A 43,839-nucleotide genomic window follows, 5' to 3' on the forward strand; every position below is an offset into this window, starting at 1 on the left:
TTCGCAACGATACGATGGCCGCTCCCAGGATATGGCCGGCACGGTGCAAATGCGCGCTGAGGCCTGCGCATACCTGAAAATCGGTATCGAACCGGACCGGGGAAAAAAAGGCAAGCGATCGTACCGCGTCGGCTTCCGAATACAATGGCAGGGCGGGACTGTGTTTGGAGAAGCCGTGACGATTCGCATAGCTGGCCTCCTCTTCCTGCAGATGGCCGCTGTCTGGAAGCAGAATCTTGCACAGTTCGAAAGTCGCCTCGCTACAGTAGATCTTCCCCTTGAAGCCGTTCTTGACCAGTAGCGGCAGATAGCCGCTATGGTCGAGATGCGCATGGGTCAGGATCACTGCATCCAGCTCCGACGGCTGCAGCGGCAGGCGTTCCCAGTTACGCAGGCGCAATTGCTTATATCCCTGGAACAGGCCGCAATCTACCAGTACTTTCGCTGAACCGGCGCTGAGCAGGTATTTTGAACCTGTCACGGTCCCGGTGGCGCCCAAAAATTGGATGTTCATATTTGATTTCTTCTATGGGTTCAGACACGGATCAATTCTTTGCCGGCACTGTCGGCATCCTCGCTGCCAGATTCAGGATGCGAAGATCGCAATTCTTCATGCAATAGCGAGATTTCCCTGCGCAGCATGCGCATGTCCGCGTGCAGCTCGCGTTCCAGCCGTTTCTCATCCTCGCCCACCAGCATTGCCGATATGCTCGCGGTGACAACCGAAAACAAGGCATAGCCCAGCAATACGATAAAGGCAGCGAAAATCCTGGAGGCTGGCGTGGACGGGACCAGGTCGCCATAGCCAACCGTCGCCCCTGTAATGAATGCCAGCCAGACCCCGTCGGCATAGCTATGGACGCGCGGTTCCAGCCAGAAGAAACCGGCTCCGGCCACAGCCAGTACCGCGATGGCGAGCGCCACCACATGCAGCAGCCGGCGTGGCACCACGTAGGCTCCCAACAGCATCGACAAACGCAGGAAAACGATAGCGCAATAAGCCATCCGCAAAATCCATTCGGCCACGGACCATGGCGGATTGCTTGGCCAGGCGCTGAGCACCGCTCCGGAAAAAATCACCAGATTCAATGCCACCACGCCGTCATGCCAGCCATGGGCCCTGGTCCGTATCAGCAGATCGGCGGCAACCATGGCAGCGACGGCTGCATACAGCCCGCTGCCGACATGGCGATAGAACAGCTCCGGCCCTGCCAGCACCAGGTAGAAAGCGGGAATCGACAGGAGTAATGCCCCTGGCATCAATATTTTCAGTGGCCAGGGCAGTATTGAATTTTTCATGCGATTTCCATCAGCAGCTACGCGCAGCGGCACAAGTAACGATGTTTCAGACATATTGACGGAGATCGCCGGCGGCAATTTGCGCTGGATCAAAAATACGCTGGAATTTCAGAAGCAGCCTAGGGCCTGCCTCGGGTCGCGGCGGCGTGTTTGATCTATGTCAACTATCCCGGCAATTGCGCTTGCCGGCTTGCGCCCAAGACATACAATGATAGTCAAGGCATGAACGCCTAAGGCGTCATCAGGCCGTTCATATCGACACTTGCCACGAACCGGCGATCGCCCGCATTTCCTTTGTTGAGAAACATCATGGCCATATACAAGAAGATCCTGCTTGCTGTCGATGGCAGCCCCACGTCCGCCCAAGCGCTGATGCAGATCGCCAACTTCGCAGCGCCCGACACCACGGTGCGTGTGGTGCATGTGGTGGAAGATCCGCTTACCACCTATCCGATGATCAATGACGATTTCACCTATATCGAACTGTTGCGTGAAGTAAGCTTGACTGAAGGTAAAAAAATACTGGCGACGGCAGAAGCTGACTTGCAGTCGCAAGGTTATACAGTGCAAACCAGCCTGCTCGACCTGCGTGGCATGGACTGCGACATTCCCGGAGCCATCAAGGCGGAAGGTGAAAAATGGGGGGCCGACCTGACAGTGCTGGGCACCCACGGGCGGCGCGGGGTACGACGCCTGCTGATGGGCAGCGTTGCCGAGCATTTCGTGCGCATTTCAGAGCGCCCGGTGCTATTGGTGCACGCCAATGAGCAAGCGTCCAAAAAACCGGAGCAGGCAACTCCTGCGGCGAAGGAGTGAAACCATCATGCTGAAGCGTATCCTGGTCGCGATAGATGGCAGCGAACTTGCGCAGAACGCCTTGCGGCAGGCCTGCTTATTGGCAAAGACGCAAGGTTGCGAGGTTCGCGCGCTGTATGTCAATGTCGACCCGCTACTCTCCTTTCCTCTGCTTGGCGTCGTATATTTCCAGCGCGAGCAGATGCTGCAGGCGGCAGCCGAGCAAGCCATCAACCTCAGGAAGGCCGCCTTGCACATTTTCGACGATTTCGGCCTCCGCGGCGAGGTACAGATATTGGATCTGCAAGAGCGCGGCAAACGGGTGGCAGACCTCATCCGGGAAGTGGCGAAACGGTGGGACGCCAGTGTGGTCGTGATGGGATCGCATGGCTTGCAAGGCATGCAACGGCTCATGCTGGGCAGCGTTGCCGAACACTATCTGCGTATTGCCGACCGTCCGGTAATGATCATCAAATCCTGACGACGGGAGCGGCGTCGGCCGAACCGCAATGACACTGCCGGCTGACCTTGTCGCACCATTGGCGGTCGCCGCCGGCATTGGCCTGCTGATCGGCGCCGAACGCGAGCGCCGCAAAGGTGATGGCCCGACGCGTAGTCCTGCCGGCATTCGTACTTTCACGCTAGTCTCCCTATTGGGCTCTATGAGCATGCTGCTCGATAGCGCTCTATTGCTGGTGGCCCTGACCCTTGCCGTGGCGGCACTTCTTGCCGTTGCCTATTTCAAGCAATCTCATGACGACCCCGGCTTAACCACTGAAACGGCATTGATCCTGACGCTGCTGCTGGGCGCCTTGGCTGTGCGGGAAATCCAGCTGGCGGCAGCGCTGAGCGTGTTGGTGGCCATCGTGCTGGCGGCCCGGGACAGATTGCATCATTTTGCGCGTTCCATTCTCAGCCAGAGAGAATGGAACAATGCACTAGTCTTGGGCGCCGCTGTTTTCGTATTGTGGCCGCTCATGCCGGATCGAACCATCGATCCTTACGGGGTGCTCAATCTGCATACGATCTGGCGCTTCGTCATATTGATGCTGCTCATCGGCGCATTGGGCCACATTACGCAAAGAGTGCTCGGAGCGAGACTCGGTTTGCCGCTGACCGGCCTGTTTTCCGGCTTCGTGTCGAGCATTGCCACCATAGGCGCAATGGGCGTTCGCGTCACCCAGGCGCCGGATCAGCTAAATGCCGCAGCCACCGGCGCGGTATTGTCTACGGTATCGACACTATTGCAGTTGGCGATAGTGATCGCGGCAACCCACCGGCCTACCCTTCTGGCGCTAGCTTTGCCCTTAGCCTGCGGACTGGTTGCGGCATTGCTTTATGCAGCGCTGATGATAGCCTTGTCGGCGCATTCCCAGCCTGGCCCCGCGCTGCAACTCGGCAGCCCGTTCGATATGAAAGGCGCCCTGCTGCTGTCACTCATCATTTCCGGCATTCTGCTGATGTCGGGCGCTTTCTCATCCTGGTTTGGCAGCAACGGTATCCTATTAGCATCTTTTATAGGCGGATTTGCCGACGCGCACTCGGTCGCAGTTTCAGCGGCATCCTTGGCCGCCCAGGGAAAAATCAGCAGCCACGCTGCCGCCGCACCGATACTCGCCGGATTGACCGCCAATAGCCTTTCCAAGTGCGTGGTAGCCTTGACCAGCGGTAATCGGGATTTTGCGAAGCGGGTGATCCCCGGCCTGTTCCTGGTGACCTTTATGGCCTGGGCCGGCCTGGCACTGAGTTGAGCAAACTGGCAGGTGGCATGTGAAACAATCGTCAACATCCAGGAATACGCTTGCCGAATCGCTCAATCTCATGGGCGCATCGCCATTCCTGATCGGAACACAGTGAAATCTTGATCGTTGGCAACTGCGCTCCCGAAAACCCGCGAATCTTTGATCGAAATCAACGTCAGGCCTGCTTATATCGCCTACGATCGGCTGGCATTTTTATCTTATCAAAGGTTTGCCAAATGATTCCCATCCGCTTGCCCGATCCGGTATCGCCGTCAGCCGCCATGCCACACCGTAAAGTCATCCGCTCATGGCTGCTGCCTGTCGTACAGCGCAGCACGAGCCGCGCGCTGGCATTGGTCCTGCTTGACCTGCTTTTGTTTTCGCTGGCGATCGTCGCCACCGTCTGGTTGCAGAACATTGCGGCCAAATTATTACTCGGCATGGTCGCCGGCTTCATCATCGGCCGCCTGTTCATTCTCGGCCACGATGCCTGCCATCAAAGCTTTACGCCGCACCGGCGCCTCAATCGCTGGCTCGGCCGCCTGGTTTTCCTGCCGTCGCTGACGCCATACAGCCTGTGGGATGTCGGCCATAACGTAGTGCATCACGGCTACACCAACCTGAAAGGTTTCGACTTTGTCTGGCATCCGCTGTCGCTGGAGGAATTCCAGGCCCTGCCGCGCTGGCGCCAATGGCTGGAGCGTTTCTATCGCAGCGGCTGGGGCCCCTGGCTGTACTACCTGGTTGAAATGTGGTGGCAACGCATGTATTTCCCCAGCAGCAAGACAATGCCGACCCGGCGTCCGGTATTCGTCTGGGATGGCGTGCTGGTCACGCTTGCAGCGACGTTCTGGATTGCCGCGCTCAGCATTGCCGCGATCTCGACCGGGCAGTCGGTGTGGCTGACCTTGCTGGCCGGCTTTGCGTTGCCGTTCCTGTTCTGGAATGCGATGATCGGCTTTGTGGTCTATGTTCACCATACCCATGCCGGCGTCGCCTGGTATGACCAGAAAACCGTGTGGGCGGCGGCGCAGCCATTTGTCTCTACTACGGTGCACCTGACGTTTCGCTATCGCATCGGCGCGCTCTTGCATCACATCATGGAGCACACCGCACACCACGTCGATATGAGCATCCCGCTCTATCGCCTGAAAAAAGCACAGCAGATCCTGGAGGTCATGCTGCCGTCGCGCATAGTGATCCAGAAATTCTCCTGGCGCTGGTATTTTGATACGGCGCGCCGTTGCAAACTCTACGATTTTCAGCGCCGCTGCTGGACCGATTTTTCCGGCTTACCCACCAGCGCGTCGGTAAACGTGACCTGATCCAGCCTGGAATACTGCCATCAGGCGATGTCTGGCGTTAAAATAGCGTGTTGCGGCAAGCTGCAATGCCCTATCTTCTACCGGACTTCGCCATGCACCAGCCTTCCACCCACACAGCGCCGTTGCTCGACCTCGCCGCCCTGCGCAACAGTTGCTCCTCATGCGGCATGGATCAGCTGTGCTTGCCAATGGGACTGGATGAGTCCGACATGCTGCGTCTGGACAACATCATCGGCCGCCGCCGTGTGCGCCGGGACGACACCCTGTATCGGATCGGCGACAAGTTCGCCTCGCTGTATGCGGTGCGGGTAGGACAGTTCAAGACCTATCAAGCCAATCCTGACGGCGCCCGGCAAATCACCGGCTTCCAGATGAGCGGCGAGTTGCTGGGCATGGATGCGATCAGTACTGACAGCCATCAATGCGATGCGGTGGCCATGGAGGACAGCGAGGTATGCGACATTCCGTTCGCCCGGCTGGAACAGCTGTTCGGCGATATCCCGACGCTGCTACGGCATTTCCACCGCATCATGAGTAAGGAAATCACGCGCGAGCAAAGCGTGATTCTGTTGCTCGGCAATATGCGTGCCGAGCAGCGTTTTGCGGCGTTCCTGGTAAATCTGTCGTCGCGCTACGCCGCGCGCGGCTATTCAGCGACCAACTTCCAGTTACGTATGACGCGCGAGGATATCGGCAATTATCTTGGCTTGACGATCGAAAGCATCAGCCGCCTGCTGTCCAAGCTCAAGAAGGACGGCATACTGAAGGTCAGCAAACGGGATATCGAACTGGTCGATTTCCCGGCATTGAAAATATTGGCGATGGGCGCCGACGCCTGCAACTGAGACTAGGGCGTGTTGCCATATGATTTGGGAGTGCGAACGCGCGGCAGGCGTTGCATGGCTTGCCAGCACACGTTCTGGTTTGAACGCATCTCCCAAATCATATGGCAATACGCCCTAAGCTGCTCAATCGTCTGCCGGCTTCATGGCCAGCGGATTCAATTCCACGCTGCGTTGCCGCGGCCAGTTCCAGGTAGCATGCAGGCGCCAGTCGTCCTGTGCGTTTTCAATCAGGATCTGCCAGCGTGCCATCTCCAGCAACGGCAGGCGCACCGAGAAATTTCCTTGCGCGTCCGGCAATACGAACAAGTCGATATCTTTTTCAGGCAAAGTCGAATGGATCAGGCGCAACCGCAAGCGCTGATCCGTTGCCGGCGCCGTGCGTTGATCAGATTGGCCAGCTTGGCCAGCGATATTTTGCAGTTTGCCGCTGAGCGTGCCCTGCATGGCGTCGTAGCGCAGACTGCCGGCGATGCCGCGCCGTATCGCCTCCTCATCGCGCCGCAGATCCTGATTGATCGCATTGCCCTCTTTGTAATAGTCGTCTTCCACCAGCGCATCTTGCCGGGAAAATGCCAGCCAGCCGGTATAACTGGCCGCCACGACAACCACCAGCGGGCCCAGTATCAGAAACCATGGCCAGCGCTGGGCGTACCACGGCGTAGAGACAGGAGATAGCCTGGTCATTGAATGTGTTTGGTTTTTCATGATTATCCTGTTCGTCTCGTGTCATGCATGCGGGTTCCATGCCGTTTCATCTTGGTATATAAAACACGGCCTTTTCATTCACCTGCGACCTGGCGCCGTCGAGCCCCTGCAGCCTGAAAGAAATATGGTTGGACCCCGGCCGGCCCTGCCCGTGCGGCACTCTTACCCGCACCGGAATCAGCCGCGTCTCGGTGGCGGCGAGCGTTACCTCGCTATCGCCGGACAGCGCGATGCCATCGATGCCGGCCACACTGATCTTGTACCGATGCGGCATTTCGTCGGCATTGATTGCCTGCAGCCGATAGACATTCTCAACCATGCCTTCTTCGACTTCCCGGCCCATGGAACCACGATCGCGAATTACATCGACTTTGAGAGGCACCCTGAGTATCAGCGAGCCAAGGAACACCGTCACGATCACCAGCAGCGCCGAGCTGTAGATCAACACGCGCGGGCGAAAAATCCGGCGCAGAATGGCAGCCGCCGGCAAATTCTCCGTCATCGCGTGTTCCGTTGAATAACGGATCAGCCCGCGCCGCGCGCCTATCCTGTCCATTACCATATTGCAGGCGTCGACACAGGCGGCACAACCGATGCACATGTATTGCAGGCCAGCCCGGATATCGATTCCGGTCGGGCAAACCTGCACGCACATGCTGCAATCGATGCAGGGAGAAGAGGCCGGTTCCGGGGTTTTCCGGTAACGGCTGGAACGCGGTTCGCCGCGTGCCGCATCGTAGGTGATGATCAAGGAATCGCGATCGAACATGGCGCTCTGGAAGCGTGCATACGGACACATGTATTTGCACACCTGCTCGCGCATCCAGCCCGCATTGCCATACGTGGCGAAGCCATAGAATAGAACCCAGAACCACTCCCACGATCCCAGGCCAAGTACGCTTGCCTCGCGCGCCAGATCGTGGATGGAGGTGAAGTAGCCGACGAAAGTAAAGCCGGTCCACAAAGCCACGACGCCCCAGGCCAGGTGCTTACCGCTTTTACGCAGCAATTTATCGAGCGACCACGCTTGCCGGTCGAGCCGCATGCGCGAACTGCGCGGCCCTTCTATCCGGCTTTCTATCCACAGGAATATCTTGGTGTACACCGTTTGCGGGCAAGCGTAGCCGCACCAGACCCGGCCGGCGATTGCCGTAAACAAGAACAGCGAGAACGCGCAGACAATCAGCAGCACGGCAAGATAGATGAAATCCTGCGGCCACAGCACGATGCCGAACAAATAGAACTTGCGCGCGGCCAGGTCGAACAGCACTGCCTGGCGGCCATTCCACCTTAACCACGGCATGCCATAAAACACCAGCTGTGTCAGCCATACACAAATCCAGCGCAGCGTGGCGTAACGCCCGCTGACATCGCGCGGATATATTTGCTGCCGTGCCTGGTACATCCTGACAACCGCAGTCTTTGGAGAAGATTCACTGGTGTTCATGATTGGCCATCGGGCTTGCGATCATTGTGAGGCCGCCGCCGTGCGATCACGTGCGACCGCGCTGCCGGGATGATTCGACAAACTCCACACATAAGCCGCAAGCACATGCACCTTCGGTTCGCCGAGAAAATCCTTGAATGACGGCATGGTGTTGTCGCGCCCCTTGCGAATGGTTTCCATGATGGTGTCGACGCTGCCGCCGTATAGCCAGATCTTGTCGCTCAGGTTCGGTGCGCCTATGGCCTGGCTGCCGGTGCCGCCGCTACCGTGGCAGCCCATGCAAACAGAAAACTTCGGTTTGCCGAATACCGCCTTGATCGGATCGTGGGTCGAGCCGGACAGGCTCAGCACATAGTTTGCTACGTTCTCGACATCCTTGTCGCCTCCCAGCGCGGCCCCCATCGGCGGCATTACGCCATGCCGGCCTTCCATGATGGTGGTCTTGATGGTTTCCGGCGCGCCGCCATGCAGCCAGTCGTCGTCGGTCAGGTTCGGAAATCCTTTATTGCCGCGCGCGTCGGAACCATGGCATTGCGCACAGTAAGTCAGGAACAGGCGTTCACCGATCGCATGCGCCTGCGGATCGGCGGCGACTGCTTTCAAATCCTGGTGCAGGTATTTGTTGAACATGGGGCCGTAGTCGGCATCGGCTTTCTTCAGCTCGGCCTGATAGGCGCTGCTGGATTTCCAGCCGAGCTGGCCGGCGAAACTGCCGAGGCCGGGATACAGTACCAGATAGACCAGGGCAAACACGATGGTCACATAGAACAGCCACATCCACCAGCGCGGCAAAGGATTGTTCAATTCTCCCAGGTCGTCGTCCCAGACATGGCCGGTCGTATTGTCAGCGGGATCCTGCCCCGGTTCCAGCGTGACCTTGCGGCTGCCCTGCATCCACAACAGCACGCCGCAGCCGAAGATGCTGAGTATCGTCAATATGGTGATATAGGGGCTCCAGAAGCCATCGGTAAAATCAGCCATGGTGACGCTCCCTGGCATCCAGCTGCGCCTTCACTTTATCGAGCTGTTCCTGGTCGTCGGCGAACGGCGACAACGCCGCCTCGTCGAAATCCTTAGGTTGTTTTCGAAAATAACTCCACCAGACAATGCCGATGAACGTGACAAAGCTGATCAGGGTAATGATGCTGTGCGCCTCAATCAGTATTTTTTGGATAGCCATGATTATCTCTCCACCTTGATCTGTGTTCCCAATCCTTGCAAATAGGCGATCAACGCATCTTGCTCGGTCTTGTTCTCCAATGCGGCCGGTGCGGCGGCGATCTCGGCATCGGTGTAGGGATCGCCCAGGCGCTGCAGCGCGCGCAGGTGCGGCACGATATCGTCAGGAATCAGGCGGGTCGATTCCAGCCACGGATAGCCGGGCATGTTCGACTCCGGCACCAGGTCGCGCGGATTGTGCAGGTGGGCGCGATGCCATTCGTCGCTGTAGCGGCCGCCGACGCGCGCCAGATCCGGCCCGGTGCGCTTCGATCCCCATTGGAACGGCCGGTCGTAGACCGATTCGCCGGCCACGGAATAATGGCCGTAGCGTTCCGTTTCGGCACGGAATGGCCGGATCATCTGGGAATGACAGTTGTAGCAGCCTTCGCGTATATAGATGTCGCGCCCTGCCAGCCGCAGCGGTGAATAGGGCCGCAGGCCGGTAACCGGCTGGGTCGTCGACTTCTGGAAAAACAAAGGTACGATTTCCGCCAGGCCGCCGACGCTGACCACCAGAATCACCAGTGCGATCAACAGCCAGTGATTTTTTTCTATCGATTCATGTGAGAATTTCATGCCCGTGCTCCAGGTTCGAATTGAGTCGATTGCGTCATAGGGCCTCCGCTCCTTCAGTTGCGATCTTGGCCGCGGGGACCAGCACCGGCGCCACGGGGTGAATACGCGCAACCGAAATGCGCGTGTCCACCGGGAAGCTTTTGCGCATGGTCTTGAATGCATTGAAAGCCATCAGCAGCATGCCGCTCAGATACAGCAAGCCGCCGAAGAAACGAATCACGTAGTAGGGATAAGTCGCCTTGACCACCTCGACAAAGGCATAGGTCAGCGTGCCGTCGGGATTCACCGCACGCCACATCAATCCCTGCATCACGCCGGCAATCCACATCGCGGCGATGTACAGGACGATGCCGATGGTGGCCATCCAGAAATGCAGCTCGATCATCTTTACGCTCCACATCTGCTGCTTGCCCGCCAGGCGCGGAATCAGGTAATACATCGAACCCATCGTGATGAAGCCGACCCAGCCCAGCGCACCGGAGTGAACATGGGCGATGCCCCAGTCGGTGTAGTGCGACAAGGCGTTGACGGTCTTGATCGCCATCATCGGACCTTCAAAGGTCGCCATGCCGTAGAACGACAGCGACACCACCAGGAATTTGAGGATAGGATCCGTGCGCAATTTGTGCCACGCGCCCGACAAGGTCATCATGCCGTTGATCATGCCGCCCCAGGATGGCGCCAGCAGGATAAGCGAAAACACCATGCCCAGCGACTGGGTCCAGTCCGGCAATGCGGTGTAGTGGAGATGATGCGGGCCGGCCCACATGTAGGTGAAAATCAAAGCCCAGAAATGGACGATCGACAAACGATAGGAATATACCGGGCGCTCGGCCTGCTTGGGAATGAAGTAATACATCATGCCGAGAAAGCCTGCGGTCAGGAAAAATCCCACCGCATTATGGCCGTACCACCACTGGATCATGGCGTCCTGCACGCCGCTGTACGCGGAGTAGGATTTGGTCAGGGTGGCTGGCATGGCCATGCCGTTAACTACGTGCAGCAGCGCCACGGCAATGATGAAAGCGCCGTAAAACCAATTGGCTACATAGATATGCGCGACCTTGCGTTTGGCCAGCGTGCCGAAGAACACCACGGCATAGGCCACCCACACCACGGCCAGCAGAATCGTGATCGGCCATTCCAGTTCGGCATATTCCTTGCCGCGGGTGTAGCCCATCGGCAGGGTAATCGCGGCCAGCACGATCACCAGCTGCCAGCCCCAAAAGGTGAACGCAGCCAAGCCGTCCGAGAACAGGCGCACCTGGCAAGTCCGTTGCACCACATAGTAGGAGGTTGCCATCAGCGCGCTGCCGCCGAACGCGAAGATCACCGCGTTGGTATGCAAGGGCCGCAGCCGGCCGAAACTTAGCCAGGGGATATCGAAATTCATTTCCGGCCATGCCAGCTGGGCTGCAATCAGCAGGCCGACCGTCATGCCGACCACTCCCCACACTATCGTCGCAATCGAAAATTGCTTGACGACCTTGTAGTTATAGTTAAGCGCATTTTCCACGTTCTTCTCTCCCCAAAATACCACTGCAATGGGGCGAGGTTAACCGGCTATGGCCGTTTACTCTTTGATGTGAATCAAACAGCGTGCAATTGACAGGAATTAATTCGAAGGGCCGTTGTCCGCTGCGGACTCGCTTGCGATTTTCTCCGGCGGCCTGGCGCTGTCGTCATCCAGCAGGATTCTCATTGCGGGGCCGACCATATCGTCGAACTGGCCGCTGTCGGAAGCGCGGACGAACACCCATATCGCCAGGAACACCAGCACGGTGCTGATAGGGATGAGCAGATAAAGCGCTTCCATATCTATCTCCTATAGCTTATTACGCAAGCGCAACGCATTGATCACCACCAGCGCAGAGCTGAACGACATGCCGGCCGCCGACAGCCAGGGATTGAGCAAACCCAGCGCCGCCGCGGGAATCGCCAGCACATTGTAGATCGATGCCCAAGCCAGGTTTTGCCGGATCACATGCATGGTTTTATTGCCGAGCCGCGCGGTATCCGCCAACGCTGACAAGCGATCCGACATCAATACCGTATCCGCATGGACCTGAGCCAACGCCGCGCCTGTTCCCATCGCAAAGGAAACATCGGCGACACCTAATACGGCGGCGTCGTTAAGCCCGTCGCCTACCATGGCGACGGTTTCGCCGCGGCGCTGCAAGGCTTGCACCAACGCCAGTTTCTGCGCCGGCAGCTGCTCGCCGTAAGCGCCATCCATATGCAATTCACGCGCCACCTGCTGCGCCACATGCCGCTCGTCTCCGCTAAGCAAGATCACTTTCTTGCCTCGGCTCTGGAAGTACGCCACGGTCTGACGGGCATCTTCCCGCACCGCATCGGCCAGGTCGAAGCGTGCCAGCCAGTTGCCCGCCTTGCCCAGGTACACCGGCGTCATCGTTATCCCGTCCTGCGCCGCGGCGGGCATCAAGACCTCGGCCAGCTCTGCCACGTACGATGCCGAACCGAGCCGATAGAGAATACCGTCGAACTCTGCCTCCACGCCTTTTCCTGCTACCTGGCTTATGGTCTCGGCCTGCAATGCCGGCGTCTGAGGCGGTCTGCCGCAAGCTGCATCGGCGATGGCCCGTCCCAAAGGATGGGCGCTGGATATTTCCATCGCCGCTGCCATCTGCAGATACCGTTCGCTGGTGCCGGCGCCATACGCTGTAATCTGTTGCAGCACAGGCTTGCCTTGGGTGAGTGTGCCGGTTTTATCGAAAATGACATAAGTCGCCCGATGCAGGGTTTCCAGCACGTGCGGTTGCACGATCAATACTCCGCTGCGCAGCAGCCGGTCGGTGGCGGCGGCCAGCGCTGACGGTGTCGCCAGCGACAAGGCGCAGGGACAGGAAACCACCAGCACGGCGATCGCGATCGGCCAGGCGCGCGACGGATCCAGCCATTGCCAGGCGCAAAACGCCAGCAGCGCGCATAACAGCAAGGCTGCCACAAACCAGCCGGCGACCCGGTCTGCCCATTGCGCCATGCGTGGCTTGTTCTGGGTCGCTTGCTGCGCCAGCTTGAGCAGAGCCGACAAGGTACTGTCACGCACTACCCGGCTTACCCGCAGTACCATGGCCTGCCCGCAGTTGACGGCGCCGCCGGGCAAAGCATCGCCAGTCGCGCAAGACACGGCCTTGCTCTCCCCGCTTAGCAAGGAAACGTCAATACTGCCGCCGCCGCTCAGCAAAACGCCATCGGCCGCAATCACTTCACCCGGCTTGACCAGGATCAGGTCGCCCTTGACCAATCTTGCTGCAGCAACGAGCTCGCCATCCATCGCCTGCGGATAAGCGAGCAAGCGAGTAGCGGCGTCAGGCAAGGCATGCTGCAGGCGCTCCAGCGTCGACGCCGCCTTGCGCCGCGCCGTCAGCTCCAGGTAGCGGCTGCACAACAGGAGGAAGACGAACATGGTGACGGTATCGAAATAGACTTCGCCAGAGCCGCGCACGGTGGCCACGGCGCTGCCGGCAAACGCCGCCACAACGCCGATGGCTACCGGCAGGTCCATGCCGAAGCGGCGCAACTTCATGCCGATCCAGGCGCCATGCAGGAAAGGCAAGGCTGAATAGCACAACACCGGCAAGGTCAGCAGCAGGCTGGCCCAACGCATCAACTGGAGCTGTTCATGGTCGATGCTGCCGGCCGCAGCGAAATATGCCGGCGCCGCGTACATCATGACCTGCATCATGCACAGGCCGGCGATGAATGTCTGACGGAACAAGCGCTTGCCGGATTTGCGCAGCTGCTCGCCCTGTCTGACCGCATCGAACGGGTAGGCGCTGTAGCCGATTTCGCGCAGCGCCTGCAGGATATCGCTAGGTTTGCATCGGGTCTTGTCCCAACGGACATACAGGCGTTCGCTCGCCACATTCAGGTTGGCCAGCTGCAGTCCCGGCAGGCGCGCCAGCCGTTGTTCGATCAGCCAGACGCAAGCAGCGCAGCGAATGCCTTCCAGCGCCAAGGTCGCTTCCAGCAGACAAGCAGCCTGCCCGGCCGGATTGTCAGGCACTGTGGCGAATTGCGAGCAGCCCTCTTCATCGTCGTACAACTGCAGTTCGGGCGGGACCAGTCCGTCACCGTCGACATGATTGGAAAAAGCGGTGCGCGCGGTGTAGTAGTCGGCATAACCGCTGTCGACAATGGTTTGCGCCACCGCTGCACAACCCGGGCAGCACATCGCGCGCGGCACCTGCCCGATCCTGACTGACCAGCGCTGTCCTGTCGCAGCGGGCGGCAGCGGCAGGCCGCAATGAAAACAGTCGCCGGAGGCGGGTTCGGCGGCCGCATCCGGTGACAGCGCCGCAGGGTCGATAAGGACGGCGCTCAATGCCCTGCTCCCGCAGGGCTGATGCAGATTGCATCAAGCCAGCCCAGCGGCATTCCCTCAGCCACTCGCAAGATGCCCATCAACCCGAACAGCAACACGATCAAGCCGCCGGTGATACGTACCCGACGATCTTGCAGCCAGCTTTTCAGGCGCATTCCCAACATGCCGAGCGTCAATAGCATAGGCAAGGTTCCCAGCCCGAACGCCAGCATCACCTTGGCGCCGGATACGGCATCGCCGCTCAGCATTGCTGTCAGCAGTACGCTGTAGACCATGCCGCATGGCAGCCAGCCCCATACAGCGCCCAGCATCAATGCCTTGGCCGGACTGTCCATGGGCAGCAAAAATTTGATGGCGGGCTGCAAACGCCGCCAGACGATCTGTCCCAGAGCTTCCAGCCGCCTTAAGCCGCGCCAGGCGTCCATCAGATGCAAGCCCAGTGCTATCAATATCAGATTGGCCAGCCAGTAAGCAACTATCTGCAGCGATGACAGCGACGTCAGGGCGCGCACACTCTGCGCCATGCCGCCCGCTATCGTGCCGGCCAAGGCATAGCTGAACAGCCTGCCGCTGTTGTAGGCAAACACGCGCGACAGATGCATGAAATAGGTTTGATCCGATGGTTCCGGCATTTTGCCGACCGTCACCAGCCGCAACGGGATTACGCGAGCCGAAGGCGTTGCCGAGGGCGCTGCCGCCACCGACAAGGCGCTGACGATTCCGCCGCACATGCCGACACAGTGGATGCTGCCAAATAATCCTATCAAGAAAATCGGTAACAGGTTCATGCGTACCTCATGCCCAGGGCGCCTGCTTAAATGGTTTTCGAATAACGCAACGGACTTTTCCCCAAAGCCAGATAACGATCGAACACCATGCAAATATTACGGATCAGCAAACGCCCTTTCATGGTTACGGTGATCCATTCGTCATCCAGCTTGAGCAAGCCGTCCGCCGCCAGCAATTCCAGCTGCGTCAGCTCAGCCGCAAAGTATTCGGAGAATTTGATCGGATGGGCGATCTCGATCGATACCAGCGACAATTCAAAATCGCACATCAGGCGCTGAATGATCAGTCGTCGCAGCAAATCATCCATGCTCAGCTTGACGCCGCGTGCGATGGGCAAGATCCCCTGGTCGAGACGCTGGTAATAGGCATCCAGCGTTTTCTCGTTCTGGCTGTAGCTGGCGCCGACGGCGCTGATTGCGGACACGCCGCATGACACCAGATCGGCCTCCGCATGGGTTGAATAACCTTGGAAATTGCGATGCAAGCGCCCTTGCCGCTGGGCGATCGCCAAGTCGTCGTCGGGCTTGGCGAAATGGTCCATGCCGATGTACACGTAACCGGCGTTGGTCAGCCGCCTGATACAGAGGAACAGCATGTCGATCTTGGCTTCCGGCGTCGGCAAATCGGCATCTGCGATGCGGCGTTGCGGCTTGAATATGTGCGGCATATGCGCATAGCTGTAGATGGCAATCCGATCCGGCGCAGCTGCGATTACCTTGTTCAGCGTTTGCGCCATCGATATCACGTTCTGCTTCGGCAAGCCGTAAATCAAGTCTATGCTGACTGAGCGATAGCCGGCATAACGTGCGGCATCGATGATCCTGAGCGTATCTTCCTCGGGCTGGATCCGGTTAACGGCTTTCTGCACCGCAGGATCAAAATCCTGCACCCCGAGGCTAAGGCGATTGAAGCCCTGCTGCCGCAATGCGACGATACGTTTCGGCGTAACTGTGCGCGGATCGACCTCTATCGAGTATTCGCCCTGCCCGTCTGGCGCGAACTGAAAACTCGCATGCAGATGTTCCAGCAGATCTGTCATCTGCAGATCCGACAGGAAAGTCGGCGTACCGCCGCCGAAATGCAGTTGTTCGACCTGGTTCATGCCTTGAAACAAGACTGACTGCATCGAAATTTCGCGTTTCAGGTACGTCAGGTAAAGCGCCGCCTTGCCGAGATTCTTGCTGACTACTTTATTGCAGGCGCAGTAGTAGCAAATCGTGTCGCAAAACGGGATGTGCACATACAACGACAAGGCATGGCGCGCACCCATTTCGCGCCGGTTGGTAACTGCCCGTAAATAATCTTCGACGCCAAAATCTTCTGAAAACCTGTCTGCGGTGGGATAAGACGTATAACGCGGCCCGAGTTGATTCAGCTTGCGCAGCAAGGATGCGTCATAACTGACCGCGCCAACCGTGGGCGACGATCCTCTGGAATTTAACATGTACACACTCCGGCAATTGAATGCATCAATACGTGGGATTGATGACATCTACCGGCTGCAGCATATCTTGCGCAGATGGCAATCGCCTTGACATAGATCAAAAAAAACGGCCACGGACTAATCCGGGGCCGTTTGGTTTCTACTATTTTCTTTCAAGGCTCCGAGAGCCCGGCGCTTGCCTGCCAGCGCAATTTAGCCTGCCCGCTGGCAACTTAAATGACTGTTGCCAAACCCAAGGTCAGCAACAACGCCACCACCGAAATGATGGTTTCAGCGACAGTCCAGGTCTTGAAAGTCTCGGTCACTGTCATGTTGAAGTACTCCTTGACCAGCCAGAAGCCGCCGTCATTGACGTGCGACAGGATCAGCGAACCGGCGCCGGTTGCCAGCACCATCAGTTCCGGCCGGACAGTTACGCCGGCAGCGGTGACGATCGGCGCGACGATACCGCAGGCAGTGGTCATTGCGACCGTCGCCGAACCGGTGGCAACCCGAATCAGCGCGGCCACAAACCAGCCCAGCAGCAAAGGCGACAAATGGGCGTTGTTGGCCAGTTCGACAATTGCCTTGGAAACGCCGCCGTCGATCAGGATCCGGCCGAAACCGGCGCCGGCGCCAACGATCAGCGTGATGCCGGCGATAGGCGCCAGACATTCCGTAGTGAATTTGAGAATGGCTTCACGATTAAAACCGCGTGCCTTGCCGAAAGTATAAAAACTTACCAATGTCGCAATCAACAATGCGATGACGGAATTACCCATCAGGCGCAGGAAATCGTTGGCGAAGGTCTTTGGCGTGAAGAACAGGTCGGCCCAGCTGCCGATCAGCATCAGCGCTACCGGCAACAAGATGGTGCAAATGGTGATGCCGAAACCAGGCAAATCACGGCCTTTGTCTTCTTCGACAAATTGCGCGATCAAGGGATTGTCAGGATTAGGCACGACGAAGCGGCTGATCAGCTTGGCAAACAGCGGACCGGCAATAATCGCAGTAGGAATACCGACGATCAGCGCGTACATGATGGTGCGGCCGATATCTGCGTTGTAGGCCGTCACGGCGAACAGCGCTGCCGGATGCGGCGGAATCAAACCATGCACGACCGACAGGCCGGCAACCATCGGGATCCCGACCATGATCATCGAAGTCCCGGTACGCTTGGCGACGTTGAATGCAATCGGAATCAACAGCACGAAACCGACTTCAAAGAACACCGGCAAGCCGACAATCAGGGCCACCACCATCATCGCCCAGTGCACGCGCTTGGGGCCGAACACACCGATGAGCGTGTTGGCAACGCGTTCTGCGCCGCCGGATTCGGCCATCATCTTGCCGAACATGGTACCCAGCCCGACCACCAGCGCGATATGTCCCAAAGCGCCGCCGACCCCAGTCTCATAAGATTTGACAATGGCTCCCATCGGCATGCCGACCACCAAACCCAGGATCACCGATACCACGATCAGCACGATGAACGGATTCATCTTGAACTTGGCGATCAGCACTATCAGTGCGAGCACTGCAATCACCGCATAGAGCAGCAACATATTTCCTTGAACCATCTCCATCAAATCCTCCTAAAGTCCGATTTATTTTTTGACACCGCCAGATACCCACTGCCTAAGCGCACGAACCCATAACGGCGCCATTTTGCAACTATTAGCTACTAGTTGTCAGTAAACTCCGCCAAGCTGCAGCGGATTATTTTTTATATGCGATGCAATCCACTTCCACCTTGCAATCGACTACCATGCTCGATTGCACGCAAGCGCGGGCAGGCGGATTGGCGCCGAAATACTCTTTGAAAACCCGGTTGAACGATTGAAAATCGCGGGTATCATCAAGCCAGACACCGCAACGTACCACGTGTTCCGGACCGTAGCCGGCTTCTTTCAGGATCGCCAGTACGTTCTGGATGGTCTTGTGCGATTGTGCGACGATGCCGCCATCGATCACTTCGCCGTCCACCATCGCCACCTGGCCGGAAACGTACAGCCAGCCGTCGGCTTCGACCGCACGCGCGAATGGCAAATGCTGGCCGCCGGTTCCGGAACCGCCTTCAACACCATATCGTTTGATAGTCATCGCTACTCCTCAATAAAAAATAAAACTCAACAAAAATTCAACTTGCGAGGTACCACGCTCATCCCGCTTGCCGCGCCAGGAAACGTCCTGCCCGCGACTCGGTCGGGGCTTTTTGCGCGCCGCCCAGGTAAGACAAGACACCATTCACCCATACCGCATCGATTCCTTCGGCCGGCTGCATCGGATCAGAGAATGTTGCAGCATCGCGTACGGTTTCCGGGTCGAACAACACCAGGTCGGCCCAATAACCTTCGCGCACCAGGCCGCGTTCAGCCAGGCCGAAGCGTTCGGCCGACAAACCTGTCATCTTGCGGATCGCCACGCTCAGCGGAAACAACTTTTGTTCGCGGCTGTAGTAACCCAGCACCCGCGGAAACGCTCCCCAAAGACGCGGATGCGGCAACGGATCGTTAGGCAAGCCATCCGAGCCGACCACACTGGCCGGGTGGCTCAGGATGCGGTTGACATCGTCGTCCTGCATGCAGTGATAGACCGCGCCGGCCGGCTGCAAACGATGCGCCGCCGCCATCAGGTCGACCCGCCATTCGGCGGCGATCTCTGCCAGCAGCTTGCCGCCCATGGCCGGCTCCGGTTCCGACCAGGTCACCATGATGTCGATGGTGTCGGTCACCTGTTTCAAATCCAGGGTGGATGAGCTGGCGGTGTAGGGATAACAGTCGCAGCCGACCGGTTGGTAACGCTGCGCCTGCTCCAGCGCTTCCAGCACTTCGCCGCTGCGGCCCCAGTTTTCAACGCCGGCGCATTTAAGATGCGAAATCACCACCGGCACCCGGGCATGTTTGCCGATACGGAAAGCTTCATCCATGGCTTCCAGGATGTCGGCGAACTCGCTGCGCAAATGGGTGGCGTAGATGGCGCCGGCCTCGGCCAGCGGTTCTGCCAATGCCAGCACCTCGGCGGTCGGCGCATTGATCGCGTTGCCGTAAGCCAGGCCGGTGCTGAGTCCGAGTGCGCCGTGCGCCAGTGCTTCGCGCAACTGCACGCACATGGCGGCGATTTCAGTTTCGGTGGCGGCGCGATCGAGCCGGTCCATCTGGTTGCTGCGCAAGGCTGTATGACCGATCAGCGCCGCCACGTTGATGGACGGTTGAGCCTGGGTCACCGCATCGACATAGGAAGCAAACGTCGGATAGCTGAAGGCGCTCGCCTCGCCCAGCAGATTCATCGGATCCGGCGGCTCCGCCTTGAGGCTGACCGGCGCCGCGCTGATGCCGCAATTGCCGACAATCACAGTGGTGACGCCCTGCGACAGCTTGGGCAACATGTTCGGCGTGCGGATCACGTTGGTGTCGTCGTGCGTATGGACATCGATGAAACCGGGGCTCAGGACCTTGCCGCTGCCGTCGATCACCTGCGTCGCCTGCCAGCCCGAGGACTTGCCGGGATTGGCGCCATTGCGCGGCTCGATATGGAGGATACGGCCGCCGGCCAAGGCGACGTCGGCCACGAACGCAGGCTCGCCGCTGCCGTCGATCACCGATACGTTACGAATCAGCGTATCGCAACTTGGCGCGGCCGCTGCATTTGACAATGGCGTATTTGATCCGGTGCTCATCTCAATCTCCCAACGGCTCGCGATTGCCGCCGCCGCGATGTGTATCCAGTGTGAATTTCAGGCGTCGCAGCAACTCCTGGCTACGATCTTTTTGCAGCAATGCCAACTCGGTCATCAGCACGTCCAGCGCCATCATCATGGCGTAGCGCGACGACGACGGCTTGAAAATAAAATCGGTTTCCAGCGACTTCAGCGGCAACAGCACGTCGGCCATCGCGGCCAACGGCGAACCCAGGGCGGTGATCGCCACCAGCCGCACGCCGTATTCCTTGGCGATGGCGCAACTGGCGTTGAGTTCAGGCACATTGCCGGTGGTTGACAGGGCCAGCACGACGTCGTCCTTGTCGAGCGTTGCGGCTACCATTTTTTGCAGCATGGCGTCGTGATAGGTGGCTACCGGGCGCCCCAGGCGCACCAAGCGATAGCGCGCCTCATCGGATAGCATAGTCGAGCCGCCCCCCATGCCAAAGGCATAGATCATGCGTGCCTGCAGCAGCGCCCGCGCCGCTTGCAGCAAGGTATCCTGGTTCAGCAGGCTGCGATTGACCTCCAGCGCTTTGTGGATATCGGCATACACGATGTCGACGATTTGCGGGAGCTGATTTTCAACAACAGAGCTCTCGACCCGCAAAAACCGCTGTCCGATGGCGGCCGCCTGGGCCAGACGCATCTTCAATTCGCGCACATCGCGGCAACCGATGGCTTTGGCAAAACGGGTGACGCTGGCTTCGCTGACGCTGGCTTGTTTCGCCAGGGTCTGGATGCTGGCGCTGGCGGCAAACGGCAAATCGCCCAGGATCGCCTGGGCTACCTTCTGCTCCGCCAGGCGCAACTGAGCGCTACGTTCGGCGATGCGCGACACAATATCGAATGGGTGAGGCATGTGTTGTCAGATGCGTCGTAAATTAAGCAGCAAAACGGAATCTAGGACAGGCAGAGCGCCGCAACGGACTCTGCCGCAGGCGCAGCAGGACAAAATTTCATGTTACTTTGTAACATACTTTTAATATAGTAAATTCAAGGATATGATTACGTCAAATGAATTCTGAAGGAGGAGACCCGATGAGCAATGTTATTAACTATCACAGCAATTACGAGAACCCGACTATCGACCCTTTGAACAAGGGTTTAGGGGCATTTCAACAAGCATTGCCTGCTGCCGAGGTCAAGGCGCGCAACTGGAATCTGCTGCGGGAAGACCTGAGCCTGCCTAGCGCCGTGCTTTCCGAAGAGCGCATGACGCATAATTTGCAATGGATGCAGCAATTCGTCAGCGAATACGGCGTCAAACTGGCTCCGCATGGTAAAACCACGATGGCGCCGAAGCTGTTTGCGCGCCAGCTGGCCGGCGGCGCATGGGGCATCACCCTGGCTACCGCACACCAGACCCGGGTCGCCTATCAGCACGGCGTGCGACGTGTGATCATGGCGAATCAGCTGGTCGGCAAGCAGAACATGGCGATCATTTCCGATTTGCTGGCCGACCCCTCCTTTGAATTCTGCTGCCTGGTCGATTCGGCCGATGGCGTCGATCAGCTAGGCGCGTTCTTCCAGGCCCGCAAACAAAAGCTGCATGTATTGCTGGAACTGGGCGCCGACGGCGGCCGCACCGGCATCCGCAATGCGCAGCAGCAAGCCGCCGTGCTGGATGCGATTGCGCGCTGGCCGGAGCATATCGTGCTGGCCGGAGTTGAAGTCTATGAAGGCGTATTGAAAGAAGAAGCCGATATCCGCAGCTTTTTGCAGCACGCGGTAGCCTGCACCAGGCAGCTGGCCAGGGATGGCCGCTTTGCGGCATGTACCGAAGGCAGCGCAGCGCGGCCGGTGATACTGACCGGCGCCGGTTCGGCATGGTATGACGTGGTCGCCGAAGAATTCGCCAAGACCAAGATCGGCCTGCCCTTGGATATAGTGCTACGCCCCGGTTGCTATCTGACGCACGATGTCGGCATCTATCGCGCGGCGCAGGCGCAGATCCAGACGCGCAATCCTATCGCCCGCAAAATGCGCACCGAGTTGCTGCCGGCCCTTCAGTTGTGGGCTTACGTGCAATCGATCCCGGAAACCGGCAAAGCCATCGTGGCGCTCGGCAAGCGCGACGCGGCGTTCGACGCCGGCCTGCCTACGCCAGCACTGCACTATCGCCCCGGTACCGGCGCCACCACGCCAAAAGCCACGCCCGCCCACTGGCAGGTAACCGGCATGATGGACCAGCATGCGTATCTGCAAATCACCGAGGGCGACGACATCAAGGTCGGCGACATGATTGGCTTCGACATCTCGCATCCCTGCCTGACTTTCGATAAATGGCGTCAGATTGCGGTCGTCGATGCGCAACATCAAGTGGTGGACGTGATCCAGACCTTCTTTTAATTTTTATCTCGGCACAAGCGATGACTATAGATATCCTGGCTTATGGCGAAGCAATGGTGGAGTTCAACCAGCGGCTCCATGATGCACGCATGTATCTGCAAGGCTTTGGCGGTGACACCTCGAATTTCTGTATCGCCGCAGCCCGCCAGGGTGCGCGTAGCGGTTATGTCAGCGCCCTCGGCAACGACCATTTCGGCCAGAAGCTGCGTGATCTGTGGCTGGCGGAACAGGTCGATGCGAGCCATGTGGCGAGCGATCCGCAAGCAGCTACCGGCGTGTATTTTGTTTCGCATGACCGGGACGGCCATCATTTTGACTATCTGCGCGCCGGCTCTGCCGCCAGCCGCTACACCAGCGCGCAGCTGCCGCTGGCAGCGATCGCCGGCGCCAAGATGCTGCATCTGTCAGGCATCAGCCTGGCGATCAGCGCATCCGCCTGCGATGCCGGCCTGGCAGCGATGGCGCATGCACGCAAGCATGGCGTGCGTACCTCGCTCGATACCAACCTGCGGCTGAAACTGTGGCCCTTGGAACGCGCTCGCGAAAAAATGCGTGCGGCGTTTGCGCTGTGCGACATCTGCCTGCCCAGCTGGGACGATGTCAGCGCCCTCACCGGCCTCGACGACCGCGACGCGATTGTCGATACGCTGCTGTCCTACGGTATCGGCCTGATCGCCTTCAAGCTTGGCGCCGAAGGCTGTTATGTCGCCACCGCCAGCGAACGCCGCCTGGTGCCGGCTTACGGCGTCGAAGCGGTCGACGCCACCGGCGCCGGCGATTGCTTTGGCGGCGCCTTCATTGCCCGCCTGGTAGCCGGTGACGATCCATTCCGCGCCGCCCGCTACGCCAATGTCTGCGCCGCTTTGTCGACCACCGGCTACGGCGCGGTGGCGCCGATTCCGCGCGCGGCGCAAGTGGAAGAGATATTGAGCTCAAGGTAATTTTCTCTGCTGCGTTTTGGACTGTGGTTTGGGCTGTGATTCTGGCAGCAACTCTGCGACGATTTCCCCCAGCCGTTTTATGCCCTGCTCGATCTGCGGCGAAAACGGCTGGCCGCAGCACAGCCGCAGAAAATGATCGAAGCGCCTGGAATTGGAAAATATCAACCCGGGAGCAAGCCGGATACCTTCCCGTAGCGCCGCCTCGAACACTTTTCTGGATGAGAGTTGCTGCGGCAGTTCCACCCACAGCAAGGCGCCGCCGTCCGGAAGGTTGAGGCGGGTACCGGCTGGAAAATGCATGGCGATCGCATCGGCGCTGCGCGCGCGCTGTATCCGCAGCGCTTCACGCAAACGCCGTAAATGGCGATCATAAGCCGTCGAGGCCATAAAATCCGCCGCCGTAATCTGCGCCCATTCTTCATTCGCACGGGTATGGGCAAACTTGAGCATTTCAATCCTGGCCTGCCAGCGGCCGCCAACCATCCAGCCCAGGCGCATGCCTGGCGCCAGCACTTTGTTGAGCGAGGCGCAGTAAATCACGTTGCCGCTGCGATCCCAGGCTTTTAATGCGGTCGACGAGGTCCCTTCCGGCACCAGGTCGCCATACGAATCGTCCTCGATCAAGGCCATGCCATGCTGCTCGCATAGCGCCACTAGCCGCACCTTGTGCGCATCCGGCATGATGCTGCCCAAGGGATTCTGCAGGTTCGGCACCGCCACTACTGCCTTGATATTGTCGTAGGTCTGCAGCGCCAGCTCCAACGCCTCAAGCGAGATGCCGGTGCGCTGGCTGGTCGGGATTTCGAGCGCGCGCATGCCCAGGCTTTCCAGCACCTGCAGCAAGCCGTAATAAGTCGGCGACTCGACCGCGATGGTGTCGCCTGCCTGCGCAACGGCGCGCAGAGCCAGGTTGATCGCCTCGATACAGCCATGGGTGACGATCACCTGCTCCGGTGCGATCTTGATGCCGATCGCGAGACTGCGCTTGGCCAACACCTGTCGAAACGCCGGATTGCCGCTATGCGACATCATGCCGGTCAACACCTCAGGCCGCTGGCGCAGGGTCCGGATGGCAGCATTCTTCAACGCTTCCACTGCATACAGTTGCGGCGCGCAGCTGGCGCTGCTGAGGTCGAGCGTGACCTTATTGCTGCGTCCCTGCGCGATGATTTCCGAGACCCGTTCGTGGATCCCGGCGTACTGCGCCGACATCAGGGCCGGCGCGCTCGACAGATTAAGCTCTTCCGGCTGCGCCAGCCGCCGCGCCTGCCGCACGAAATAGCCCGAACGCGGACGCGCTTCCAGCCAGCCCTCCTGCTCCAGGTGACGCAGTGTTTGCAATGCCGTCGACAGGCTGACCTGATGCTGCCGCATCAGATCGCGTACCGATGGCATGCGATCGCCTGGCCGCAAGGTAAGCGCCTGGATGGCGTCCAGATAGTGTTCAGCCAGGCGCCGGTACAGCAACTGCTGTGTTGGCGGCTTCGGTTGGGATCGGGGCTGGGACAGTGACAAAAGAGGCTTGCTCATAACGGGCATTGGATGATCGAAGTGTGCCGCATTTCAGTGCAACGTAACAGATACAGAGTCGCGGATACAGGACGATAACAGATAAGGCAAACCCCGGCTGTTACGCTACAGATGGGCAACAGCTGTGCCTGTTTCGGCAAGCGGCGGGCGCTTAGGCTAGAGCCCTCTCTCTCATCACGGAAACCGCCATGCAACTCATTCATGAAAGCACCTCACGGATCCGGCTAGGCCGTGCTCAAACCAGCATGTTTTATGCGGCACGCGGCACGACTATCTTAGCGCTGCAAGGCCGCCTTCTTGTCTGCGAAGGCGGCGCGCTTGCCGACACGCGTTTTGTGATCGGCGACGGCGAGTGCCATGTGGTGCAGCGCAGTGGCTGGGTTCGACTGGAGGCAAGCGCCACCGGCCCCGGCACGGCAGTCGTCAGCAGCGGCATACCGGCGACTCCTTTATGGCGGCGCTGGTGGCAGCGGGCACATACTCTGGTTGCACTGAAAGAATGATGCATTACATGCATTGCCGTTAAACCACAGACCACACCTGCAGTTTGGCAAAGCACTTGTTAGCGGCCGCCGATCTGGCTTATTCTGTAGCCATGAGTATCACGCGCGAAGATCTTGAACAGGACCGCCTGCGGACGATCCTGGACAACACACCGATTGCTTCCGCCCTGCTATCCGAAGCAGCGCTGGAAGCTTCGTGGCGCGCGGCACTGGCCGCGCTACCGGACCCGAATGGCGATGTCTGGCTGTTCGGCTACGGTTCGCTGATCTGGAACCCGATGGTAGAACATAGCGAGCGCGCACCTGCCAAACTGTACGGCTACCACCGCGGCTTCTACCTGTATTCGCGCATCAATCGCGGCACCTGGGACAACCCCGGCCTGGTGCTGGGGTTAGACCGCGGCGGCTGCTGCCAGGGCATCGCCTTCCGCATCCCCGCCATCTGCATCGAAACGGAATTGAAAATGTTATGGCGCCGCGAAATGCTGACCGGCGCTTATCTGCCGCGCTGGCTGCCAATGCAGCTCAAAGGCAAGAACGGCCCGCGGGTCAAAGCGCTGGCGTTTGTCATGAATCGGCAGCATGAGAGCTATACAGGCCGTTTGCCGGACCTGACGGTGGTTTCGCATCTGCGTGATGCAGTCGGACTGTATGGGCCGGCCAAGGATTATTTGCGGCATACCTTGGAAGGGTTACTGAAGGAAGGGTTTCGGGATCCTTACCTGGCGCGGCTGTGGGCGCAGCTGGAGTCGGGTCAAGGTCAGCCGGCGGGTAAAAAATAGCGAAGCTGTGGCTTTTGAAGTTGTCGTTGCTGTTGACGTTGCAGCTGCTTTTGATGTGAATTCCGCATTGAGACGTTGCCAAATGTGGCGCGTGTCAGTCGGGAATTGTGGGGGAACATGTTTGAGCGTAGCGAGTTGGTTTCCCCACCCGACTGATACGCGCCACATTTGGGGACCTGACCGAAGGGAAGGCAACGGCTTTGCGGTCGCCTTTCTTTGCTTACTTTCTTTGGCGAAGCAAAGAAAGTAAGTAGCCGCCGGGCTACCCCCGGCATGCATCCACGGAGTAGTTACCGTTTTAAGTGCCGATGAAACCTCGTCGCATGCAACGATATTTACTCCGTGGGCCGTTAAATGGGGTCAGAGTAATTTTCGCAAAAGGCTGCGAAAAAAAACTCTGACCCCATTTAACTGCTATAGCTGTGGGTTCAGCTTTTCGGACTTGGAATGCAATTTGTTGAGGGCCGATAGATAGGCTTTGGCCGAAGCGACCACGATATCCAGATCGGCGCCGACGCCATTGACGATACGGCCGGCCTTCGACAAACGCATCGTTACCTCACCCTGCGATTGCGTACCAGTAGTAATCGCGTTCACCGAAAACAGCAACAGCTCCGCGCCGCTGGCAACTTTCGTTTCGATCGCATTGACGATAGCATCCACCGGCCCGTTACCCTCAGCCTCGCAGCTAGACTCCTTATCGTCTATCGAAAACACCACCTTGGCGCTAGGTTTTTCACCCGTCTCCGAATGCTGCGACAACGACACAAACCGATAGTATTCCTTGCCATGCGACTGCTGCTCATCAGACACCAGAGCAATAATATCCTCGTCGAAAATCTCCGACTTACGATCAGCCAATTCCTTGAAACGCGCAAAGGCAGCGTTAACTTCCGTCTCCGATTCCAGCGCAATGCCAAGCTGTTCCAGCCGCTGCTTGAACGCATTACGCCCGGACAATTTACCCAGCACGATTTTGTTGGCGCTCCAGCCCACATCTTCAGCCCGCATGATTTCATAGGTATCGCGCGCCTTCAGCACGCCATCCTGATGGATCCCCGAAGCATGCGCAAAGGCATTGGCGCCAACCACCGATTTATTCGGCTGCACCGCAAAACCGGTGATTTGCGACACCAGCTTGGAAGCCGGCACGATTTGCGTAGTGTCTATGCCGATATCCAGATTGAAGTAATCGCGCCGGGTCTTGACCGCCATGACGATTTCTTCCAAGGCGGTATTGCCGGCCCGTTCGCCCAGGCCGTTAATGGTGCATTCGACCTGGCGCGCACCGCCTATCATGACGCCCGCCAGCGAATTGGCCACCGCCAAGCCCAGATCGTTATGGCAGTGAACCGACCAGATCGCCTTGTCCGAATTCGGAATCCGTTCGCGCAGCGTCCTCAGCATCTGGCCGTATAGTTCCGGCACGCCGTAACCGACGGTGTCTGCGAAGTTGATGGTGGTGGCGCCTTCTGCAATCACAGCTTCCAGCACCCGGCACAGGAAATCCATATCGGAGCGGCTGCCATCTTCCGGACTGAATTCAACGTCATCGGTGAATTTGCGGGCAAACCGCACCGCCTGCCTGGCTTGTTCGAACACCTGGTCCGGCGTCATGCGCAGCTTCTTTTCCATGTGCAAGGGCGAGGTCGCAAGGAAGGTATGAATCCGCTTGCGCTCGGCCGGCTGCAGGGCTTCCGCAGCGCGCGCGATATCCTTGTCGTTGGCACGTGACAGGGAACAGACGGTGGAATCCTTGATGATGCCGGCGATTGCCTTGATCGCCTCGAAATCGCCTGGGGAAGCAGCAGCAAACCCGGCTTCGATCACATCCACTTTCATCCGCTCCAGTTGCTTGGCGATGCGGATTTTTTCATCCTTGGTCATCGAGGCGCCGGGCGATTGTTCGCCGTCGCGCAAGGTGGTGTCGAATATGATCAGTTTTTCGGGCGGGTTGGCGGCCATGCTGTGCTCCTGATTGGTCTTGTAAACCATCAATTTTAATGACTTTGACGGATTCCGGTATAAAAATCACAAAGTGACGGTGATAAAAAAACCGCCCGGGGCAAACCGGGCGGTCATATTCAGCAGCTGTTGATCAGGCTAGCGGCGGAATACGCAGCATCTGGCCCGGATAAATCAGATCCACGCTTTTCAGCATCGGCTGGTTGGCTTCGAAAATCGTCTGGTATTTATTTGGATCGCCATAGTATTGCTTGGAAATCTTCGACAGATTGTCGCCGCTCACCACGGTATACCATTGCGATTCATCAGCAGGCTCGGCAACGGTCAGGTTGTCATTCACGCCGGCGACGTCTTTGACGTTGCCGCAGCACAAAATGATTTTTTCGCGGGTCGCCTGATCCGGCGCCTCGCCGCTGGCGGTAACCGTTGACGAAGCGGCATCAAAGGCAATCATCAAGCCACTGGTGTCGATACCTTGCGTGCCGACGTAGGTCTTGATCGCGTCTGCCGCTGCGTTTTGCAACTCGTCGACATTTGGGGCCGCGGCAACTTCCGCTGGTTTATGTCCCAGCAGCTTTTCGCCGGCGTCCTTGAAAAAAGAAAGCAAACCCATTTTTTTCTCCAGTAATAGTTGAAAAAGGATGATGCCACTTGCCTTGCCATCGTGCTGCCTGCAACTCAAGGTTTAACAACATTTAACCTTACTAATATTTCACAGGCATTACCTTGGTCTTAGTCCTTGTCGTCGTGCTCGAGTTCCGTTTGCACGATACTCACCGGCGCACCCTTGAACCAGCGCCAGAAATACACGCCGAAGCCCGACAAGCCGTACAGCACGAACAGGCCGAACAATACTTTCGACGGATCGCTGAAAATCGCCACTAGCGCCAGCACCACCAGGAAGGCCGCGATGAACGGCATCGGCTTGCGCAGATTGATATCTTTAAAGCTGTAGAAAGGGACATTGGTGACCATGGTCAGGCCGGCGTACAGGGTAATCGCCCATGCCGCCCAGCTTAAGGATGCGCCGCGAAAACCGAGATCGTCCATCAGCCAGACAAAGCCGGCCACCAGGGCCGCCGCCGCAGGGCTGGGCAAACCTTGAAAATACCGCTTGTCGACCACCGCGATATTGGTGTTGAAGCGCGCCAGGCGCAAAGCGCCGCCGGCGCAATACACAAAAGCCGCCAGCCAGCCCAATTTACCCATGCCGCGCAAAGACCATTCATACACCACCAGCGCCGGCGCAGCGCCAAACGACACCATGTCAGACAAACTGTCGTACTGGGCGCCAAATTCGCTTTGGGTATTGGTCAGACGTGCCACGCGGCCATCCAGGCTATCCAGCACCATGGCCACGAAGATGGCAATCGAGGCTTGATCGAAGCGCAGGTTCATCGCCATCACGATCGCGTAAAAGCCGCAGAACAGCGCTGCCGTGGTGAAGGCATTCGGCAGCAGATAAATGCCGCGCCGGCGCCGCACTGGCGGATGCGCGCCATCGTCATCCAGATACTCGTTGCGCTCGGTGTTCTTGTTCGGGCGCAGCGCCTTGGGGAACTGCGCGCCGTTACTCTTCGCTTTACGGCGCTTGAATGTGGCCATGTAAGTTCCGTTTCAATCGACTCAAAATGCTAACAACGCTAAACTTGACTAAAATTCGGCTACTTAAAATTCGGCCAGGATAGTCTCGGTGGCGGATACCTTGTCGCCTACCGCAACCTTGGGTGTCGCCGTCAACGGCAGATATACGTCGACGCGCGAACCGAAGCGGATAAAGCCGTAGCGTTGACCACGCGCCAGCACATCAGCCACCTTGACGTAACACAGGATGCGGCGCGCAATCAGGCCGGCTACCTGGACGCAGGTCACGGTCTGGCCGTTGGCGGCAGTGATGACCAGGGCGTTGCGTTCATTTTCGATCGATGCCTTGTCCAGATCGGCATTGACGAATTTACCTGGAAAGTACTGCACTTTCTCAATCTTGCCGTCGACCGGCGCGCGATTCGAGTGGACATTGAATACGTTCATGAATACGCTGATTTTCAGGGCTTCACGATTGGCGTAGGGATCCATGGTCTTTTCAACCACCACGATCCGGCCATCGGCCGGCGACAGTACTGCAGCCGGATTTTGCGGAATCACGCGGGCCGGATCGCGAAAAAATTGCAATACGAACAATGCAATAATCCAGAATGGCAGCGACCATGCAAGAGAGAAAGACGTGACCAGCAGCGCGACCGCAAAGGCGATGCCCAAAAAGGGCCAACCCTCGCGGGCAATAATAGGATGGGGATAGTTATTCAACTGCACTCCGGATTATCTTGATAAATGATGGAAATTTGAAAGCGTGGCTATTCTAGTCGAGCGGGAAATAAATGTAACCTGCCGCTTTATTGCCCGGTCGCCGCTCACTCGGCGCTTGTTGGGGCGCAAAGCCAGTTCTGTCAGCCGCCTGTTGATTAATGAATACCAGGTAACAAGCCCCGGGTAAGTCGGTGATTAAGTCGGTGATATGCGACCGCCTGCATGATATCAGCGGATCTGGATGTTCATCGAAAGAAACAGCGCCTTGGCATTGTATAAAAAGACCAAGCTTTCCGCTCGATTTTATTGACCTGGATAAATATATTGAGAAAAATATTTTCAATATAATAACAAATATGAAGAAGACAGCCGAGGCGATTGCCCCAGCTATCTTTTACTTCTGCTGTTCGTCTGCCGCCGCATTTTCCCTATTCTGAGTTTGCTGCAGCTGTTGCTCGACCCCTTTTGCCTTTTCTAGCGCATCGGTCTGGGTTTTGAAAATTTGCGGCGGAGGCGCCGACGGCTTGCAGCCGGCCAGCGCCAGCATCAACGCCGCCCCCACGGTAAGGCTAAAGACGGCGCGGCGGCTCATTTGAAGCGGACTTTGCCAACTACGCGCATGTTCAGTGTGGTTTCGCCCGGCTCGAAACTGGGCTCTTCCACCTGGACTGCGTCGTTCATCGACGCCGCCCGCATCATCATCGCTTTTGGCGCCGCTGCAGCATCCTGGGCATAGTTGCCGGACCCCTCGAAATCTACTGTATCGATCACGGCATCCGATACATTGCGACCCATTGCATGGGCAATAGAGGCAATCCGCTCGGTCAGGTTCTGGTAGGTGGCGGCGATTCTCTGGTCATCCAGTTTTTTGCTGGTGGCGTCGCTCAAGCCAAAATGCAAACCGTTGAGACCCAGCACGCTTTGCACCGCTGCTACCGTTTTCGGCAGATTGTTCAGATTGGTCGTGGTGGCGTCCAGATACTGGCCGACGCGCCAGCCGGCTGGCTGACGCGGCTTGTTTGCATTGCCGCGCGGCTGCGGCTGGTCTTCCGGATACACCGGATAGGTGTAATAACCACGCGTTTGCAAGATCGCTTGCGGGTCTTGGCGCTTCAGGATATCGGTGCCCTGCTTCATCTTCAGATTGACGCGGGAAGCTGCCGCCGCCTTGTCTTTATCTTGCTCTTCGACGTTGAAAATAACCCTGACCTGGTCATTGGCATGTTTGACTTCGCCGTAGGCGGGCACTACCACCAGGGTACCGCTGGTCGGCACCGGCGCAGCATGGGCTGCAAACCCCGTAGCAGCCAACAATGATGACAACATCAGTTTGCGTGATCGCGACATATTCTTCTCCAGGAAAAAAATGGAGCGCTATCGGAACTGCGCTCCAAAGATGATTAATGACAGACCACCCTTCGATTATATTTTGTCAAATTAGTTCGACGACAATATTGCCTGTGCTCAGCATCAAACGCAAGGCCGCAAAAAAGGCCTGGCGGGAAGCTGCGCAATTCTATTTTTTTGGCGGACCGCGCTGCGCATTGCGTCCCATGCGCGCTTTGATTGCCGCCAGCTGGTCCGGCGCGGCTATGTCCGCCGCAGCCGTAGAAGTGCCGGCTGCTGCTGCATCATGCTGATACGGCGCCAGCTTTTCGCCGCAGTGTTTGCAGAACAGGGAGTCGGCCTCGTGCCCTTCAGTGAGGCAATTGGTGCAGGTACGGGTGGTCGGCGTACCCTTCATCATGGTCATCGCCAGTTCGACGCCGACGATCCCGGTCGGCAAGGCGATGATGCCGTAACCCAGCAACATCGCACAGGAGGTGATCAGCTGGCCCATCGGTGTTTTCGGATGGATGTCGCCATAACCGGTGGTGGTGAGCGTCACGCTCGACCAGTACATGCCGATCGGGATGCTGGTGAAGCCGTTGTCCGGCCCTTCGATCACGTACATGATGGTGCCCAGGATCACACTCATGATCAGCACCACGCCGAGGAACACCATGATCTTGTGGCGGCTGTTGCGCAGCGCCTGCAACAAGATCTGCGACTCGTCGAAATAGCCCGGCAACTTCATCACACGGAATACGCGCAGCATGCGTAACAGGCGAACGTCGATCAGGAAATGGAGTTCCGGCAGCAGAATCGCCAGGCAGGTCGGCAAGATCGATAACAGGTCGATGATGCCGAACAGCTCAAGGCGTAGCGCAAGGGCCGCTTGACGCACGACAGACGCACCGCGTACTCGATAGTGAACAAGGCCGTGAACAGCCACTCAAGTGCATACAATACCAGGAAATGAACTGACCCCGAAAAGTTGGACGGTTAAAATATTTTTCGTCTATCAGGGATAGTTTTTCGATCGAATTTGAGTCTTGCGTATTTCCCGTTGAGCATCTCGGTCGTTAATCCACTACCCAGCTGCGCACTGAGCACCGTCGACATTCGTACTGCATCATGGCGGCAGCGATATGTTCTTCCGTCGCTGCCGCCAAGCGTAATGCCATTCCACGCATCCACCGGCTACCCGAGCGCAAGGACTTGCGTCGCCTTGTTCCAATAGTCCAATCGCGATTGCAACCCTACGTCGCCGCCATTGACGCGCTGGCAGATCTTGATGAAATCATCCCTGGCATTGCCGTTCGGCTTGAGATCGGCAAGCTCATTCAGTCCGGCCGTAGCCCAATACCAGGCTGCTGAACGCGCTGCGCCCGCCGGTTCTTGCAATAATTCCGGTTGCGCCAGCAGATCCAGTTTTAATGCCTTGCCACAGCGTTCATAGTTGTCGCGTCCGGTCAGTTGAATCAAGCCGCGACCGCGATATTTCCAGCCGTCGCCGCTGGCTTCGTCGCCATTTCCAAGCCGATTGGCGTAAACGTTGCTAGCCAGTTTTTCCGGATTGCTGGCATATTGGAGTGCGACGCTGTCGGTCGGAAAGCGGCGCGGCCATACCTGGCGCAGCCGTACAGACGAGTAGTTGAGATTCTCCGACAGGATTTTGAGCTGTGCCGATTCGTGCAGGATTTGCGCAAGGAATGCCGCCTGGCGATGCGTGTTGCTGATTGACCATTCTGTGAGTGCGGCGTTGATGGGATCGAGCCAGAGAGTGACTCGGGAATTGTCAGCTGCGGTGTCCAGCAAGCTGGCAAGCTGTTCTTGGGAGATGGCAGGCATAGTGTCCTCTGAAAGAAAAACAAGCAAATCCGTGCACGGATTCACTTGTTTGAAATCGCATTAAATTTTACGGACCGACAGCGACAGCTGGCTTGGTGCCATTGGATTTTGGCTGGATGGACGATTGCAGAATATCCAGCACCCGTGCCAGACCTTCCGGCATGCCGGTATCTTCAGCCAAGACTTCCACGTGGTATTTAGCGGAATTGTCAGATGAGCGGGTGTTTTCCTTGTGGGTTGCAACCGAACCTTCGACGTGCACCGTGGCGCTGAACATGCCCCAGCCGAACTTCATGTCGGCCGACATTTTGGCCGATGCATCGGTGGATTCCTTGGAGGCGAAAGAAGACTTTACTTCCATGTCAAAGGTGATATCCACCTTGGTGATCGACAGCGCCGGCACCTTGACGATGGCCAGCAAAGGCACATCCAGAGAAACGCTTTCTTCAATCGTTTTGGTGGCGTCATTGGGATCGGCGACCGGCCGGGTGAAGGCAAAGTGCGCCGTGCGCGTCGCGCCTACGCCATTTGGATCATTCGCAGCCGGCGGCAGAAAGCCGATGTACTTAATAAAATTGGCAGTAGCGTTCGCCAACTTGATTTGGGCATCGCAAGCGGCAGTCAATGGGCTGCCAATCAGGTCGCCCATCGGCAAGCCCTTGAACTGAGACGCCATATCGATAAGATCAGACATTGTTTACTCCTTTAGAAATGACCCAGACGGGTCTGGAAAAGCCAAGCCGCAAAACCGCAGCCTGGCGCCGAGTCGCGCATGACGCGCTCAGGACAATCTTAGGATTGGCAAACAATGAGTTCGTGACATTTCCTGTCGTATCGGCTGGGCGGCGCGTGAAGTGAGCAGGGAAATGGAGATGGGGATTGGAGTTGCAGAAAAGCTGAGCCGGATTTTCAGGCAAAAAAAAAGACGGAATCCACCGTCATTAAATTGACATCCTACCGGCTGCAGGATCGTTGTCATGCAACCGGCGGCCGCTGCATTTATTCAGTCTTGCGGGTCCAGAATTTGCGCCACATTTTCTGCGACGAACGCCACCAGGAAGTGTCTGGAATCAGACTGGAAAATTTGAACTGCTGGTCCGCCGTTAGCAGAAAGATCCAATTTCGACGGCTGCGTTTCGGCCGCATCGCTTTACTCGGAGCTAGCAGCAGATTGGTCCCATCTTTGGCGACCTGAATTTCCAGATGCTTCAGTACGTGGGGATGGCGTATTTTCTGCCACCAGTTCGGCGTCTGGAGCATGAGCACCACCTGAGATTCCTTGTCGAATTTCCTGATCGTCAGGTAACAGGGCAGGCTGAAAATAAAATCCTGCAAGCTATAGCCGTGATTCCTGTGGAATTTATCGTAGGGGATGGTCAGCAGCTCGTATGTCGCCTGATGCGGCAGGCGATACGAAAATACCTGCGTTGCATCTGCGCCTTTCTGTTCAGAGATAGCGGGCAAGTCGCGGTTGACTTGTTCAAATACGCGGGACAGTTCAGCACAAAAACCATCCAGCGTTACGGTGATGGCCGTCATGCTCAGTCCAGATGCAGCGGCTTGCGCGCAAAGCCAAGGTGGTACACGGCGTATTGCAGCACCACCTGATGCTCACCGATGTTATACAGGCCGAAGCATTTTTCTACATTGAGGATAAAGCCGCGCGGCGTCCCGCTTAAACAGCGGTTAACCAGATCCATGGCTTCCTGCACCTCGGCCTCGGTGCGGATGTTTTGCGGGTTGTCGTTGCCAACCACGATGCGTTTGATAAAACGCATTTCAGTTAAACGAAAGCGATCCATACTCACGTTGCACTCCTTCTTTGATTATTCCTGCACCAATCCGGTTGGGCCCTGTTCTTTCACCACATCGTTGAGCAGGCGCGCCAGCCCATCCGATTTTTCCGAGGCCTGCAGCTTCAATTTGATGTGCGCTATATTCCTGTCCCGGGAGCCGTTATTTGCGCTGGCAGGGCTGACCATGAGCCCGGCCTTTTTGCCCGCCGGCGCCGCCATGCCGGTCTGGCTCATGATAGATTCGTTGTGGCCGCTGCGTTCCTGCTCTTCAAACGCACCCAGTTCCATGTCCAGATCGATCTCTGCCTCGCCGATGATGAGCGAACTGTGCGGCACCAGCGACAGCAAAGGCAGGCGGTAATGCAACATATCGCCGGGCTTGGCGGTGCTGTGTATCGCCGGCAACTTGAGCTCGATGGTGGTGGGTTGCTTATCATCAGTAAAGAAAGACGCGATGTTTGCTACCTGCGCTTTTTCCACCATGTGCTGTGCATTCATGATGGATCCGGCAATCGCAAGCACCATATCTTCCAGGCTGGTTAAATTGGCCATGACTACTCCAGTTTGTTTGAGGGTTTGTGAATCGGCGACGACTCTGTTCTGCCGGGTTCAGACGCAAGCATACGAATCTGCGCAATCCCTCTTCTAACCATTTCTGACCATTTTTCCGAGGCCGCAGAAGCAGCAGATTTGGTCAGGAATGGCGCTGTTTTCCCCCTTTAATCTGTGATTCATGACGTTTTCTCTGCTGTGCGAACGAGCGGCGTCATTGATTTTTCCATCAACTTAAAAGGGGTATCTCCATGAAGTCAACGTCAGGAAATCGCACCGTCAGGGTGCTGCAGCAATGCATGTTTGCGGTGTTTTTTTTGCTTGCGAGCCAGTCTTCATTTGCGGCAGGAAAAACTTCCGGCCTCATCCACCTTCCGATTGAGGGGCGTCCTCAGATTCCAACGGCAATCAACTGGTCGACGGAGCTGCTCAATGCGGCCAATGCCGCACTGGCCGCAAAAAATCCGCCGGGTGCAGCAATGCCCAACGGGACAGTCTGGGTTGGAACCAACTTTTCCAGGCACCACGTCATTCCGCAACAGTATTTGCAGGCGCTGGTTGGCCTCAGCCAGGCAGCGGATAGCGACATAGCGGATACAGACGCAAGCAAGCTGGCCCTGCAAGGCGCACTCAGAAAAATCCGCTACCCGAGTGCAGCTCCTTTACTGACAGGCATGGTATGGGCGCCGGTCAATCTGTTTGAAGGTCCTGTCGGATTTCTGCGCAGCGATGAACCGGGCAATGACTTTGAACTCAACAAACCGCGCAGTTTCGACGAAAAGCGCTGGAATGCATTGCGCAACGTGGTGGATGTCATGACAGTCCTGGAATTCAGCAATCAAGGCACCGAATTCACTGTGTCGGCGCAGACTCTGAATGCAAGGGGAGGACTGGCTAAACTGACAGCTGCGGTGGTGGATCTGGCTAAATATACGCAGGAAAACCCAGTCCCTATTCATCGCTTTGCCAATACCGACTGGATCGATGGCCGCAGCCTGTCTGCCATCAACCTGCAAGATCTGGTGGGCTTTTCCAGCAGTCTGATAGTCACCGATTCGCTGGTGGCCAGCAAGAAGAACGCCTATCGCCTGAAGCTCAAGAACGAGCGTTGATTTCTGCGAACGCCGGCGCACAAAAGCGGCGCCCCGCTTTTGTGCGCATTCCGATCTTCTTTTACTTTCTGTATTCCTGCGCGGATTCTATTTATGCAAAAAGATATGTTGCGGCTTGCGCGACTGCTGCTTTGCCTCGGCCTGATTTTCATTATGCTCTACGCCACGTTCAGCGCCGTTCCTTCGCGTCAGATCAGGATCGCCGCTGGTCCGGAGGACGGCAGTTTTTATGCGATGGCGCTTCAGTATAAAAAAATACTGGAGAAAAAATCCTATCGGGTTGACATTGTCTCTTTTCAAAACACAGATGAAATTTCCGCCGAGGTGGCGGACAGCACGAAACATATTGATATCGGTTTCGTAGCAAACGATCTGCAGGGTAAAAGCCAGGCCAACCTGATATCTCTTGGAGAGATTCAACTGCAACCCATTTTCATTTTCGTAAACCGGAAAGTGGAAACAGAAAGGAGCATTCTGTCGCTCGCCGACCTGCGCGGTTTAAGCCTGGTTCTTCCTCCCGAAAAGAGCGTCACCAGCCAGACCTTGCTGAGCATATTCGCGGTATACGGCATTGACCAGCGCAACACGCCTATCAGCTTTCTTCCTTTGAATATCGGGGTCGCCCGGCTCGCCCGCGAAGAATTTGACGGCGGCCTGTTTATCCTGGGCGCCGAGAGCGAGTTGATGGCAGAACTGGGAAGGAACAAGAAATTTGTTCTGGTGGAGCTGACGCAGCAATCGGCCATCGTAAAGAAATTTCCCTTTTTGCAGAAAGTAACTCTGCCGAACGGCATCTTTGATCTGAAAGAGAAAATCCCAGGTCGCGATGTCAAGCTGTTGGCGGCGAATATCTCGGTGGTTGCTCAAAAAAAATTGCCGCCGGCCACAACTTATGCATTGCTGGAGGCGATGCGAGAAGTGCATCGCAACAGCAACTACGTCAGCAATGCAGACGAATTCCCTAAATATCGAGGCAGCGCGATCCAGACCAATGATCTGGTCAGCGACTTCTACCGCAACGGCACACCCTGGATTTTTTCCACCTTCCCGATAGCAATCGCCAGCATCCTCGATGCCTACCTGGCGCCGCTTCTGGGGCTTTGGTTCTTGCTCAGCATATACAGGGTTTTTATTCAGTTTGAAAAGATCCGCAGTCTCACCCTGTTTTTTCTGGCCCATCTGCTGATTTTCTGGACGCGATGGCGTATCAGGAATGGCCGGCCTTTATCCACACGCGTTCGATTTCTTCTGGAAAAAATCGAAACCGCAATAAAGCGGGAGGAGCGAGGCCTGCCTATGTTGTTGGCGGAAATAAGACATATCAAACAGCTTTAGCCCGTAGCGAACCGTTGCCGCTTTCCATGTCAATCCACACAGGAGACCTTGCCATGTCCATAGATACGAACGATATCAGCAGAACGATGCAAGAAACTTATGACCATTATTTCCTGAGCGACGGATATCGTCGACGCTATCCCGAACCTAATGTCGCAACCATGACGTATTTGCTGGAAAAAGGATTGGCCGGGGTCGACCAGATCCTTGATTTCGGTTGTGGAAATGGTCGATATTCGTTGGCCTTGCTGGAAAAATCGCAGGCCCATCTAACCGCCTACGATATTTCTGCAGCTTCTTTGACTGAGTTCGAATCCCGGCTGCGAACCACGTCTCACCGCGAGCGCGTTACCTTTGTGTATGACGATCTGGATGGCTTGAACAAATACGCCTACTACGATGCTATCCTCATGCTGTTTGGCGTGTTGTCGCACGTGGTCGAACGCAATTTGCGGCTTCAGACTTTGCATAAAATGCGCAGTCTGATTCGAGCCGATGGAAAATTGATTTTATCCGTTCCTTCAGTCTTCCGGCGCAGACCTTGGGAATTGTTCAAATACGGGCTGGCTCGAACTCTGGGTCATGCCCGGCCGCCGCAAAATGAAGCAGGCAATATCCGCTTCACGAGGCGCATCCAGAGGCGCAACCTGACGTTCTTCTATCATCTCTACTCATTGCGTACCTTACGCGAAGAGTTGGCTGAGGCTGGATTTGCGATCAGCGAGTGGCAGCCGGAAAGTGTGTTTCCTGAGTGGCTGGTAACGCAATCCAGTTTGATGCGTTGTATCGACCAGCGCTTGTGCTCCTGGATTCCGGCTGAACTTGGCTATGGCATGCGAGTGCTGGCGAATCCGGTATGAAACCGAGCAGGAGAATCCGCCGATCGGGATGGCAAATGGGCCGCGCTTGCTTATTTGTATTTGTTCTCATGTTCGCCGCCGCCGCGCATGCCGAAAATCGCATGGATTTAATCAAAAAACGCGGTGTGCTGATCGTGGGAGTCAAGACGGATTACCCGCCTTTTGGCATGTTATCGCCGGATGCAACGCTCCAGGGTTTTGAGCATGACCTGGCAGAAGATCTGGCGCGGGGTCTCGGCGTCGCCCTGCGCAAGGTGGCGGTGACAGGTGCTAACCGCTTGCAGATATTGGATGAAGGCGGAATAGACGTGATGATCGCAACTTTAGGCGATACCTACGCACGGCGGCAGATTGCTGATTTGATAGAACCCAATTACTACTCTTCCGGTGTAACGTTAATGACGCGGCCGGACAGCAAGCTAGACACCTGGGCCGACGTGCGGGGTCAAAAGGTATGCGCCACCCAAGGCAGTTACTTCAACCGTGCAATGGCTACCCGCTATCTGCTGGATTTGCAGATATTTGCAAATGGCCGCGACGCCAAACTGGCAGTGCGCGACGGCCGTTGCGCCGGCTGGCTGTTTGATAACACAGCGATCGCGGGCGATTTATTGTCAAATGAGTGGAAATACTACAAAACCAAGCTGCGCCCGCAGCTTCTGACGCCATGGGCCATAGCTATTGCGCGCTCTGAAAAAGGCGGTGCATTGGAGCACTTCATCGGCGATACCGTGGCGCAATGGCATCGGCGCGGCGTTTTGCTTGAGCTGGAAAAGAAATGGCGCCTGCCGCCTTCCATTTTTTTGACCGAGATGCATACCTTATGGAATAAGAAAGATGAAAAAGGTGCATTCGTTTGCCGGCGTTTGCCGGATGGCCAATGGCCGGTGGTTTGCCGCAACCCTATTTTCATCACATCAACTGAAACCACAGGTTTGCGTCAATTCGGATTGCTGGTCAAAGAAAAAACCGGCGTCAATCTCACCTACATTTACGACGACTATGAGCGTGCTCAATTTATCCGCGCCTTATTCACCACGCTGGCGCTCACGGCTTCTTGCGTATTCGGCAGCCTGGTTAGCGGCATGATCTTCGCGCTGACCATAGAGCAGAGGATTCCGCTGCTCAGTCGATTTTTAAAAGGTTTTACTTTAGTTGGCAGAATGACCCCGCCTCTGTTGCAGATTTACGTGCTGGCATTTGGCATAGGCAGCGTACTGGCAGCCAACTGGGGGATGCAGCTGAACTCCTTCCTGATTGTCGTGCTGTGTCTGTGCTGGTACACCGGATCAGGTATTTTGCACATTCTGGAAAATGCCAGCGACAAGGAACGTTTGCGAGCTCCCGGCTTTCGGCTGAACTTGAGTACTTTACGAGCAATCGCGAATCGTTGTTCGACATCGATATTGGCGTCCCTGGTGAATGTGAGCAAAGCCACCATGATGGCCAGTGCTGTTGCAGTACCTGAACTGTTGTCGGTGTCCACTTCAATTATCGCTGAGCACGGAACGGTGGCAACGATGATGAATACATTGATGCTGTTATTCCTGGTTCTGGTGTTCGTCGTGCTGCGTCTGTTGCAACGGGTAGAGCGGAGGTGGTGTCATGGGATGGATTGAAATCACGAGAAATCTGCTTGAGTGGACTCCCTTTTTGGCTATTGGCTTTATGTGGAATATCCTGATTTCCGTGCTCGCATTGGGTATCGGCGCGGCCTGCGGCGGCCTGCTGGTTCTGTTACGGCTGTCCCGCCGTCGGAACCGGGCTCTTGCAGGAGCAAGCCTGACCGAATTCATGCGCAATGTGCCGACATTTGTATTCCAGTTTTATCTGGTGTTCATGCTGCCGGAATCATTGATATTGCCATTTTCCACTATCAGCCTGTCTTTTCCTTCCTGGCTGAAAGCGGCGTTGGCTCTGGCATTGGCCGTGGCGGGTTTTGTTTCAGATAATTTGCTCAGTGCGATACAGGCATGGCGCAACGAAAGATTTCAGGACGCACTGCTTTTTATCCCGAATTTGTGTAATTTCTTCGTGATTATTATCATGGCATCCTCCACCGCCTCGGTGATAGGCGTGTCGGAATTAGTCAGCCGCTGCAACACGGTCATCAACGCCAGCGGCACGACACAGATCATGTTATGGGTTTACCTGTATGCGATGATCTGGTTCTTTTCGTTTTGTTATATGGTGACGGCGGCCATAAATAAATTCAGTTCCGGCATGTTGCGCCGCATAAGTATTTAAGCGGAATTTTCGCTAAAAGAAGAAAAGGCGGGCAAACGGATCGGACGATCCGTTTGCCCGCCTGCGATGGATCTCACGCAATGCGTCAGGAGGATGAGGTCGCGGGATGCAGGGCGCCGCGGAAAGGCGCCGGCTTTAACTGAGTCCTGGCAGATAATGCGTTAGCTTATCGTAGCCATTGTCTTTCAGTGCCCTGACGGCATCAGCCCCTTTTTTTCCCCATGTCAGGACATCTCCGTTGGCGTCAACATATACCCAGTGCAACAGGCCGTATCGATAGTTGCTTTGGTTGTCTCTTTTCCCCAGGCCATAAATCGCGTTTTTATACGGCAGCGGCTTATCGAGATTCAAGGCGTTGGTGCTTGCTGTCGTCGCATGAAAATCATAGTTCAAGAAGCCCAGGTCTTTGCACAGCAGGCTGACGGCCGCTGCGGTCATCGCAATTCCCACCGGTTCATCCATTGCATGGTTGCCACGCATCTTATCCGTGACTTCTTTGAGGCTTTTATAGGCGAACACCGCCCCGAAAACCTTTGAAAAGTCCAGTAGTTCTGCTGACCGGTCTGCATGATTTCTGCAGAAATTCTCGATCAGAGGAAACAAAGTCCCATAGGTGTCAGCCGCGAGATTGCCCCCTGGTTTGTGGTTCAGGTTGGCAGCCTGAACGGCAGCGACAAAGCCGCACACTCCCCAGTTATTCTGATTCAGTTCTTCGCTTTTCATAATCATTCCTTTTCATGTGGGCGTATATGGCGTTGAGCCATATACTTAAACGGACCACCGCTTAATCAATAGAAGGCGGCCGCACTGAATCTTTTCCGCTTTCGTGCCCAACGTCGGCATGAAAAACTCAAAGATCATGAAAAGAGTAATCTCGGCATTTGCCTGGAAAATGATGATTCCTGACATGGGCAAAGCGCTGATTGGAATGCGCAAAGAGAGAGTGACAGTAGTGAGGCAGCTCGCTGGCAGGACCAATGATTCAGACCAACAATTCACAGAATTGGATACAAATATGCCCGTTGATCGGACAAACGAGATGCGGGATTTTCAGGCCAAATGGCGATGAATTTACATTCAGGGTGGACCTGCCTGGTATTACGGATGCAGTCGCAACAGCGTTTCCCATCTGTGGATAATCATGTTTCTAAAAAAATATAGAAAATGTCATGAATTGTCATGATAACAGTATTTCCATGGACCAACATATGGCTATGAATCTACTTTGTTGGGGCAAAAAATGATGACGTTGCTTCTCCTGAACGATGACACTCGAAATGAAAATGAGATCTGCGATTTTTTCAGCAGCGCCGGTTATCAGATCAATTGGAGCGAAACATCGGCTACCTTCCTGGCCGGACAAAGCCTGAGGGAACAAAATAAGTCCATCACCATCCTGCAAATAGATCACACGCATCCATTCCTCCCCGACATCGCCAACCTGACCCAGGGCCTCATGGTGCCTTGGCGCCTGTCCTTGCATCAGCGGACCTTGACTGCGCCAAACAACAACAAGATCAAACTTACCAGCCTTGAATTTACATTGATCAAGACCTTCGCCCTGCTGGAAGTGGGCGAGGTGGCGTCCAGAAAGAAGATTATTGACGAATTTGGCGAGCACTATTTGAGCTACGATCAAAACCGGCTAGACACCATGATCATGCGCTTACGCAAAAAAATCAGGCATGGGCTGGGACTGACACTGCCCTTAAACACGGTGAGGGTGCGCGGATTCAGCTTTGACGATCTACTCATCCTCGATCACTAAGATGTCGCAAACTCCGCTGCGCCACGGCCGGATCGGCAATCCCAATCCTGTAGACCGTACTTTCGTAGCCATACTAGCACTGTCGATCGGCCTTGAATTCCATACCGACATTGCGCCTCTATATAGCTCAGTTCGCCTTTTTCTACTTGCTCCACAACCGGCAATTTAAAGGCCAGACTGCAGTCCCGCTGCGTGCGCTTACTCTTTGATCCCATTGACTTCTCCTTCGTTACGACGAAAAAGTGTCGACTTACTTCAGGACTGGTCATTGAAATGAAAAAAGGGACGGCAATGCCGTCCCTTTTCATCGGAGCTAATCGATTTTTGATTAGTTCTTCGACTGGTCAACCATCTTGTTCTTTTTGATCCAAGGCAGGCTGGACGGGGTTTCGCAAAGCAC

General features: G+C 56.7%; 45 protein-coding genes and 2 pseudogenes (1 of these 47 running past the window's edge). 16 read left to right on the forward strand and 31 right to left on the reverse strand.

Annotation, left to right across the window (positions count from 1 at the left end):
• Both BLV81_RS04390 and BLV81_RS04395 read right to left on the reverse strand, forming a co-directional pair.
• Positions 1 to 514: the 5' portion of an MBL fold metallo-hydrolase RNA specificity domain-containing protein gene (locus BLV81_RS04390; RefSeq protein ID WP_092352795.1), read on the reverse strand. It extends 848 nt beyond the left edge of the window; 514 of the gene's 1,362 nt are visible here — the first part of the coding sequence; it begins with the start codon at positions 512 to 514; its stop codon lies off the left edge, out of view.
• Positions 515 to 534: 20 nt separating this feature from the next.
• Positions 535 to 1,299: a potassium channel family protein gene (locus BLV81_RS04395; protein ID WP_176992740.1), complete on the reverse strand. Its 765-nt coding sequence runs from the start codon at positions 1,297 to 1,299 to the stop codon at positions 535 to 537.
• Positions 1,300 to 1,608: 309 nt separating this feature from the next.
• On the opposite strand from BLV81_RS04395, the gene BLV81_RS04400 reads away from it, so the two are divergent.
• The 5 genes from BLV81_RS04400 to fnr all read left to right on the forward strand — a co-directional run bounded on the left by BLV81_RS04400 (position 1,609) and on the right by fnr (position 6,006).
• On the forward strand, positions 1,609 to 2,115 hold the full coding sequence (locus tag BLV81_RS04400; RefSeq protein ID WP_092352799.1) for a universal stress protein: 507 nt from the start codon (positions 1,609 to 1,611) through the stop codon (positions 2,113 to 2,115).
• Positions 2,116 to 2,122: 7 nt separating this feature from the next.
• Positions 2,123 to 2,575, forward strand: a complete 453-nt coding sequence (locus BLV81_RS04405) for a universal stress protein (protein ID WP_176992741.1) — start codon at positions 2,123 to 2,125, stop codon at positions 2,573 to 2,575.
• A gap of 28 nt (positions 2,576 to 2,603) precedes the next feature.
• A complete protein-coding gene (locus tag BLV81_RS04410; RefSeq protein WP_092352803.1) occupies positions 2,604 to 3,845 on the forward strand; it encodes an MgtC/SapB family protein in 1,242 nt (413 codons plus the stop codon).
• A 227-nt stretch (positions 3,846 to 4,072) separates the two neighbouring features.
• Positions 4,073 to 5,161: a fatty acid desaturase gene (locus BLV81_RS04415; RefSeq protein WP_255364947.1), complete on the forward strand. Its 1,089-nt coding sequence runs from the start codon at positions 4,073 to 4,075 to the stop codon at positions 5,159 to 5,161.
• A 92-nt stretch (positions 5,162 to 5,253) separates the two neighbouring features.
• On the forward strand, positions 5,254 to 6,006 hold the full coding sequence (fnr, locus tag BLV81_RS04420) for a fumarate/nitrate reduction transcriptional regulator Fnr (RefSeq protein ID WP_092352805.1): 753 nt from the start codon (positions 5,254 to 5,256) through the stop codon (positions 6,004 to 6,006).
• Positions 6,007 to 6,129: 123 nt separating this feature from the next.
• Here fnr and BLV81_RS04425 read toward each other — a convergent pair whose 3' ends face one another.
• From BLV81_RS04425 to BLV81_RS04490, 14 genes are all read right to left on the reverse strand, one after another.
• A complete protein-coding gene (locus tag BLV81_RS04425; RefSeq protein ID WP_255364948.1) occupies positions 6,130 to 6,711 on the reverse strand; it encodes a FixH family protein in 582 nt (193 codons plus the stop codon).
• 46 nt (positions 6,712 to 6,757) lie between these two features.
• Positions 6,758 to 8,158: a cytochrome c oxidase accessory protein CcoG gene (gene ccoG / locus BLV81_RS04430; RefSeq protein ID WP_092352809.1), complete on the reverse strand. Its 1,401-nt coding sequence runs from the start codon at positions 8,156 to 8,158 to the stop codon at positions 6,758 to 6,760.
• Between the two features lie 21 nt (positions 8,159 to 8,179).
• Positions 8,180 to 9,139 carry a cytochrome-c oxidase, cbb3-type subunit III gene (gene ccoP / locus BLV81_RS04435; protein WP_092352811.1) on the reverse strand — a complete coding sequence of 320 codons (960 nt, stop codon included), beginning with the start codon at positions 9,137 to 9,139 and terminating at the stop codon, positions 8,180 to 8,182.
• Positions 9,132 to 9,338 carry a cbb3-type cytochrome oxidase subunit 3 gene (locus BLV81_RS04440; protein WP_176992742.1) on the reverse strand — a complete coding sequence of 69 codons (207 nt, stop codon included), beginning with the start codon at positions 9,336 to 9,338 and terminating at the stop codon, positions 9,132 to 9,134. The genes ccoP and BLV81_RS04440 overlap by 8 nt, the downstream gene beginning before the upstream one ends.
• A 2-nt stretch (positions 9,339 to 9,340) precedes the next feature.
• A complete protein-coding gene (gene ccoO, locus BLV81_RS04445; protein WP_092352813.1) occupies positions 9,341 to 9,955 on the reverse strand; it encodes a cytochrome-c oxidase, cbb3-type subunit II in 615 nt (204 codons plus the stop codon).
• A gap of 34 nt (positions 9,956 to 9,989) precedes the next feature.
• A complete protein-coding gene (gene ccoN / locus BLV81_RS04450; protein WP_092352815.1) occupies positions 9,990 to 11,471 on the reverse strand; it encodes a cytochrome-c oxidase, cbb3-type subunit I in 1,482 nt (493 codons plus the stop codon).
• A gap of 99 nt (positions 11,472 to 11,570) precedes the next feature.
• Positions 11,571 to 11,771 carry a cbb3-type cytochrome oxidase assembly protein CcoS gene (gene ccoS, locus BLV81_RS04455; protein ID WP_092352817.1) on the reverse strand — a complete coding sequence of 67 codons (201 nt, stop codon included), beginning with the start codon at positions 11,769 to 11,771 and terminating at the stop codon, positions 11,571 to 11,573.
• Positions 11,772 to 11,780: 9 nt separating this feature from the next.
• Positions 11,781 to 14,303 carry a heavy metal translocating P-type ATPase gene (locus BLV81_RS04460; protein ID WP_255364949.1) on the reverse strand — a complete coding sequence of 841 codons (2,523 nt, stop codon included), beginning with the start codon at positions 14,301 to 14,303 and terminating at the stop codon, positions 11,781 to 11,783.
• Positions 14,300 to 15,091 (reverse strand): sulfite exporter TauE/SafE family protein, encoded by a 792-nt coding sequence (locus BLV81_RS04465; RefSeq protein WP_092352819.1) that lies wholly within the window; start codon positions 15,089 to 15,091, stop codon positions 14,300 to 14,302. The genes BLV81_RS04460 and BLV81_RS04465 overlap by 4 nt, the downstream gene beginning before the upstream one ends.
• Before the next feature lie 26 nt (positions 15,092 to 15,117).
• Positions 15,118 to 16,536 carry an oxygen-independent coproporphyrinogen III oxidase gene (hemN, locus tag BLV81_RS04470; RefSeq protein WP_092352821.1) on the reverse strand — a complete coding sequence of 473 codons (1,419 nt, stop codon included), beginning with the start codon at positions 16,534 to 16,536 and terminating at the stop codon, positions 15,118 to 15,120.
• A 212-nt stretch (positions 16,537 to 16,748) separates the two neighbouring features.
• The gene (locus BLV81_RS04475; protein ID WP_092352823.1) at positions 16,749 to 18,101 is read right to left on the reverse strand and encodes a GntP family permease; all 1,353 of its coding nucleotides are present in this window, start codon (positions 18,099 to 18,101) and stop codon (positions 16,749 to 16,751) included.
• 133 nt (positions 18,102 to 18,234) lie between these two features.
• Complete coding sequence (locus BLV81_RS04480; RefSeq protein ID WP_014005262.1) at positions 18,235 to 18,618, reverse strand: RidA family protein; 384 nt, start codon at positions 18,616 to 18,618, stop codon at positions 18,235 to 18,237.
• Between the two features lie 58 nt (positions 18,619 to 18,676).
• The gene (locus BLV81_RS04485; protein ID WP_092352825.1) at positions 18,677 to 20,194 is read right to left on the reverse strand and encodes an N-acyl-D-amino-acid deacylase family protein; all 1,518 of its coding nucleotides are present in this window, start codon (positions 20,192 to 20,194) and stop codon (positions 18,677 to 18,679) included.
• Position 20,195: 1 nt separating this feature from the next.
• Positions 20,196 to 21,077, reverse strand: coding sequence for a MurR/RpiR family transcriptional regulator (locus tag BLV81_RS04490; RefSeq protein ID WP_092352827.1), 882 nt, complete (start codon positions 21,075 to 21,077; stop codon positions 20,196 to 20,198).
• A gap of 179 nt (positions 21,078 to 21,256) precedes the next feature.
• Between BLV81_RS04490 and BLV81_RS04495 the strand changes: the two genes are divergently transcribed.
• A complete protein-coding gene (locus BLV81_RS04495; RefSeq protein WP_092352829.1) occupies positions 21,257 to 22,567 on the forward strand; it encodes an amino acid deaminase in 1,311 nt (436 codons plus the stop codon).
• Between the two features lie 20 nt (positions 22,568 to 22,587).
• The gene (locus BLV81_RS04500) at positions 22,588 to 23,508 is read left to right on the forward strand and encodes a sugar kinase (protein ID WP_092352831.1); all 921 of its coding nucleotides are present in this window, start codon (positions 22,588 to 22,590) and stop codon (positions 23,506 to 23,508) included.
• Here the strand turns inward: BLV81_RS04500 and BLV81_RS04505 are convergent.
• Positions 23,500 to 25,038 carry an aminotransferase-like domain-containing protein gene (locus BLV81_RS04505; RefSeq protein WP_369823804.1) on the reverse strand — a complete coding sequence of 513 codons (1,539 nt, stop codon included), beginning with the start codon at positions 25,036 to 25,038 and terminating at the stop codon, positions 23,500 to 23,502. The two genes, BLV81_RS04500 and BLV81_RS04505, sit on opposite strands and share 9 nt — an antisense overlap.
• Before the next feature lie 188 nt (positions 25,039 to 25,226).
• On the opposite strand from BLV81_RS04505, the gene BLV81_RS04510 reads away from it, so the two are divergent.
• Positions 25,227 to 25,541, forward strand: coding sequence for a hypothetical protein (locus BLV81_RS04510; RefSeq protein WP_092352835.1), 315 nt, complete (start codon positions 25,227 to 25,229; stop codon positions 25,539 to 25,541).
• A 92-nt stretch (positions 25,542 to 25,633) separates the two neighbouring features.
• Positions 25,634 to 26,323 (forward strand): gamma-glutamylcyclotransferase, encoded by a 690-nt coding sequence (locus tag BLV81_RS04515; RefSeq protein WP_092352925.1) that lies wholly within the window; start codon positions 25,634 to 25,636, stop codon positions 26,321 to 26,323.
• Between the two features lie 414 nt (positions 26,324 to 26,737).
• Here the strand turns inward: BLV81_RS04515 and BLV81_RS04525 are convergent, their stop codons facing one another.
• The 12 genes and pseudogenes from BLV81_RS04525 to BLV81_RS04580 all read right to left on the reverse strand — a co-directional run bounded on the left by BLV81_RS04525 (position 26,738) and on the right by BLV81_RS04580 (position 36,117).
• On the reverse strand, positions 26,738 to 28,288 hold the full coding sequence (locus tag BLV81_RS04525; protein WP_092352927.1) for a 2-isopropylmalate synthase: 1,551 nt from the start codon (positions 28,286 to 28,288) through the stop codon (positions 26,738 to 26,740).
• Between the two features lie 133 nt (positions 28,289 to 28,421).
• Positions 28,422 to 28,901 (reverse strand): peptidoglycan-binding protein LysM, encoded by a 480-nt coding sequence (gene lysM, locus BLV81_RS04530; RefSeq protein WP_092352839.1) that lies wholly within the window; start codon positions 28,899 to 28,901, stop codon positions 28,422 to 28,424.
• Positions 28,902 to 29,020: 119 nt separating this feature from the next.
• The gene (gene pssA, locus BLV81_RS04535) at positions 29,021 to 29,893 is read right to left on the reverse strand and encodes a CDP-diacylglycerol--serine O-phosphatidyltransferase (protein WP_092352841.1); all 873 of its coding nucleotides are present in this window, start codon (positions 29,891 to 29,893) and stop codon (positions 29,021 to 29,023) included.
• 63 nt (positions 29,894 to 29,956) lie between these two features.
• Positions 29,957 to 30,601 carry a phosphatidylserine decarboxylase gene (locus BLV81_RS04540; RefSeq protein ID WP_092352843.1) on the reverse strand — a complete coding sequence of 215 codons (645 nt, stop codon included), beginning with the start codon at positions 30,599 to 30,601 and terminating at the stop codon, positions 29,957 to 29,959.
• 388 nt (positions 30,602 to 30,989) lie between these two features.
• A complete protein-coding gene (locus BLV81_RS04545; protein ID WP_218134247.1) occupies positions 30,990 to 31,142 on the reverse strand; it encodes a hypothetical protein in 153 nt (50 codons plus the stop codon).
• Positions 31,143 to 31,183: 41 nt separating this feature from the next.
• Positions 31,184 to 31,942, reverse strand: a complete 759-nt coding sequence (locus BLV81_RS04550) for an SIMPL domain-containing protein (protein ID WP_092352847.1) — start codon at positions 31,940 to 31,942, stop codon at positions 31,184 to 31,186.
• Between the two features lie 169 nt (positions 31,943 to 32,111).
• Positions 32,112 to 32,878, reverse strand: a pseudogene (locus BLV81_RS04555) (ion transporter); the annotation flags it as partial.
• Between the two features lie 240 nt (positions 32,879 to 33,118).
• The gene (locus BLV81_RS04560; RefSeq protein WP_176992743.1) at positions 33,119 to 33,769 is read right to left on the reverse strand and encodes a glycoside hydrolase family 19 protein; all 651 of its coding nucleotides are present in this window, start codon (positions 33,767 to 33,769) and stop codon (positions 33,119 to 33,121) included.
• Between the two features lie 67 nt (positions 33,770 to 33,836).
• Complete coding sequence (locus BLV81_RS04565; RefSeq protein ID WP_176992744.1) at positions 33,837 to 34,463, reverse strand: DUF2589 domain-containing protein; 627 nt, start codon at positions 34,461 to 34,463, stop codon at positions 33,837 to 33,839.
• Between the two features lie 305 nt (positions 34,464 to 34,768).
• The gene (locus BLV81_RS04570) at positions 34,769 to 35,308 is read right to left on the reverse strand and encodes a hypothetical protein (RefSeq protein WP_092352851.1); all 540 of its coding nucleotides are present in this window, start codon (positions 35,306 to 35,308) and stop codon (positions 34,769 to 34,771) included.
• A gap of 2 nt (positions 35,309 to 35,310) precedes the next feature.
• On the reverse strand, positions 35,311 to 35,571 hold the full coding sequence (locus BLV81_RS04575) for a hypothetical protein (RefSeq protein WP_041741555.1): 261 nt from the start codon (positions 35,569 to 35,571) through the stop codon (positions 35,311 to 35,313).
• Between the two features lie 24 nt (positions 35,572 to 35,595).
• Positions 35,596 to 36,117: a DUF2589 domain-containing protein gene (locus BLV81_RS04580; protein WP_092352853.1), complete on the reverse strand. Its 522-nt coding sequence runs from the start codon at positions 36,115 to 36,117 to the stop codon at positions 35,596 to 35,598.
• A gap of 251 nt (positions 36,118 to 36,368) precedes the next feature.
• On the opposite strand from BLV81_RS04580, the gene BLV81_RS04585 reads away from it, so the two are divergent.
• From BLV81_RS04585 to BLV81_RS04605, 5 genes are all read left to right on the forward strand, one after another.
• Positions 36,369 to 37,229 carry a hypothetical protein gene (locus tag BLV81_RS04585; protein ID WP_143036274.1) on the forward strand — a complete coding sequence of 287 codons (861 nt, stop codon included), beginning with the start codon at positions 36,369 to 36,371 and terminating at the stop codon, positions 37,227 to 37,229.
• A gap of 93 nt (positions 37,230 to 37,322) precedes the next feature.
• Positions 37,323 to 38,564 carry a TAXI family TRAP transporter solute-binding subunit gene (locus BLV81_RS04590; protein WP_092352857.1) on the forward strand — a complete coding sequence of 414 codons (1,242 nt, stop codon included), beginning with the start codon at positions 37,323 to 37,325 and terminating at the stop codon, positions 38,562 to 38,564.
• Between the two features lie 26 nt (positions 38,565 to 38,590).
• Positions 38,591 to 39,424, forward strand: coding sequence for a class I SAM-dependent methyltransferase (locus BLV81_RS04595; protein WP_176992745.1), 834 nt, complete (start codon positions 38,591 to 38,593; stop codon positions 39,422 to 39,424).
• Positions 39,425 to 39,525: 101 nt separating this feature from the next.
• The gene (locus tag BLV81_RS04600) at positions 39,526 to 41,043 is read left to right on the forward strand and encodes a transporter substrate-binding domain-containing protein (protein WP_176992746.1); all 1,518 of its coding nucleotides are present in this window, start codon (positions 39,526 to 39,528) and stop codon (positions 41,041 to 41,043) included.
• Positions 41,030 to 41,671, forward strand: a complete 642-nt coding sequence (locus BLV81_RS04605) for a polar amino acid ABC transporter permease (RefSeq protein WP_143036275.1) — start codon at positions 41,030 to 41,032, stop codon at positions 41,669 to 41,671. The genes BLV81_RS04600 and BLV81_RS04605 overlap by 14 nt, the downstream gene beginning before the upstream one ends.
• A gap of 135 nt (positions 41,672 to 41,806) precedes the next feature.
• On the opposite strand, the gene BLV81_RS04610 is transcribed toward BLV81_RS04605, so the two are convergent.
• A complete protein-coding gene (locus BLV81_RS04610; RefSeq protein ID WP_143036276.1) occupies positions 41,807 to 42,394 on the reverse strand; it encodes a hypothetical protein in 588 nt (195 codons plus the stop codon).
• A gap of 118 nt (positions 42,395 to 42,512) precedes the next feature.
• Here BLV81_RS04610 and BLV81_RS23500 point away from each other — a divergent pair, with 118 nt between their 5' ends.
• Both BLV81_RS23500 and BLV81_RS04615 read left to right on the forward strand, forming a co-directional pair.
• A complete protein-coding gene (locus BLV81_RS23500; protein ID WP_143036277.1) occupies positions 42,513 to 42,740 on the forward strand; it encodes a hypothetical protein in 228 nt (75 codons plus the stop codon).
• A gap of 156 nt (positions 42,741 to 42,896) precedes the next feature.
• Positions 42,897 to 43,439 (forward strand): winged helix-turn-helix domain-containing protein, encoded by a 543-nt coding sequence (locus BLV81_RS04615; RefSeq protein WP_143036278.1) that lies wholly within the window; start codon positions 42,897 to 42,899, stop codon positions 43,437 to 43,439.
• Between the two features lie 41 nt (positions 43,440 to 43,480).
• On the opposite strand, the pseudogene BLV81_RS23505 reads toward BLV81_RS04615, so the two are convergent.
• Positions 43,481 to 43,654, reverse strand: a pseudogene (locus tag BLV81_RS23505) (helix-turn-helix domain-containing protein); the annotation flags it as partial.
• Positions 43,655 to 43,839 lie beyond the last annotated feature (185 nt).

This window comes from Collimonas sp. OK242 (assembly GCF_900107095.1).
In the GTDB taxonomy this organism is placed as follows: Bacteria; Pseudomonadota; Gammaproteobacteria; order Burkholderiales; family Burkholderiaceae_D; genus Collimonas.

Bases quoted from the DNA above. Each gene is read 5' to 3' on its own strand.
- BLV81_RS04545 (WP_218134247.1), bottom strand. From the start codon at position 31,142: ATGCTGGCGCTGGCCGGCTGCAAGCCGTCGGCGCCTCCGCCGCAAATT.
- BLV81_RS04515 (WP_092352925.1), top strand. From the start codon at position 25,634: ATGAGTATCACGCGCGAAGATCTTGAACAGGACCGCCTGCGGACGATC.
- BLV81_RS04590 (WP_092352857.1), top strand. From the start codon at position 37,323: ATGCAAAAAGATATGTTGCGGCTTGCGCGACTGCTGCTTTGCCTCGGC.
- BLV81_RS04505 (WP_369823804.1), bottom strand. From the start codon at position 25,038: ATGAGCAAGCCTCTTTTGTCACTGTCCCAGCCCCGATCCCAACCGAAG.
- ccoO (WP_092352813.1), bottom strand. From the start codon at position 9,955: ATGAAATTCTCACATGAATCGATAGAAAAAAATCACTGGCTGTTGATC.
- lysM (WP_092352839.1), bottom strand. From the start codon at position 28,901: ATGGGTTTGCTTTCTTTTTTCAAGGACGCCGGCGAAAAGCTGCTGGGA.
- BLV81_RS04605 (WP_143036275.1), top strand. From the start codon at position 41,030: ATGGGATGGATTGAAATCACGAGAAATCTGCTTGAGTGGACTCCCTTT.
- BLV81_RS04510 (WP_092352835.1), top strand. From the start codon at position 25,227: ATGCAACTCATTCATGAAAGCACCTCACGGATCCGGCTAGGCCGTGCT.
- BLV81_RS04550 (WP_092352847.1), bottom strand. From the start codon at position 31,942: ATGTCGCGATCACGCAAACTGATGTTGTCATCATTGTTGGCTGCTACG.
- BLV81_RS04465 (WP_092352819.1), bottom strand. From the start codon at position 15,091: ATGAACCTGTTACCGATTTTCTTGATAGGATTATTTGGCAGCATCCAC.
- BLV81_RS04580 (WP_092352853.1), bottom strand. From the start codon at position 36,117: ATGGCCAATTTAACCAGCCTGGAAGATATGGTGCTTGCGATTGCCGGA.
- BLV81_RS04475 (WP_092352823.1), bottom strand. From the start codon at position 18,101: ATGGAGATGGTTCAAGGAAATATGTTGCTGCTCTATGCGGTGATTGCA.
- BLV81_RS04600 (WP_176992746.1), top strand. From the start codon at position 39,526: ATGGATTTAATCAAAAAACGCGGTGTGCTGATCGTGGGAGTCAAGACG.
- BLV81_RS04565 (WP_176992744.1), bottom strand. From the start codon at position 34,463: ATGTCTGATCTTATCGATATGGCGTCTCAGTTCAAGGGCTTGCCGATG.
- BLV81_RS04425 (WP_255364948.1), bottom strand. From the start codon at position 6,711: ATGAAAAACCAAACACATTCAATGACCAGGCTATCTCCTGTCTCTACG.
- BLV81_RS04405 (WP_176992741.1), top strand. From the start codon at position 2,123: ATGCTGAAGCGTATCCTGGTCGCGATAGATGGCAGCGAACTTGCGCAG.
- BLV81_RS04410 (WP_092352803.1), top strand. From the start codon at position 2,604: ATGACACTGCCGGCTGACCTTGTCGCACCATTGGCGGTCGCCGCCGGC.
- BLV81_RS23500 (WP_143036277.1), top strand. From the start codon at position 42,513: ATGAAAAACTCAAAGATCATGAAAAGAGTAATCTCGGCATTTGCCTGG.
- BLV81_RS04400 (WP_092352799.1), top strand. From the start codon at position 1,609: ATGGCCATATACAAGAAGATCCTGCTTGCTGTCGATGGCAGCCCCACG.
- BLV81_RS04610 (WP_143036276.1), bottom strand. From the start codon at position 42,394: ATGAAAAGCGAAGAACTGAATCAGAATAACTGGGGAGTGTGCGGCTTT.
- BLV81_RS04440 (WP_176992742.1), bottom strand. From the start codon at position 9,338: ATGGCTATCCAAAAAATACTGATTGAGGCGCACAGCATCATTACCCTG.
- BLV81_RS04595 (WP_176992745.1), top strand. From the start codon at position 38,591: ATGTCAATCCACACAGGAGACCTTGCCATGTCCATAGATACGAACGAT.
- ccoG (WP_092352809.1), bottom strand. From the start codon at position 8,158: ATGAACACCAGTGAATCTTCTCCAAAGACTGCGGTTGTCAGGATGTAC.
- fnr (WP_092352805.1), top strand. From the start codon at position 5,254: ATGCACCAGCCTTCCACCCACACAGCGCCGTTGCTCGACCTCGCCGCC.
- BLV81_RS04560 (WP_176992743.1), bottom strand. From the start codon at position 33,769: ATGCCTGCCATCTCCCAAGAACAGCTTGCCAGCTTGCTGGACACCGCA.
- BLV81_RS04575 (WP_041741555.1), bottom strand. From the start codon at position 35,571: ATGGATCGCTTTCGTTTAACTGAAATGCGTTTTATCAAACGCATCGTG.
- BLV81_RS04500 (WP_092352831.1), top strand. From the start codon at position 22,588: ATGACTATAGATATCCTGGCTTATGGCGAAGCAATGGTGGAGTTCAAC.
- BLV81_RS04485 (WP_092352825.1), bottom strand. From the start codon at position 20,194: ATGAGCACCGGATCAAATACGCCATTGTCAAATGCAGCGGCCGCGCCA.
- ccoP (WP_092352811.1), bottom strand. From the start codon at position 9,139: ATGGCTGATTTTACCGATGGCTTCTGGAGCCCCTATATCACCATATTG.
- BLV81_RS04415 (WP_255364947.1), top strand. From the start codon at position 4,073: ATGATTCCCATCCGCTTGCCCGATCCGGTATCGCCGTCAGCCGCCATG.
- hemN (WP_092352821.1), bottom strand. From the start codon at position 16,536: ATGTTAAATTCCAGAGGATCGTCGCCCACGGTTGGCGCGGTCAGTTAT.
- BLV81_RS04525 (WP_092352927.1), bottom strand. From the start codon at position 28,288: ATGGCCGCCAACCCGCCCGAAAAACTGATCATATTCGACACCACCTTG.
- BLV81_RS04570 (WP_092352851.1), bottom strand. From the start codon at position 35,308: ATGACGGCCATCACCGTAACGCTGGATGGTTTTTGTGCTGAACTGTCC.
- BLV81_RS04480 (WP_014005262.1), bottom strand. From the start codon at position 18,618: ATGACTATCAAACGATATGGTGTTGAAGGCGGTTCCGGAACCGGCGGC.
- pssA (WP_092352841.1), bottom strand. From the start codon at position 29,893: ATGGCCACATTCAAGCGCCGTAAAGCGAAGAGTAACGGCGCGCAGTTC.
- ccoS (WP_092352817.1), bottom strand. From the start codon at position 11,771: ATGGAAGCGCTTTATCTGCTCATCCCTATCAGCACCGTGCTGGTGTTC.
- BLV81_RS04585 (WP_143036274.1), top strand. From the start codon at position 36,369: ATGAAGTCAACGTCAGGAAATCGCACCGTCAGGGTGCTGCAGCAATGC.
- BLV81_RS04495 (WP_092352829.1), top strand. From the start codon at position 21,257: ATGAGCAATGTTATTAACTATCACAGCAATTACGAGAACCCGACTATC.
- BLV81_RS04490 (WP_092352827.1), bottom strand. From the start codon at position 21,077: ATGCCTCACCCATTCGATATTGTGTCGCGCATCGCCGAACGTAGCGCT.
- BLV81_RS04395 (WP_176992740.1), bottom strand. From the start codon at position 1,299: ATGAAAAATTCAATACTGCCCTGGCCACTGAAAATATTGATGCCAGGG.